General features: G+C 61.6%; 48 protein-coding genes, 4 tRNA genes, 1 pseudogene and 1 riboswitch (1 of these 54 only partly in view). Of the genes and pseudogenes, 34 read left to right on the plus strand and 19 right to left on the minus strand.

All coding sequences use genetic code 11. From position 1 onward, the window contains the following. Positions 1 to 220 precede the first annotated feature (220 nt). Positions 221 to 1,084, minus strand: a complete 864-nt coding sequence (nadC, locus tag BN1127_RS00785) for a carboxylating nicotinate-nucleotide diphosphorylase (protein ID WP_042648138.1) — start codon at positions 1,082 to 1,084, stop codon at positions 221 to 223. Between the two features lie 3 nt (positions 1,085 to 1,087). After that, on the minus strand, positions 1,088 to 1,549 hold the full coding sequence (locus BN1127_RS00790; protein WP_371316622.1) for a retropepsin-like aspartic protease family protein: 462 nt from the start codon (positions 1,547 to 1,549) through the stop codon (positions 1,088 to 1,090). Positions 1,550 to 1,694: 145 nt separating this feature from the next. On the opposite strand from BN1127_RS00790, the gene ampD reads away from it, so the two are divergent. The 6 genes and pseudogenes from ampD to BN1127_RS00825 all read left to right on the plus strand — a co-directional run. Then, a complete protein-coding gene (gene ampD / locus BN1127_RS00795) occupies positions 1,695 to 2,267 on the plus strand; it encodes a 1,6-anhydro-N-acetylmuramyl-L-alanine amidase AmpD (RefSeq protein ID WP_042648209.1) in 573 nt (190 codons plus the stop codon). A 276-nt stretch (positions 2,268 to 2,543) separates the two neighbouring features. Further along, a complete protein-coding gene (gene pdhR / locus BN1127_RS00805; protein ID WP_005329211.1) occupies positions 2,544 to 3,308 on the plus strand; it encodes a pyruvate dehydrogenase complex transcriptional repressor PdhR in 765 nt (254 codons plus the stop codon). A 68-nt stretch (positions 3,309 to 3,376) separates the two neighbouring features. Beyond that, a complete protein-coding gene (gene aceE / locus BN1127_RS00810; RefSeq protein WP_005329209.1) occupies positions 3,377 to 6,037 on the plus strand; it encodes a pyruvate dehydrogenase (acetyl-transferring), homodimeric type in 2,661 nt (886 codons plus the stop codon). Between the two features lie 165 nt (positions 6,038 to 6,202). Further along, positions 6,203 to 8,089 carry a pyruvate dehydrogenase complex dihydrolipoyllysine-residue acetyltransferase gene (aceF, locus tag BN1127_RS00815; protein WP_041204909.1) on the plus strand — a complete coding sequence of 629 codons (1,887 nt, stop codon included), beginning with the start codon at positions 6,203 to 6,205 and terminating at the stop codon, positions 8,087 to 8,089. Positions 8,090 to 8,242: 153 nt separating this feature from the next. Further along, a complete protein-coding gene (lpdA, locus tag BN1127_RS00820; RefSeq protein WP_025328438.1) occupies positions 8,243 to 9,670 on the plus strand; it encodes a dihydrolipoyl dehydrogenase in 1,428 nt (475 codons plus the stop codon). A gap of 128 nt (positions 9,671 to 9,798) precedes the next feature. Further along, positions 9,799 to 10,749: pseudogene (locus BN1127_RS00825) on the plus strand (GGDEF domain-containing protein); the annotation flags it as partial. 735 nt (positions 10,750 to 11,484) lie between these two features. Here BN1127_RS00825 and BN1127_RS00835 read toward each other — a convergent pair. Then, positions 11,485 to 11,697, minus strand: coding sequence for a hypothetical protein (locus BN1127_RS00835; protein WP_005329196.1), 213 nt, complete (start codon positions 11,695 to 11,697; stop codon positions 11,485 to 11,487). A gap of 145 nt (positions 11,698 to 11,842) precedes the next feature. Then, positions 11,843 to 13,753: a methyl-accepting chemotaxis protein gene (locus BN1127_RS00840; protein WP_042648142.1), complete on the minus strand. Its 1,911-nt coding sequence runs from the start codon at positions 13,751 to 13,753 to the stop codon at positions 11,843 to 11,845. 279 nt (positions 13,754 to 14,032) lie between these two features. Here BN1127_RS00840 and BN1127_RS00845 point away from each other — a divergent pair, with 279 nt between their 5' ends. From BN1127_RS00845 to BN1127_RS00855, 3 genes are all read left to right on the plus strand, one after another. Continuing rightward, on the plus strand, positions 14,033 to 16,330 hold the full coding sequence (locus BN1127_RS00845; protein WP_042648143.1) for a patatin-like phospholipase family protein: 2,298 nt from the start codon (positions 14,033 to 14,035) through the stop codon (positions 16,328 to 16,330). 228 nt (positions 16,331 to 16,558) lie between these two features. Next, positions 16,559 to 19,156, plus strand: coding sequence for a bifunctional aconitate hydratase 2/2-methylisocitrate dehydratase (acnB, locus tag BN1127_RS00850; RefSeq protein WP_042648144.1), 2,598 nt, complete (start codon positions 16,559 to 16,561; stop codon positions 19,154 to 19,156). 243 nt (positions 19,157 to 19,399) lie between these two features. Beyond that, positions 19,400 to 20,974 (plus strand): EAL domain-containing protein, encoded by a 1,575-nt coding sequence (locus BN1127_RS00855; RefSeq protein WP_042648145.1) that lies wholly within the window; start codon positions 19,400 to 19,402, stop codon positions 20,972 to 20,974. Positions 20,975 to 20,980: 6 nt separating this feature from the next. On the opposite strand, the gene BN1127_RS00860 is transcribed toward BN1127_RS00855, so the two are convergent. After that, a complete protein-coding gene (locus BN1127_RS00860; RefSeq protein WP_042648146.1) occupies positions 20,981 to 21,892 on the minus strand; it encodes a LysR family transcriptional regulator in 912 nt (303 codons plus the stop codon). Between the two features lie 76 nt (positions 21,893 to 21,968). Here BN1127_RS00860 and BN1127_RS00865 point away from each other — a divergent pair, with 76 nt between their 5' ends. The 4 genes from BN1127_RS00865 (at position 21,969) to mdtD (ending at position 26,781) form a co-directional block, all read left to right on the plus strand. Continuing rightward, complete coding sequence (locus tag BN1127_RS00865; RefSeq protein ID WP_042648147.1) at positions 21,969 to 22,586, plus strand: LysE family translocator; 618 nt, start codon at positions 21,969 to 21,971, stop codon at positions 22,584 to 22,586. 117 nt (positions 22,587 to 22,703) lie between these two features. Further along, on the plus strand, positions 22,704 to 24,110 hold the full coding sequence (locus BN1127_RS00870; protein WP_042648148.1) for a D-arabinono-1,4-lactone oxidase: 1,407 nt from the start codon (positions 22,704 to 22,706) through the stop codon (positions 24,108 to 24,110). Positions 24,111 to 24,181: 71 nt separating this feature from the next. Next, positions 24,182 to 25,309: a CobW family GTP-binding protein gene (locus BN1127_RS00875; protein ID WP_042648149.1), complete on the plus strand. Its 1,128-nt coding sequence runs from the start codon at positions 24,182 to 24,184 to the stop codon at positions 25,307 to 25,309. 74 nt (positions 25,310 to 25,383) lie between these two features. Further along, a complete protein-coding gene (gene mdtD, locus BN1127_RS00880; RefSeq protein WP_042648150.1) occupies positions 25,384 to 26,781 on the plus strand; it encodes a multidrug transporter subunit MdtD in 1,398 nt (465 codons plus the stop codon). A 16-nt stretch (positions 26,782 to 26,797) separates the two neighbouring features. Here the strand turns inward: mdtD and BN1127_RS00885 are convergent, their stop codons facing one another. The 3 genes from BN1127_RS00885 to folB form a co-directional block, all read right to left on the minus strand. Beyond that, positions 26,798 to 27,283: a YbaK/EbsC family protein gene (locus BN1127_RS00885; protein WP_041206799.1), complete on the minus strand. Its 486-nt coding sequence runs from the start codon at positions 27,281 to 27,283 to the stop codon at positions 26,798 to 26,800. A 105-nt stretch (positions 27,284 to 27,388) separates the two neighbouring features. Beyond that, on the minus strand, positions 27,389 to 27,898 hold the full coding sequence (gene folK / locus BN1127_RS00890; RefSeq protein WP_042648151.1) for a 2-amino-4-hydroxy-6-hydroxymethyldihydropteridine diphosphokinase: 510 nt from the start codon (positions 27,896 to 27,898) through the stop codon (positions 27,389 to 27,391). Continuing rightward, on the minus strand, positions 27,898 to 28,269 hold the full coding sequence (gene folB, locus BN1127_RS00895) for a dihydroneopterin aldolase (RefSeq protein ID WP_042648152.1): 372 nt from the start codon (positions 28,267 to 28,269) through the stop codon (positions 27,898 to 27,900). Before folB ends, folK begins: the two co-directional genes overlap by 1 nt. Positions 28,270 to 28,440: 171 nt before the next feature. Between folB and plsY the strand changes: the two genes are divergently transcribed. From plsY to BN1127_RS00935, 8 genes are all read left to right on the plus strand, one after another. Next, complete coding sequence (plsY, locus tag BN1127_RS00900; RefSeq protein WP_041204917.1) at positions 28,441 to 29,103, plus strand: glycerol-3-phosphate 1-O-acyltransferase PlsY; 663 nt, start codon at positions 28,441 to 28,443, stop codon at positions 29,101 to 29,103. A gap of 47 nt (positions 29,104 to 29,150) precedes the next feature. Further along, a tRNA-Phe gene (locus BN1127_RS00905) sits at positions 29,151 to 29,226 on the plus strand. Between the two features lie 52 nt (positions 29,227 to 29,278). Then, positions 29,279 to 29,354: transfer RNA gene (locus BN1127_RS00910), tRNA-Thr, on the plus strand. 3 nt (positions 29,355 to 29,357) lie between these two features. Beyond that, positions 29,358 to 29,433 (plus strand) — tRNA-Phe (locus tag BN1127_RS00915). Positions 29,434 to 29,478: 45 nt separating this feature from the next. Beyond that, a tRNA-Asn gene (locus BN1127_RS00920) sits at positions 29,479 to 29,554 on the plus strand. Positions 29,555 to 29,806: 252 nt separating this feature from the next. Then, entirely contained in the window at positions 29,807 to 30,826 is a 1,020-nt protein-coding gene (locus tag BN1127_RS00925) for an OmpA family protein (RefSeq protein ID WP_042648153.1), read from the plus strand. Between the two features lie 315 nt (positions 30,827 to 31,141). Beyond that, complete coding sequence (locus tag BN1127_RS00930) at positions 31,142 to 32,485, plus strand: potassium channel family protein (protein ID WP_042648154.1); 1,344 nt, start codon at positions 31,142 to 31,144, stop codon at positions 32,483 to 32,485. A gap of 222 nt (positions 32,486 to 32,707) precedes the next feature. After that, positions 32,708 to 33,307, plus strand: a complete 600-nt coding sequence (locus BN1127_RS00935; RefSeq protein ID WP_025328417.1) for a Yip1 family protein — start codon at positions 32,708 to 32,710, stop codon at positions 33,305 to 33,307. Positions 33,308 to 33,414: 107 nt separating this feature from the next. Here BN1127_RS00935 and BN1127_RS00940 read toward each other — a convergent pair whose 3' ends face one another. After that, positions 33,415 to 33,747 carry a hypothetical protein gene (locus BN1127_RS00940; protein ID WP_042648155.1) on the minus strand — a complete coding sequence of 111 codons (333 nt, stop codon included), beginning with the start codon at positions 33,745 to 33,747 and terminating at the stop codon, positions 33,415 to 33,417. Positions 33,748 to 34,123: 376 nt separating this feature from the next. On the opposite strand from BN1127_RS00940, the gene BN1127_RS00945 reads away from it, so the two are divergent. After that, complete coding sequence (locus BN1127_RS00945; protein WP_042648156.1) at positions 34,124 to 35,623, plus strand: histidine-type phosphatase; 1,500 nt, start codon at positions 34,124 to 34,126, stop codon at positions 35,621 to 35,623. Positions 35,624 to 35,685: 62 nt separating this feature from the next. Here BN1127_RS00945 and BN1127_RS00950 read toward each other — a convergent pair whose 3' ends face one another. Then, positions 35,686 to 36,552, minus strand: coding sequence for an EamA family transporter (locus BN1127_RS00950; protein WP_171268572.1), 867 nt, complete (start codon positions 36,550 to 36,552; stop codon positions 35,686 to 35,688). 105 nt (positions 36,553 to 36,657) lie between these two features. Here BN1127_RS00950 and BN1127_RS00955 point away from each other — a divergent pair, with 105 nt between their 5' ends. Continuing rightward, positions 36,658 to 37,116, plus strand: coding sequence for an Lrp/AsnC family transcriptional regulator (locus BN1127_RS00955; protein ID WP_042648158.1), 459 nt, complete (start codon positions 36,658 to 36,660; stop codon positions 37,114 to 37,116). A 96-nt stretch (positions 37,117 to 37,212) separates the two neighbouring features. Here the strand turns inward: BN1127_RS00955 and BN1127_RS00960 are convergent, their stop codons facing one another. The 4 genes from BN1127_RS00960 to treR all read right to left on the minus strand — a co-directional run bounded on the left by BN1127_RS00960 (position 37,213) and on the right by treR (position 42,145). Beyond that, on the minus strand, positions 37,213 to 37,833 hold the full coding sequence (locus BN1127_RS00960; protein WP_042648159.1) for a sugar O-acetyltransferase: 621 nt from the start codon (positions 37,831 to 37,833) through the stop codon (positions 37,213 to 37,215). After that, the gene (treC, locus tag BN1127_RS00965) at positions 37,833 to 39,497 is read right to left on the minus strand and encodes an alpha,alpha-phosphotrehalase (RefSeq protein WP_042648160.1); all 1,665 of its coding nucleotides are present in this window, start codon (positions 39,495 to 39,497) and stop codon (positions 37,833 to 37,835) included. The genes BN1127_RS00960 and treC overlap by 1 nt, the downstream gene beginning before the upstream one ends. A gap of 83 nt (positions 39,498 to 39,580) precedes the next feature. Continuing rightward, the gene (gene treB, locus BN1127_RS00970) at positions 39,581 to 41,011 is read right to left on the minus strand and encodes a PTS trehalose transporter subunit IIBC (protein ID WP_042648161.1); all 1,431 of its coding nucleotides are present in this window, start codon (positions 41,009 to 41,011) and stop codon (positions 39,581 to 39,583) included. A 186-nt stretch (positions 41,012 to 41,197) separates the two neighbouring features. After that, positions 41,198 to 42,145 carry a trehalose operon repressor TreR gene (treR, locus tag BN1127_RS00975; protein ID WP_042648162.1) on the minus strand — a complete coding sequence of 316 codons (948 nt, stop codon included), beginning with the start codon at positions 42,143 to 42,145 and terminating at the stop codon, positions 41,198 to 41,200. A gap of 135 nt (positions 42,146 to 42,280) precedes the next feature. Between treR and BN1127_RS00980 the strand changes: the two genes are divergently transcribed. After that, complete coding sequence (locus BN1127_RS00980; RefSeq protein WP_005323502.1) at positions 42,281 to 43,231, plus strand: AEC family transporter; 951 nt, start codon at positions 42,281 to 42,283, stop codon at positions 43,229 to 43,231. Positions 43,232 to 43,235: 4 nt separating this feature from the next. Here the strand turns inward: BN1127_RS00980 and BN1127_RS00985 are convergent, their stop codons facing one another. After that, positions 43,236 to 44,531, minus strand: coding sequence for a PTS sugar transporter subunit IIC (locus BN1127_RS00985; protein WP_042648163.1), 1,296 nt, complete (start codon positions 44,529 to 44,531; stop codon positions 43,236 to 43,238). Between the two features lie 263 nt (positions 44,532 to 44,794). Between BN1127_RS00985 and BN1127_RS00990 the strand changes: the two genes are divergently transcribed. The 9 genes from BN1127_RS00990 to ansB all read left to right on the plus strand — a co-directional run bounded on the left by BN1127_RS00990 (position 44,795) and on the right by ansB (position 53,134). Continuing rightward, positions 44,795 to 45,100, plus strand: coding sequence for a PTS sugar transporter subunit IIB (locus BN1127_RS00990; RefSeq protein ID WP_041204936.1), 306 nt, complete (start codon positions 44,795 to 44,797; stop codon positions 45,098 to 45,100). A 39-nt stretch (positions 45,101 to 45,139) separates the two neighbouring features. Then, complete coding sequence (locus tag BN1127_RS00995; RefSeq protein ID WP_042648164.1) at positions 45,140 to 46,465, plus strand: PTS sugar transporter subunit IIC; 1,326 nt, start codon at positions 45,140 to 45,142, stop codon at positions 46,463 to 46,465. A 53-nt stretch (positions 46,466 to 46,518) separates the two neighbouring features. Continuing rightward, positions 46,519 to 47,904 carry a glycoside hydrolase family 1 protein gene (locus tag BN1127_RS01000; protein ID WP_042648165.1) on the plus strand — a complete coding sequence of 462 codons (1,386 nt, stop codon included), beginning with the start codon at positions 46,519 to 46,521 and terminating at the stop codon, positions 47,902 to 47,904. 73 nt (positions 47,905 to 47,977) lie between these two features. After that, the gene (gene chbA, locus BN1127_RS01005; RefSeq protein ID WP_042648166.1) at positions 47,978 to 48,289 is read left to right on the plus strand and encodes a PTS N,N'-diacetylchitobiose transporter subunit IIA; all 312 of its coding nucleotides are present in this window, start codon (positions 47,978 to 47,980) and stop codon (positions 48,287 to 48,289) included. A gap of 11 nt (positions 48,290 to 48,300) precedes the next feature. Further along, the gene (locus BN1127_RS01010; RefSeq protein WP_042648167.1) at positions 48,301 to 49,230 is read left to right on the plus strand and encodes an ROK family protein; all 930 of its coding nucleotides are present in this window, start codon (positions 48,301 to 48,303) and stop codon (positions 49,228 to 49,230) included. Between the two features lie 224 nt (positions 49,231 to 49,454). Then, complete coding sequence (locus BN1127_RS01015) at positions 49,455 to 50,594, plus strand: carbohydrate porin (RefSeq protein ID WP_042648168.1); 1,140 nt, start codon at positions 49,455 to 49,457, stop codon at positions 50,592 to 50,594. A 132-nt stretch (positions 50,595 to 50,726) separates the two neighbouring features. Further along, positions 50,727 to 51,689: a LacI family DNA-binding transcriptional regulator gene (locus tag BN1127_RS01020; RefSeq protein WP_042648169.1), complete on the plus strand. Its 963-nt coding sequence runs from the start codon at positions 50,727 to 50,729 to the stop codon at positions 51,687 to 51,689. 62 nt (positions 51,690 to 51,751) lie between these two features. Then, positions 51,752 to 51,946 (plus strand): heavy-metal-associated domain-containing protein, encoded by a 195-nt coding sequence (locus BN1127_RS01025; RefSeq protein ID WP_042648170.1) that lies wholly within the window; start codon positions 51,752 to 51,754, stop codon positions 51,944 to 51,946. Positions 51,947 to 52,075: 129 nt separating this feature from the next. Continuing rightward, on the plus strand, positions 52,076 to 53,134 hold the full coding sequence (ansB, locus tag BN1127_RS01030; protein WP_042648171.1) for an L-asparaginase 2: 1,059 nt from the start codon (positions 52,076 to 52,078) through the stop codon (positions 53,132 to 53,134). A 95-nt stretch (positions 53,135 to 53,229) separates the two neighbouring features. Here ansB and BN1127_RS01035 read toward each other — a convergent pair whose 3' ends face one another. Next, positions 53,230 to 54,216, minus strand: coding sequence for a sodium:calcium antiporter (locus BN1127_RS01035; protein WP_042648172.1), 987 nt, complete (start codon positions 54,214 to 54,216; stop codon positions 53,230 to 53,232). An 88-nt stretch (positions 54,217 to 54,304) separates the two neighbouring features. Then, positions 54,305 to 54,412, minus strand: a riboswitch (yybP-ykoY riboswitch). A gap of 204 nt (positions 54,413 to 54,616) precedes the next feature. Between BN1127_RS01035 and BN1127_RS01040 the strand changes: the two genes are divergently transcribed. Further along, positions 54,617 to 55,204 (plus strand): superinfection exclusion B family protein, encoded by a 588-nt coding sequence (locus BN1127_RS01040; RefSeq protein WP_005330454.1) that lies wholly within the window; start codon positions 54,617 to 54,619, stop codon positions 55,202 to 55,204. Positions 55,205 to 55,267: 63 nt separating this feature from the next. Here BN1127_RS01040 and BN1127_RS01045 read toward each other — a convergent pair whose 3' ends face one another. From BN1127_RS01045 to BN1127_RS01055, 3 genes are all read right to left on the minus strand, one after another. After that, entirely contained in the window at positions 55,268 to 55,726 is a 459-nt protein-coding gene (locus BN1127_RS01045) for a methylglyoxal synthase (RefSeq protein WP_041204943.1), read from the minus strand. A gap of 316 nt (positions 55,727 to 56,042) precedes the next feature. Then, the gene (gene bfr, locus BN1127_RS01050) at positions 56,043 to 56,522 is read right to left on the minus strand and encodes a bacterioferritin (RefSeq protein ID WP_041204945.1); all 480 of its coding nucleotides are present in this window, start codon (positions 56,520 to 56,522) and stop codon (positions 56,043 to 56,045) included. Between the two features lie 141 nt (positions 56,523 to 56,663). Next, on the minus strand, positions 56,664 to 56,811 hold the 3' portion of the coding sequence (locus tag BN1127_RS01055) for a bacterioferritin-associated ferredoxin (RefSeq protein ID WP_041204947.1). Its footprint extends 59 nt past the window's final position; only the last 148 of its 207 coding nucleotides appear in the window; its start codon lies off the right edge, out of view — the gene reads right to left on this strand; it ends in the stop codon at positions 56,664 to 56,666.

Here is a 56,811-nt window from a genome sequence, read left to right on the forward strand (position 1 = left end):
TTGCGGCGGGGAGCAGTCACCCACTTTTCTGTCATTTAGTGAAAATCATAGCAAAATCAAAGATTAATCGGTTTCCAATGAGGCTTCTCAAGATTGGGGAGGGCCCATCTTCACACTCCTTATGTCGTGGGATCCTGCATAAAGAAAAGGCGCCTATGGCGCCTTTTGCAAGTTTCGAGCCCCGCAATATTTTTGGGGTAGACGGACTCGTTCTACTCGCTCAGCTTTCGATAAAGCGCATCGAGAGGTCCAGCGCCCGTACGTGCTTGGTCAGGGCTCCCACCGAGATAAAGTCGACGCCGGTAGCCGCATAGTCGGCCAGCGTCTCCAATGTGACGTTGCCGGAGACCTCCAGCCTGGCGCGGCCCTGATTGAGGCGAACGGCCTCTTGCATCATGGGCACGTCGAAGTTGTCCAGCATCACGATGTCAGCCCGGGCGGTCAGTGCCTGCTCCAGCTCGGCCAGGGACTCCACCTCCACCTCCACCGGTTTGCCCGGGTTGAGGCGGCGCGCCTCGGCGATGGCTTCGGCAATGCCGCCACAGGCGAGGATATGGTTCTCTTTGATGAGATAGGCGTCATAGAGGCCGATGCGGTGGTTTTTGCCGCCACCGCAGGTGACGGCATATTTCTGGGCGCTGCGCAGGCCGGGCAGGGTCTTGCGGGTATCGAGCAGTCGACACTCGGTCCCTTCCAGCTCGGCCACGTAACGGGCGGTCAGGGTGGCGACCCCGGAGAGGGTCTGCACGAAGTTCAGGGCATTGCGTTCGCCGGTCAGCAGCACCCGGGCCGGGCCGTGGAGGCGGAACAGCTCCTGATTGGGGGAGAGGCGCTCGCCATCCTGCACCTTCCACTCCACCTTGACCTCGCCACCGAGCTGGGCAAACACCTCATCTACCCAGGGTTGACCGCAGAATACGCCGGCCTCGCGGGTGATGACCCGGGCCGTCGAGATGCGATCGACCGGGATCAACTGGGCGGTGATATCGGTGCTGGCATCCGGTTGATCCAGGGCGGTGAGGGCATCGCCCAAGTCTTCGAGTAGTGCGGCGCGCACGGCGCGGCTGATGTCCTGTTGTAACATGCCTTATTCCTGCAAGGGTCTGAGAAGCAACTGCCGCTCTTTTTGAACCAGCTCCAGCCGACCGAGGGCGTTCATGCCAACCAGCACTTCGTCACCGTCTGCCGCCGGGTTAATAAAGATGGCCAGATCGTACAAGGTCAATGGCCCCATCGCCAGCGTTTCGATAGTACCGTTGCCGACCCGGATCTGACCCGCAGCGGTATTGACCTGGCTGCTGCCATGGGCGATCAGACCAAGCCGATCGGCAACCTGTTGCGGGATGGTGACGCGGGTGGCCCCCGTGTCCAGCAGCAGTTGCACCGGCTGGTCGTTGATGGCACCCTCCAGACGATAATGACCGCTGGCATCGGCCTTGAGCAGCAGCTCGCCGCTGGCGGTCACGCTGGGTTTGGCGCTGGAGTAGAAGTAGAGGGTCAGCAGACCCAGCAGTGAGAGCCAGGCCAGCAGCCAGAGACGGCGTGCCATCGGGTGCATATGGGATCCAGTGCCTTGCAAGTGATGGCTCAGCCTAACACAGCTTTACCCATGGATTCAGAGGCTTGGTTCCGGTTTTTTACTACGGCTAGCACTGTCCATGGCGTCCCTCTCCCCATTGTGAGTCGAGTAGATGATGACTGAACCCACAACCATTTTTTCCATCGATCGCGCAGGGTGGTGTGAGCAGGCCCGCAAGGTGCCTTCTGCCCATCACAATGAGCGGAGCAGTCCGGACGACATCTCTCTGCTGGTGATACATGGCATCAGTCTGCCACCTGGCGAGTTTGGCGGCCCCTGGATCGACGATCTGTTTCTCGGTCGCCTCGATCCCGACGCTCATCCTTACTTTGCCGGCATTCATCAGCTGCGGGTCTCTGCCCACTGCCTGATCCGCCGCGATGGTGAACTGGTGCAGTATGTGCCGTTCACTGCGCGAGCCTGGCATGCGGGGGTATCGAGCTGGGAGGGGCGGGAGGCGTGCAACGACTTCTCCATCGGCATCGAGCTGGAAGGAACCGACGAGCTGCCGTACAGCGATGTACAATATGAGGTGCTGGTAGGCCTCAGTTGGGCCATTTCCAGCCAGTATCCCGAGGTGACGGCAGCACGCATCGTCGGCCATTGCGACATAGCGCCGGGTCGCAAGACGGATCCCGGTACCAGTTTCGAATGGCAGCGTTATCGCGGAATGCTCAACTTTGAGTAAAAAATCCAAACATTAGTTTGTATATTTAGAATCAATGGCTTGCCTTTTTTGGCTGGCCATTTTTCATGCTGTTGGCCAAATGTTATCTGTGAACAAGCTCAATAATATTGGTCAGACCATTTTCTATGAGCTATATCATGATTCCGCTCTTTTACCCCTAAAGTGGCAAGCTTCCTTCTTGATGCAGATCATATTTTGGGTGGACTTTTTCCAAGCCCTCTGCTAATTTTCGCCCCAACCATAGAATTGGTAATACCAATTTAACAAAGTAGCCTCATGCCCTATATCAAGATAACTCAGCCCAAGCTGGCCGACGCCATCGTCGCCGAGCTGGAAAGCATGATTCTGGAAGGCAGCTTGCAGCCGGGGCAGAAGCTGCCCCCCGAGCGGGAACTCGCCATCCAGTTTCAGGTGTCGCGGCCTTCCCTGCGCGAAGCCATCCAGCGCCTGGAAGCGAGGGGACTCTTGTATCGCCGTCAGGGCGGCGGCACCTATGTGCAGAATGCCTTGAGCAAGGGGATCGCCGATCCCCTGTTCGAGCTGCTCAGTACCCACCCGGAAGCCCAGTATGACCTGCTGGAGTTTCGTCACGCGCTGGAAGGCATCTGTGCCTACTATGCCGCGCTGCGGGGGACTGAGGCCGATTTCGAGCGGATCCGCCTGGCGCAGTCCGCCATCGAAGAGGCAGGTCAGCAGGGGTCGCTGGTGGTCGAGTCGACCGCCGTCACCCAGTTCTATCTGGCGGTGGCGGAGGCGTCCCACAACGTGGTGCTGCTGCACCTGCTGCGGGCCATGGGCCCCATGCTCGAACAGAACATTTTACGAAATAACGAGATTTTGAATCGCCGTCCGGGAGTGGTAGCCAAGATCCGTCGCCATCGTGCGAGCCTGATCGAGGCTATCCTGTCGGGGGCTCCGGAGCGGGCCAGGGCTGCTTGTCATGAGCACCTGGCCTTTATCGAGGACACCTTGTTGGATATGCAGAGGGAAGACAGCCGGATCCAGCGATCCATGCGTCGGATCCGTCAGCAGGAAAACTAATCCCACAAGGCTTTATTGTCGAATTCTTGCGCATCTTAACCGCCGTGCAATAACAATAGGAACCAGCCATGTCTGATATCCTGAAGAACGATGTGGACCCGATAGAAACGCTGGAGTGGCTTGCCTCTCTGGAATCCCTGCTGCGTGAAGAGGGTCCGCAACGCGCTCAGTTCATCCTTGAACAACTGGCCGAGAAAGCCCGCATCAGCGGTGTGGACGTGGCTGAAAAGGCGAATCGCGACTACATCAACACCATTCCTGCCAGCGACGAACCGGCTTACCCGGGCGACCTGGAAATGGAACGTCGCATCCGCGCCATCATCCGCTGGAATGCCATGATGATAGTGCTGCGCGCCTCCAAGAAAGACCTGGACCTCGGCGGTCACATGTCTTCCTTCGCCTCTTCCGCAACCATCTACGAAGTCTGCTACAACCACTTCTTCCGCGCTCGCAGCGAGAAGGACGGTGGCGATCTGGTCTACTTCCAGGGTCACATCTCCCCGGGCATCTACGCCCGTGCATTCGCCGAAGGTCGTCTGACCGAAGAGCAGCTGGACAACTTCCGTCAGGAAGTGGACGGCAAGGGCATTCCTTCCTACCCGCACCCGAAACTGATGCCGGACTTCTGGCAGTTCCCGACCGTTTCCATGGGTCTGGGCCCCATCGCCGCCATCTATCAGGCTCGCTTCCTGAAGTACCTGACCGACCGTGGTATCAAGGATTGCTCCGAGCAGACCGTGTACGCCTTCCTGGGTGACGGCGAGATGGACGAGCCGGAAGCCAAGGGTGCCCTGACCGTTGCCGTGCGTGAAAAGCTCGACAACCTGGTGTTCGTGGTCAACTGCAACCTGCAGCGTCTGGACGGTCCTGTTGTCGGCAACGGCAAGGTCATCAACGAGCTGGAAGGTCTGTTTGCAGGCGCCGGCTGGGATGTCACCAAGGTCATCTGGGGTCGCAAGTGGGATGAGCTGCTGAAGAAAGACACTTCCGGCAAGCTGATCCAGCTGATGAACGAGACCGTGGATGGTGACTATCAGACCATGAAGTCCCGTGACGGCGGCTACGTGCGTGAGCACTTCTTCAACCGTTACCCGGAAACCGCCGCTCTGGTCAAAGACATGACCGACGAGGAGATCTTCGCCCTGAACCGCGGTGGTCACGATCCTCGCAAACTGTTCGCCGCCTTCTCCAAGGCTGCAGCGACCAAGGGCAAGCCGACCGTCATCCTGGCCAAGACCATCAAGGGTTATGGCATGGGCGAAGCGGCCGAAGGCAAGAACATCGCTCACCAGGTCAAGAAGATGGATCTGGGCTCGGTGCGTCACCTGCGCGATCGTTTCAGCCTGCCGGTCACCGATGAGCAGCTGGAAAACCTGCCGTACCTGAAGATCGAAGAGGGTACCGAAGAGCACAAGTACCTGCACGCCCGCCGTGCCGCGCTGAAGGGCTATGTACCGACCCGTCTGCGCGAGAGCACCACCAAGCTGGAAATCCCGGCGCTGGATGCCTTCGGCCCGCTGCTGGGCGAGCAGGCGCGCGAGATCTCTACCACCATGGCGTTCGTGCGTTCCCTGAACGTGCTGCTGAAAGACAAGTCCATCGGCAAGCGCATCGTGCCGATCCTGGCCGACGAAGCCCGTACCTTCGGTATGGAAGGTCTGTTCCGTCAGATCGGCATCTACAGCCCGCACGGTCAGCAGTACACCCCGCAAGACCGCGACATCGTCTCCTATTACAAGGAAGACAAGCAGGGTCAGGTTCTGCAAGACGGCATCAACGAGCTGGGCGCCATGTCCTCCTGGCTGGCTGCTGCGACCTCTTACAGCACCAACGACTGCCCGATGATCCCGTTCTACATCTACTACTCCATGTTCGGCTTCCAGCGGATCGGCGACATGGCGTGGGCAGCCGGTGACCAGCAAGCCCGTGGCTTCCTGCTGGGCGCGACCTCCGGTCGTACCACCCTCAACGGTGAAGGTCTGCAGCACGAAGATGGTCACAGCCACATCCTGGCTGGCACCATCCCGAACTGCATCTCCTATGACCCGTCCTACGCCTATGAAGTGGCGGTGATCGTACAGGACGGCTTGCGCCGCATGTACGGTGAGAAGCCGGAGAACGTCTTCTACTACATCACCACCCTCAACGAGAACTATGCCATGCCGGCCATGCCGGAAGGCGCCGAGGAAGGCATCCGCAAGGGTATCTACAAGCTGGAATCCGTGGCCGGCAACAAGGCCAAGGTACAGCTGCTGGGTTGTGGCTCCATCCTGGGTCACGTCCGTACCGCCGCCCAGATCCTGGCGAGCGAATACGGCGTGGGTTCCGACGTGTTCAGCGTCACCTCCTTCAACGAGCTGGCTCGTGATGGTCAGGACGCCGATCGCTGGAACATGCTGCACCCGACTGCGGCCGCCCGTGTGCCCTACATCACTTCGGTACTGGGTTCCGAAGCCACTATCGCCGCGACCGACTACATGAAGTCCTTCGCCGAGCAGGTGCGTGCCTTCGTGCCGACCGAGAACTACCGTGTACTGGGTACCGACGGTTATGGCCGTTCCGACAGCCGTGCCAACCTGCGTCGTCACTTCGAAGTGAACGAGTTCTACGTCGTCGTTGCTGCCCTGACCGAACTGGCCAAGCGCGGCGAGATCGACAAGCAGGTTGTGGCCGACGCCATCGCTAAATACGGCATCGATGCCGACAAGGTTAACCCGCTGTACGCGTAAGAGGATTGAGCGCCCTGTCCGGACTTGCGTACCGGACAGGGCCTTGCCCAGGTTAATGCGACATAAGAGTAAGAGGACACACAGGGTCCGGACGGCAACAACGAGCCGGAACCTGCTCTTGCCAAGGTTAACGCGATAAACGTACGCGTAAGAGGATAAAGCACAATGTCCAAACAGATTATGGTGCCGGATATCGGTGCCGATGAAGTGGAAGTGACCGAGATCATGGTCGCCGTGGGTGACAAGGTCGAACTGGACCAGTCCCTGATCGCCGTGGAAGGTGACAAGGCCTCCATGGAAGTCCCGGCTCCGGCCGCAGGTATCGTCAAAGAGATCCTGATCAAGGTGGGTGACAAGGTTGCCACCGGTTCCCAGATCATGATCTTCGAAGCGGAAGGCGCTGCCGCCGCTCCGGCTCAGGCTGCCGCTCCGGTTGCCGCCGCACCGGCTGCCCCTGTTGCTGCCGCTGCCAAAGACGTGCACGTACCTGACATCGGTGACGACGAAGTCGAAGTGACCGAGATCATGGTTGCTGTGGGCGACATGGTTGAAGCCGACCAGTCCATCATCGCCGTGGAAGGTGACAAGGCCTCCATGGAAGTCCCGGCGCCGTTCGCGGGCCGCGTGGTCGAGATCAAGGTTGCCGCTGGTGCCAAGGTCTCCACCGGTTCCCTGGTGATGGTATTCGAAGTGGCTGGCGCCGCGCCTGCTGCCGTTGCCGCGCCGGTTCAGGCTGCCGCTCCCGTGGCTGCTGCCCCGGTTGCCGCTGCTGCCAAAGAGGTCAACGTACCTGACATCGGTGGCGATGAAGTGGAAGTCACCGAGATCATGGTGGCCGTGGGTGACAAGGTCGAAGCCGACCAGTCCCTGATCGCCGTGGAAGGTGACAAGGCCTCCATGGAAGTGCCTGCACCGTTCGCCGGTGTGGTCAAGGAAATCAAGGTCAAGGCCGGTGACAAGGTCTCCACCGGTTCCCTGATCATGGTGTTCGAAGTCGCTGGTGCTGCTCCAGCCGCCTCCCCGGTTGCTCAGGCTGCTGCCCCCGTTGCCGCCGCCCCTGCCGCTGCCCCGGTTGCTCAGGCTGCAGCCCCGGCTGCCGCTGCCTCCGATTTCGTGGCCAACGATGCCTATGTTCACGCCTCCCCGGCGGTGCGCCGTCTTGCTCGTGAATTCGGCGTCAACCTGGCCAAGGTGAAGGCTTCCGGTCGCAAGGGCCGCATTGTCAAAGAAGACGTGCAGGCCTACGTGAAGGATGCGGTCAAGCGTGCCGAGTCCGCCCCGGCTGCGGGTCAAGGCACTGGCAACGGCATGAGCGTCGTGGCCTGGCCCAAGGTTGATTTCAGCAAGTTCGGCCCGGTCGAAGAGCTGGAACTGACCCGGATCCAGAAGATCTCCGGTCCTGCCCTGCACCGCAACTGGGCCATGATCCCTCATGTCACCCAGTTTGACGAAGCAGATACCACGGATCTGGAAGCGTTCCGCAAAGAGCAGAACATCCTGGCCGAGAAGCAGAAGCTGGACGTGAAGATCACCCCGCTGGTGTTCATCCTGAAGGCGGCCGCCAAGGCGCTGGAAGCGCACCCGCGCTTCTGCAGCGCTCTGTCCGAAGACGGCAGCAAGCTGATCATGAAGAAGTACATCCACATCGGTGTGGCGGTTGACACCCCGGGTGGCCTGGTTGTGCCGGTCGTTCGCGACGTCAACAAGAAGGGCATCCATGAGCTGTCCCGCGATCTGGCCGAGATCTCCAAGAAGGCCCGTGCCGGCAAGCTGACCGCTGCCGACATGCAGGGCGGTTGCTTCACCATCTCCAGCCTGGGTGGCATCGGCGGTACCAGCTTTACCCCGATCGTCAACGCGCCGGAAGTGGCCATCCTGGGCGTCTCCAAGTCCGAGATGAAGCCGAAGTGGAACGGCAAGGAGTTTGTGCCTCGCCTGATGCTGCCGCTGGCCCTGAGCTATGACCACCGCGTCATCGACGGCGCCGACGGGGCTCGCTTCATCACCACCCTGAGTGGCGTGCTGTCCGACATTCGTCGACTGGTTCTGTAAATGTAAATGAGAGGGCGAGCACAGAGCTCGCCCTTTTCACTTCTCATTTCATTAACAAAATTATAAACTTGCCCCGTTTTTTTCACGGCTGCAGCCGCCTTCTTTGGCATAAGACTGTGCTGTCCGGGGATATAGAACGACAAAGAGGTCATGATGAGTAAAGAGATCAAAACCCAGGTCGTAGTACTGGGTGCTGGCCCTGCCGGTTATTCCGCTGCTTTCCGCGCTGCCGATTTGGGTCTGGATACCGTTATCGTCGAGCGTTACTCCACCCTGGGTGGCGTCTGCCTGAACGTGGGCTGCATCCCCTCCAAGGCGCTGCTGCACGTTGCCAAAGTGATCGAAGAAGCCAAGGCGCTGGCCGAGCACGGCATCGTCTTCGGTGCCCCGCAGACCGACATCGACAAGGTGCGTCTGTGGAAAGAGAAGGTCATCAACCAGCTGACCGGCGGTCTGGCCGGCATGGCCAAGATGCGTAAAGTCCAGGTTGTGAACGGCTTCGGCAAGTTCACCGGCCCGAACACCCTCGAAGTGGAAGGTGCCGACGGCAAGACCACAGTGACCTTCGACAACGCCATCATCGCGGCCGGTTCCCGTCCGGTGAAGCTGCCCTTCATCCCCCACGATGACCCCCGCGTCTGGGATTCAACTGATGCGCTGGAACTGACCACAGTACCGGGCAAGCTGCTGGTTATCGGTGGCGGCATCATCGGTCTGGAGATGGGTACCGTTTACTCCTCCCTGGGCTCCGAGATCGACGTGGTGGAATTTGCCGATCAGCTGGTACCTGCTGCCGACAAAGACATCGTCAAGATCTACACCAAGCGCGTTGCCAAGAAATTCAACATCATGCTGGAGACCAAGGTCACCGCAGTTGAAGCCCGTGAGGACGGCCTGTACGTCTCCTACGAAGGCAAGCACGCCCCGGCCGAGCCGGTTCGCTACGACAACGTGCTGGTCGCGGTCGGTCGTGTGCCGAACGGCAAGCTGATGGACGCCGAGAAAGCCGGTGTTGCCGTCAACGAGCGCGGTTTCATCGAAGTGGACAAGCAACTGCGTACCAACGTTCCGCACATCCACGCCATCGGTGACATCGTCGGCCAGCCGATGCTGGCTCACAAGGGTGTGCACGAAGGCCACGTGGCGGCCGAAGTCATCGCCGGCAAGAAGCACTACTTCGACCCGAAAGTGATCCCGTCCATCGCCTACACAGAGCCAGAGATGGCCTGGGTCGGTCTGACCGAGAAGGAAGCCAAGCAACAGGGCCTGAACTTCGAAGTCGCTACCTTCCCTTGGGCTGCTTCCGGCCGTGCCATCGCCTCCGACTGCGCCGACGGCATGACCAAGCTGATCTTCGACAAGGACAGCAACCGCGTCATCGGTGGTGCCATCGTCGGTACCAACGGTGGTGAGCTGCTGGGCGAGATCGGTCTGGCCATCGAGATGGGTGCCGACGCCGAAGATCTGGCGCTGACCATCCACGCTCACCCGACTCTGCACGAGTCCGTGGGTCTGGCTGCCGAAGTGTTCGAAGGCTCCATCACCGACCTGCCGAACGCCAAGGCCAAGAAGAAGAAGTAAGCCTCTTCTTCTTGCCATGATGAAAAGCCGCTCTCAGGAGCGGCTTTTTTGTTGCCCGACGATGGATGAGATTTGCTCGAGGCCATTTGCTATGCTGAGGCTTCTGTCATCAACCGCCGGCTCTTCCCATGCAAGCACCTGCCATACCCGAACACGAACGACAGCGACTCGATGGCCTGCGCCGTCTCGCCATTCTGGATAGCACGGCGGAGGAGCGTTTCGATCGCATTACCCGGATGGCGCGCAACATGTTCGAGGTGCCCATCTCGCTCATCTCCCTGGTGGATGAGGAGCGGCAGTGGTTCAAGTCCCGCTGCGGTCTGGATGCGCAGGAGACTCCACGCGACGTCTCCTTCTGTGGCCATGCCATCCTCGGCGAAGAGATCTTCGTGGTGGAGGATGCGACCCGGGATCCACGCTTCGCCGACAATCCCCTGGTGCTGGGGGACCCCCACATCCGTTTCTATGCAGGAACGCCTTTGCATATCGCCGGTGGCTACAAGGTGGGTACCCTCTGCCTTATCGATCGCAGGCCGCGCCAGCTGGATGAGCGTCAGCGGGCCTTGTTGATGGATCTGGCGGGCATGGTGGAGCATGAGCTGGCCGCCATTCAACTGGCTATCCTGGACGAGCTGACCGGCATCACCAACCGTCGTGGCTTCATCATGTTGGGGCAGAAGTGCCTGCAGCTCTCCCATCGGCAGGGGCGGGAGGCGAGTCTGCTGTTCCTCGACCTCGACCGTTTCAAGGAGATTAACGACACCCTGGGACACGAGGTGGGGGATGATGCCCTGCGCCAGGTGGCATTGCTGCTCTCCCGGGTGTTTCGCAATGCGGATATCTTCGCCCGGCTTGGCGGGGACGAGTTCGTGGTGCTGCTGCCGGGCATAGGATCGGCGCTGGTGTCCCGGGTGCTGGCCCGTTTCGAGAAGGCGCTGGCGACCTTCAACCGGGAGCAGGGCAAGCCCTACCAACTGTTTTGCTCCACCGGCGTCGCCCACTATGATCCGCTGCTGCCGCCCGATCTGGAACTGCTGTTGCAACAGGCGGACAAGCAGATGTACGACCGCAAAAAAGGTACTAGCAGCGCCCTTTTTTCGCCTGCCCTGGCGGGCAGAAGGTGCGATAGCCGCCCTGGCGATGGTGGTGATCGTCATAGCGGTAGTAATAGCGACCAGGGTAGCGGTCATCGTAATAGCGGCGGTAATAGCCATCGTGGTGATGGTGGTCATCGTAATAGCGATAGTAATGGCCCCCATGATAGCGGTAGTAGCCGTCAGTGACCCGGATATGGGCATCGTCCACGCTGAAATCTGCGCCGTGTACCCGTACCGGGCCACTGGTGCAGGCGGTGAGCAAGGCGCCAAGCAGTACCATCAGAATCCGCTTGTCCATAACAACCTCCTAGGGTTTCCCCTGATTATGCTGCCGTTCCCCCTGGGCATCGGGGGAAGTTGGTGGCGTTGCGTCATGACTTGCCGCTGACATAACCGGGAACATGCGGTGTTCCCTCAAGTATGGGGTAGAACGCGTGCTGCGAGGACCGTGCTCTGCAGCGATGTGCCCTTGCTGGCGCTGTCGTTTCATTGCCGCGCCACACGTTGGCGTCACCGCATGATGGAATGGCTTATATGCCGGGCCTGAGCGGGCCTGGCATCAAAGGCGCAGTCCATGGCGGCGCTCAAGGCACAGGAGGAGAGGTGTATTCTGGCTGAGGTGGTGGTCGATACCGGCATGGGAGCCTGCGTGACCCGGAGCTGTCCCTCGCAGTAGACCCGGTTGCGGCGGGCAGATGGCGACCATAAAAAAAGGCGCTAGCAGCGCCCTTTCTTGGCCTGTCCCGGGGGACAGAAACGACCCCGCTGGCCGCCATGATAGTCATCATCGTAATAGCCATCATGATGGCCATCGTAGACCCGGATCCGGGTGTCATCCACACTGACATCGGCGCCGTGCACTCGCACCGGACCGCTGCTGCAGGCCGACAACAGCGCCCCCAGTACCATTACCATCATCAGTTTGCCCATTTCCGTTCTCCTTGGTTCTCCTCTGATTATGCGGCATTTCGGCCGAGATCCTGAGTCGAGTTGGCGCCGCTGCGTCATGGCTTGCCGTTGTCGAAGAACAGGGAGCGCGGCTGCGCTCCCTGAGTGAGTGGGAGGGCTAAAAGGCTCAGAGCCGGAAGTTGCCGACCAGCTTGTCGAGCTCGCCGGAGAGCTGCTGCAGACTGCGGCTGGACTCGGTCAGCTGGTGGGCGATGTCGGCGGTCTCCATGGTGAGCTGGTTGATGTCCTCTACGTTGCGGTTGATCTCGCCCACCACGCTGGACTGCTCCTCGGTGGCGGTGGCGACCTGGATATTCATGTCGCTGATCTGGGTGATGTGGGCGGTGATCTGGCCGAGCGCCCCGTCGGCCGCATCGGCCTGGGTGACCACTTCCAGGCTCTGGTTGCGGCCCTGGGCCATGGCGCTGACGGCGCGGGCGCTCTGCTCCTGCAGCCGGTTGATCATGCCCTGGATCTCGGCGGTGGAGGCGGCGGAGCGGCTGGCGAGGTTGCGCACCTCGTCGGCCACCACGGCGAAGCCGCGGCCCTGCTCACCGGCGCGGGCGGCCTCGATGGCGGCGTTGAGGGCCAGCAGGTTGGTCTGCTCGGAGATACTGCGGATGGTGTCGAGGATGCTGCCGATGGAGTCGGTCTGGCTGGCCAGGGACTCGATGACCCCGGCGACCTGCTCGATCTCGCCGGAGAGGCCGACGATGCCGTGGCGGGCTTGGGCCACTACCTGGGCCCCCGCATCGGCCTGATCGTTGGCCTGCCTGGCGACGTCGGCGGCCAGGGACGCATTGCCGGCGATCTCGCTGACGGTGGCGCCCATCTCGTGGATGGCGGTGGCGACCTGGACGGTGCGATCCCGCTGGGCGGTGCAGTTGTGCTGGGTCAGCTGGGCCTTGGCGGCCACCTCGTTGGCGGTGGCGGCGAGCTGGCGGGAGTTGCTCGCCACCTGCTCGATGGAACCGTGGATCTTGGCGACGAAGTTGTTGAAGCCGGTGGCGACCTGGCTCAGTTCGTCCCGTCCTTCCACCTTGAGGCGTTGGGTCAGATCCCCGTCACCACTGCCCAGTTCCCGGAACAGGCGAGCCAGTTCGTTGAGGGGGCGACTGACGGAGCCGGCCAGCAGCACGCTGAGCAGCCCCATGCCTACGGCGATGAGCAGGCTCACCAGCACTATGTGCAGCCGCGCCTTGTCCAGTTCGGCATAGATCTCGGCCTCCGGCACCTGGGCCACCAGATACCAGTCGAGCAGGGGAATATAGCTGGTGGCGAGTACCACCGGCTGGCCATCGATCTCGGCATGAGTGGCGGCGAACGCTTGCTTGGTCATCAGCGCGCCTGCGCCCGGGCCAGCCAGTTGACCCAGGCTGTCTCTGTCGATGCGGGCGGCGTCCGGGTGTAGCTTCACCTTGCCGCTGCCATCGGTCATGAAGACGAAGCCGCTGTCGCCGATGCGAAAGTTGGCGAGCATGCTGACCATGCTGTCGAGAGACTTGGCGAGGCCGGCCAGGCCGCGCCCGTCGAGCTGCTGGAAGTTGACGAACAGCTTCACCTCGCCATTGCTCTCGCGAAAGATGCTGAGCATCAGATCCTGGCCGCTCTTGGTGTAGTCGTAGAACCAGTTGTCCTGCTCATGGTTCAGGATGCGCAGGAAGCCGTCCTGGTTGTAGTAGGCGGCACTCTGGCGATCGGCGAAGGAGGCGGTGACCAGGCCATACTGGCTGGTCATGTCCTTGAGCTGGTCGATGAGGATGGATTCCTGTTCCTTGGGCATGCCGCGGGCCACCCAGTCCAGCACGAAGCGGTCATTGGCCAGTTGCCTGGCGGCGCTTGCGACCGAGGTGAGGTCTTTCTCGATCTCCTTGCCGATGCGCTGGGTGAGGTTGGGTAGCTCCTGTTCGAACATGCGGGTCTCGATCAGCTGTTGGGCCGAGCGCTGGCTGAAATAGCCCACCAGCAGACAGGAGAGAGCCACGGCGAGGATGACGGTGGCCAGAATTTTCTGTTTGAGTGTCAGGCTTGCGAACATAAGGGTGACTCGGGAGTGTGGGCCTAAGGTTGAGTACATATTAACGGCTGACCGAGCGGGCTCTTGAGGTGGTGGTGGCGTTTATTGCCGATTAACGTTTGCGCTCACATCAGGTCGGGACTGGATTGACACTATTCATCCCTGGCTCTGCAGTGCAACCACGGGACGATGACATCTCGCCAGCGCGGCCGGTTGCAGTTAAAGTTCTTCAACTCATAGTTGGCGGCACTCACGTCGGCGGACAGCTCACTCGACTCGCACGGATCAATGGACACTCATATGCGCATCTTTCATTGGGGATGGACCCAACTGCTAATGCTTCTGATGGCGACCCTGCCATGGACGGGGGCGGCCCAGGCCAGCGATGCCGCTCAGGTGCAAGGCGGTGGCACCAAGGCGGATCGGCCCAGGATAGCCCTGGTGCTGAGCGGCGGCGGCGCCAAGGGGGCGGCCCACATCGGGGTGCTCAAGGTGCTGGAAGAGAAACGCATCCCGGTCGACATCGTGGTGGGCACCAGCATGGGTTCCTACGTAGCGGGCATGTACGCCATGGGGCTCAGTGCCGAAGAGGTGGAGCGCATGACCCTCGCCATCGACTGGAACAAGGGTTATCAGGACAAGGTCGGTCGTGACGAGCTCTCCCTGCGCAAGAAGCAGCAGAGCGAGAAGTACCAGCTGCGCACCGACATCGGGGTCAACGGTGACCAGACTCAGCTGCCGGACGGCTTCTTCCAGGGCCAGTCCATGGCCAGCCTGCTGCGCCATGCCACCTCCAACCTGCCGGCGCAGAAGAGCTTCGACGATCTGCCCATTCCCTACCGCGCCATGGCCACCGACATGGAGACGGTGACCCCCTTCGTGCTTGACCATGGCAGCCTGGCCAAGGCGATGCAGGCCTCCATGTCCATCCCCGGCGCCCTCAAGCCCGTGGAGTGGGAGGGGCACATCCTGGCCGACGGCGGCACCGTCAACAACATGCCGGTGGACGTGGCCAAGGCCATGGGGGCCGACGTGGTGATCGCGGTGGACATCGGCGCCAAGCTGCGCACCCGGGAGTCGCTCAAATCCGGGCTGGCCATGATCGACCAGCTCACCACCTACATGACCCAGGTCGGCACCGAGAAGCAGAAGGCGCTGCTGGGGCCCAAGGACGTGCTGCTCAGCCCTGAGTTCGGAGACATGGGGATCGCCGATTTTGCCCGGATGCCGGAGGGGATCAAGCAGGGGGAGGCGGTGGCCAATCGCGCCGCTGCCCAGCTCGATGCCCTGTCACTCTCCCCCGACGCTTACGCGGATTACCGCAACAAGAAGCTGAGTCGCCGCGCCGAGCGTAGCGGTCAACCGGCCTACTACATCGACAAGGTGGAGATCCTCAACAAGTCGCGCCTCTCCGACGAGACGGTGCGGGCCATGCTCAAGGTGCGCCCGGACAAGGTGCAGACCTATGAGAGCCTGGAGGCCGGCATTCGCCGCCTCTACGCCCTGGAGTCGTTCGACCGCATCACCTACGAGGTGGTGGAGCGGGACGGCGAGAATGTGCTGGTGGTGGATGCCAGCGAGAAGAACTGGGGACCTGGCTATCTCAACTTCCAGCTCGGCTTCTCCGATGACTTCGAGAGCAGCTCCAACTACAACGTCGGCATGTCCTATACCCTGACCAACGTCAACGACTGGGGCGCCGAGTGGCTGACCGAGGCGTCGCTCGGCACGGCCAAGCACCTCAAGACCGACTTCTATACGCCACTCGAGCCCTCCCAGACCTTCTATGGCGAGGCGAGCCTGGCTTATGACAAGACCGAGCGCCGGGTCTTCTTCCCGGAGGAAGATGTGCAGCTGTCCGGAGTCCGTTACCTGGACTCGGAGTACAGCTTCACCAGCGTGGATCTCGCCGTCGGTTGGAATCGGCAGCCCTGGAGCAGGGTGTCCCTGGGGCTGGAAGGCCAGGTGGGCAGCGTCGATGTCCAGAACCTGTCCGACGCGAGTGCGGATGCCACCGCCTGGGGGCCCTACATTCGCTTCGAGCACGACACCCTCGACAGCCGCTACTTCCCCTACGAGGGAATCTACTGGGACATCAAGGGGGGCTACTCCCACATCAAGATTGAGCCGACCGGCGAGCCGACGGAGAACACCGAGGGGCTTAATTACCACCTGGCGATGATCAAGCCCTGGTCATGGGGACGGCACAGTCTCAACCTGATGCTGGAAGGGGGCGGCTCCTCCTCGGAGGAAGAGGTGCCGCTGTTCGTACAGGATCTCGGCGGTCTGTTCCGGCTATCCGGCTTCCAGCACTACCAGCTGAGCGGCCGCTACAGTCTGTTCAGCGGTCTGCGCTACATCTACCGGGTGGCGGACAACGACTTCGGGGCCATCAAGGCACCCCTGTTCCTCGGGGGATCTCTCGAGCAGGGTGGAGTCTGGGACAAGGGAGCCGACATCAGCCTGGAGTCCTCCTACACCGCCGGCTCCGTCTATGTGGGGGTGGAGAGCTTCCTCGGCCCCATCTTCCTCGGCTATGGCATGGCGGAGGGGGGGCATGACATGTTCTATCTGCAATTGGGCACTACGTTCCAATAAGGGTGAAATGCTGACTTTTTGTTAACTTGTCTGTGTTGTGTGTCTTGTCAGTTTAAAAAAATCTAACTGGCTTATATGGTTATGCTGGTTTGATGAATAACTGCACAGGGTTTGGATTTTAATTAGTCGTTAAAACTTATATAGTGGGGGGCACCCTACGGGTGTCCCGCAAGGACGATCGCCGCGAGCTTGGGCGAACCCCAAAAAAAGACCAAAGAGGAATTAGTCGTGCTTGAAACATACCGTAAACACGTCGCAGAACGTGCCGCCGAGGGCGTGGTTGCCAAACCTCTGGATGCAGAGCAGGTCGCCGCCCTGGTTGAACTGCTCAAGAACCCCCCCGCCGGTGAACATGATTTTCTGAAAGAACTGTTGTCCTCCCGCATTCCCCCGGGTGTTGATGAAGCGGCCTATGTCAAAGCCGGCTTCCTCACCGCCGTCGCCAAGGGCGAGGCTCACTCTCCCATCCTGACTGCGGCCGAAGCGGTCGAGCTGCTCGGCACCATGCAGGGTGGTTACAACATCCAGCCGCTGATCGATCTGCTGGATGACGCCGAGCTGGCTCCTCTTGCTGCCAAGGGCCTCTCCCACACCCTGCTGATGTTTGACTCCTTCCACGACGTGGAAGAGAAGGCGAAGGCGGGCAATGCCCACGCCCAGCAGGTGCTGCAATCCTGGGCCGATGCCGAGTGGTTCCTGAACCGCCCCGCCCTGGCCGAGAAGATCACCGTCACCGTGTTCAAGGTGACCGGCGAGACCAACACCGATGATCTGTCCCCTGCACCGGATGCCTGGTCCCGTCCCGATATCCCGCTCCATGCCCTGGCGATGTTGAAGAACGCCCGTCCCGGCATCACCCCGGACAAGGACGGCGTCATCGGCCCCGTCAAGGCCATCGAAGAGCTCAAGCAGACCGGTTTCCCGCTGGCGTACGTCGGTGACGTGGTCGGTACCGGCTCTTCACGCAAATCTGCCACCAACTCGGTGCTCTGGTTCATGGGCGACGACATTCCGTTCGTGCCGAACAAGCGCGCCGGCGGCGTCTGCCTCGGCGGCAAGATTGCCCCCATCTTCTTCAACACCATGGAAGATGCTGGCGCCCTGCCCATCGAAGTGGACGTCTCCAAACTGGAGATGGGCGATGTCATCGACATCTTCCCCTATGAGGGCAAGATCACCCGTCACGGCACCGACGAGGTGCTGGCCCGCTTTGAACTGAAAACCGAGGTGCTGATCGACGAAGTGCGCGCCGGTGGCCGTATTCCGCTGATCATCGGCCGCGGCCTGACCGACAAGGCCCGCGAGGCCTTAGGGTTGCCGTTCTCTACCGTGTTCCGTCGCCCGCAACCGGTGGCCGACACCGGCAAGGGTTACACCCTGGCCCAGAAGATGGTGGGCAAGGCGTGCGGCGTGCAGGGCATTCGCCCGGGCACCTACTGCGAGCCCCGCATGACCACGGTCGGCTCCCAGGACACCACGGGCCCCATGACCCGCGACGAGCTCAAAGATCTGGCTTGCCTCGGTTTCTCCGCCGATCTGACCATGCAGTCCTTCTGCCACACCGCGGCCTATCCCAAGCCCATCGACGTGCAGACCCACCACACCCTGCCGGACTTCATCATGAACCGCGGCGGTGTGAGCCTGCGCCCGGGTGACGGTGTCATCCACTCCTGGCTGAACCGCATGCTGTTGCCGGATACCGTGGGTACCGGTGGTGACTCCCACACCCGCTTCCCCATCGGGATCTCCTTCCCGGCGGGCTCCGGTCTGGTGGCGTTCGCCGCCGCCACCGGTGTGATGCCGCTGGACATGCCGGAATCCGTGCTGGTGCGCTTCAAGGGCGAGCTGCAGCCGGGCATCACATTGCGTGACCTGGTCCATGCCATCCCCTACGCTGCCATCCAGAAGGGGCTGCTGACCGTCGAGAAGGCAGGCAAGAAGAACATCTTCTCCGGCCGCATCCTCGAGATCGAAGGTCTGCCGACCCTGAAGGTGGAGCAGGCGTTCGAGCTGGCCGATGCCAGCGCCGAGCGCTCCGCCGCTGGTTGCACCATCAAGCTGGATCAGGCGCCGATCATCGAGTACCTGAAGTCCAACATCGTGATGCTGAAATGGATGCTGTCCGAAGGCTACGGCGACGTGCGCACCATCACCCGTCGTATCAAGGGGATGGAAGAGTGGCTGGCCAACCCGGTGCTGATGGAAGCGGACAAGGATGCCGAGTACGCCGAAATCATCGAGATCGATCTGGCCACCATCAAGGAGCCCATCCTCTGTGCGCCGAACGATCCTGACGACGCTCGCCTGCTGAGCGACGTGGCTGGCAGCCAGATCGATGAGGTATTCATCGGTTCCTGCATGACCAACATCGGCCACTTCCGCGCCGCCGGCAAGCTGCTCGAGAAGTATCAGGGTGAGCTGCCGACCCGCATGTGGATCGCCCCGCCCACCAAGATGGACAAGGATCAGCTGACCGAAGAGGGCTACTACGGCATCTTTGGTCGCGTTGGTGCCCGCATCGAGATCCCGGGCTGCTCCCTGTGCATGGGCAACCAGGCGCGCGTAGCGGAAGGGGCCTCCGTGGTCTCCACCTCCACCCGCAACTTCCCGAACCGTCTGGGCAAGGGCGCCAACGTCTATCTGGCCTCCGCCGAGCTGGCTGCGGTTGCCGCCATCATCGGCAAGATCCCGACCGTGGCGGAGTACCTGCAGTACGCCAAGACCCTGGATGCCACGGCGGCAGATACTTACCGCTACCTCAACTTCAACGAGATCGCCTCTTACACCAAGAAGGCCGATGCGGTGATTTTGCAACAGGCGGTCTAAGGACTGACTGGTTGGACTCTCCACCCGATATAAACAATGCCGCGTCTCTACGCGGCATTTTCCATTTATGGCGGTTGCGCAATAATGGGCAGCCAATCTCCCGCCACTGCGTCGTCGATGCATTTACCAGTGCGCTGCGTTAGGTTGTCTGGCCTGGATGGTCCCATTGTCTTCTGTGTGAAGTGGGCGTTATTTCACTGTGGCGCTTGCCGGGGCAAGCCTGCGAATTGCGGCGTGGTTTCTATGTTTCTGTTCCGGATTGATCTGGCCCGTACGAGATGGCGCCTTGGCTGCACCCTGCTGGTATTGACTCTGCCATTACTGGCGGGAGGCTGGATGGTACACGGCAGCTACGAGCAGGAGTTGAAGGCGGACGCCAGCGCCTCTGCCCACAAGGCCAAGACCTTGTTGGAGCACATGTTGGATCAGGCCGAACAGGCCAATCTGGAGGCATTGTCGCTGGTGAACCGCCCCTGCGTCGACAATCTGCTGTTGCTGCGCAAGAGAGTGGCCCTCGAGCCTTTCCTGCGCTCAGTCAACCTGGCGCGCGGCGGCGTGATCCGTTGTTCTTCATTGTTTGGCCCCGTCCATGAAGTGGATGACGGCACTATCTACACCGGAAACAAGCTGCTGCTGATGAACGGCAACAAGGTGCGCCTGGATCATCCGCTGCTGGTGGTGCGCCATGAGCGCGGGCACGATGTGGCGCTGAGCGCCATCGACAGCACCCAGCTCAGCTTCATGCTCGCCATGAGCAGTGATACCAGCGAGCTGTTCCTGCAGGTGGGGTCGGACTGGATCGATGAATCCGGACATCACCAGAACCAGCCCCCCAGGCTGTACAGCAAGATCAGCCTTGAACTCTCCTCCCACCGCTACCCCTTCGCCATCCATGCAGGCTATGCCATGCCGCTCTACTGGCACACCCTGTGGGAGGCTCGTCATCTGGCCCTGCTGTGGCTGGCAGGGACCTCGGTGTTGCTCGCACTGCTGGTATGGTGGGTGCTGGGTCGTCCGGGTTCCCAGACGGATGAGCTGAGGCGCGGGCTGCTGGCGGGGGAGTTTGTCCCCTACCTGCAACCCCTGATGGCCAGCGACGACGGCAGGATGGTCGGGGCGGAGGTGCTGATGCGCTGGCGCCACCCGAGATCTGGCTTGATCCGCCCCGATCTCTTCATCCCCCAGGCGGAAGAGTCTGGGCTGATCGTGCCCATGACCACTCATCTCATGAAGGTCGTGGCCCAGCGTCTGAAGCCGGTGCAAACCCGGCTGCCTGACGCTTTTCACATCAGCTTCAACATCAGCGCCGCCCACTGCCGGGATCTTTCCCTGCTGGCGGAGTGTCGCGCCTTCCTCGCGCATTTTGTGCCGGGGCGGGTGGTGCTGGTGCTGGAACTCACCGAGCGGGAGCTGCTGGTGACCAACCCGCAGACGCTCTCCTTGTTCCGCCAGCTCGACGAGATGGGCGTGCGGCTCTCCATCGATGACTTCGGCACCGGTCACTCCAGCCTTCACTACCTGCAACAGTTCCACGTGGACTATCTCAAGATCGATCGCTCCTTCATCGGTCGCATCGGGACCGAGTCGCTGTCCGAGCATATCGTCGACAACGTCATCGACCTCGGCCGGCGGCTGGGCCTCTCCCTGGTAGCCGAAGGAGTGGAGACGGAGCAACAGGCCGCCTACCTCAGGGGCAAGGGGGTTCAGTATCTGCAGGGGTTCCTGTTCGCCCGTCCTATGCCACTGCGCCAGTTCTGCCGGAAACTGACGACGGCGGAGAGATACACTCCCGCCGTCGAGCGCGCCACCCAGGCTTGATGCGGCTCAGCGCACCAGACCGTGCAACCAGTTCGCCAGGGTCTCGTGGGCGCTGCCGGGTTCGGGCGGCGCGGGGGCGAGCAGGTGATAACCGGTGCCATCTGGGATGAATCCGAGCGGGGCGGCCAGCAGGCCGGCGGCGACATCGTCGCACACCAGTCGGTAAGGGCCGATGGCGACGCCAAGGCCCGCCACGGCGGCCTGCAGGCTGAAGTAGAAGTGCTCGAAGGTCTGGGTCGGCGCCTCGTCGCTCGCACCCTGTCCGGCCTGCGCCTGCCAGCTTTGCCAGGCGGCGGGACGGGTCCTGGTGTGCAGGCGGGGGGCCGAGGCGCGCAGAGCCGGCAGCTCTCCTCCTAGCTCGAAAAACTGCGCCACCTTGCCCGGCTGGCAGACAGGCCCGGTCAGCTCCTCGAACAGCAGCTGGCTGTGCAGATCCTCGGGCCAGTCGAAGTCGTTGCGGCGGATGGCGAGATCGATGCCGCTGCCAAAGCTGAGGGCGCCGCCCCCCGCCATCAGATGGACGTCCAGCTCGGGGTGCAGGGCCTGAAATGCGGGCCAGCGCGGGATCAGCCAGCGCATCAGCAGGGTGGGCTCGCAGGAGAGCACCAGCGACTGGGGGCGGCTCTGCTGGCGCAGCGCCTGGGCCGTTTCCCGGATCTGGCCCAGCCCCTCCCTGACCGCCTGATAGAGCCGCTCACCCGCCTCGGTCAGGAAGACCCGGCGCTGGCGCCGCTCGAACAGCCTGACGCCCAGGTCTTCCTCCAGCAGGCGCACCGCCCGGCTGATGGCGCCATGGGTGAGGTGCAGCTCGTCGGCGGCGCGGCCGAAGTGCTCGGTGCGGGCCGCCACCTCGAAGCAGCGCAGGGCCGTCAGGGAGGGAAGCGAGAGGGTTTTCTGTGAATTTTTCTCACCGTTCATGTCAGAAATCATCGTTCGTCATGGGGGTTATTGCCAAATAAAATAGCCGATATCCCATGTGATCAGGACTATTTTCATGACCGAACTGTTAGCCGTAGTAGCCATCACCTTCTTTGCCGTCATCAGCCCGGGCCCGGATTTTGCCATGGTGTCGCGCAACAGCCTGCTGCTCTCCCGTCGTACCGGCGTGCTGACGGCGCTCGGCATCGCGGCCGGGGTCTGTGTCCACGTGAGCTACACCCTGCTGGGGGTCGGCCTGCTGATCCAACAGTCCCTCTGGCTGTTCAACCTCATCAAGCTGGCGGGGGCGGCCTACCTCATCTTCCTCGGCATCAAGATGCTGCGGGCCCAGCCCGAGACCGGGGAGGAGCTGGCCAGTCAGCCAGCCCTCTCCAGCCTGGGGGCGCTGCGTACCGGTTTTCTGACCAATGTGCTCAACCCCAAGACCACCATCTTCATCGTCAGTCTCTTCATGCAGGTGGTGCAGCCGCAGACGCCGCTGGCGGTCCAGCTCGGCTACGGCGCCTTCATCGTGCTGGCCCACGCCCTCTGGTTCAGCGCGGTGGCGCTCTTCTTCTCCAGCTCGTCGGTACGGTCCCGCCTGTTGGCGGTGCGCCACTGGATCGATCGGATCTTTGGCGGTCTGCTGGTGGGATTCGGCATGCTGCTGGCACTGACCCAGCCCTCGCGCTGAGGGGAGGGGGGCGGGTCCCCCTTATCCACCCTCGAACAGCAGGGGCTTGTTTTTCATGCCTTGGCGCGCGCTTTTCGGTAGAATTGCCGCTCATTTTGAAGTCAGATGAGGCGCGGTATGACGGTCAGGTTCCAGGCATTTCACAGCATCAAGGCGATCGGTAATCGGGAGGTGCTGTTCAACTGGTCCAGGACCAACCCGCTCGGCGCCCTGGATCAGGTGTGGCGCCCGCAAAACCGCGACGAGCTGCAGCAACTGCTGCGGGAATACCCGGAGCGCAAGCTGCGCCTCATCGGTTCCGGCCTCTCCTTCGAACCCATCCACAGCGTCTATGCCGAGGGCAGCCAGGCGCTGCTGGTGGACCTGCACCACCTGCGCGGTCAGCTGGACAAGAGTGTCGATACCGTGACCTATCAGGCGGGCACGCCGCTCGATACCGTCTATGCGGATCTCATCGCCATGGATCGGATGCTGCCGGCGTCCCCCGGGGTCATTGGCATTCAGACCCTGGGCGGGGCGCTCAGCACCGGCACCCACGGCCAGGGGCTGCATCAGTCCTCCCTGTGCGACGCGGTGGAGGCCCTGACGGTGATGCTGGCCAATGGCGACATCATAGGCGTGGATCGCACGGACCCGCGCTTCGGCGCCTTCGTGATGGGGATGGGGATGCTCGGCGTGCTGCTCGACGTGCGCCTGCGCACCGTGCCGAACCGGATCATGCGCTGCACCAAGTTCACCACCGACTACCCCTTCCTGCTGGCCCACAACGAGCGGCTCAACCGGGAACACGCCTTCGTCAAGAGCTGGTGGTTCGCCTGGACCGGCGAGAGCCACATCTGGCTGGTTGACCCGGCAAGCGACGAGGAGGTGGCCCGTTATCGCGCCGGGGGCAGCGAGCCGCTGCTGCTGGAGGGGGACGCCGACAGCGCCATGAATGCCGCCCTCAATACCACCATAGACGCGACCCTGCAGAAGATGGCCAGAGACACCAAGGACGAGGCCAGGGCCGGGGAGCACTTCGAGACGGTGCGCCGCTTCAAGGATGCCTCTGATCTCGTGGGCAACGTCTACCAGATCCTCTGCAAGGGGATACCGGCGCCCCAGATCAACTGCGAGGTGGCCGTGCCCCTCGAGCGCATGCAGGAGGCACTGGCGATACTGCAGCACTGGCAGGAGCGCAACCCGGGGGCGCTGCACTACCCCTTTATCCTGCGCTGCACCGGCCCCTCTGAGGCTTGGCTCAGCGCCGCCTATGGCAAGCCGGTGTGCTGGATAGGGTTCCTGGTCTATCTGGCGGCGGACGGCACCTTCGTGGGCGGCTCCATGGAGCAGATGCGCGAGCTGCAGCAGTTGCTGGTGCCGCTCGGCGGCACGCCGCATTTTGGCAAGCACTTGGCGATGGATCTCTATGACTTCCCGGCCCTGCTGCCACGCTGGCACGACTTCCTGGCCTTGAAGCGCGAGCTCGACCCCCACGGCCGCTTCGAGAATCGCTGGCTCGGCGAGCTGTTTGCCAACCGGTAAGGATTGAACATGACCGATATGCAAGACCCCCGCGTACTCATCACCCTGCCGATCAGAAGGGAGTCATCGAGATGACAGATATGCAAGACACCCGAATCCCCGTGACCCTGCTGACCGGCTTTCTCGGCAGCGGCAAGACCACCTTGCTCAATTACTGGGTCAAGCAGCCGGAGCTCGGCGAGTGCGCGGTGCTTATCAACGAGTTCGGCTCGGTGGGGTTGGATCACCATCTGGTGCAACAGGTGGACGAGCAGGTGATGCTGCTCGACTCCGGCTGCATCTGCTGCTCGGTGCAGGGCTCCCTGGTGGAGGCGCTGCAGGGGCTGTTTATGAAGGCTATTCAGCGCAAGATCAAACCGTTCAAGCGGCTGATTATCGAAACCACCGGTCTGGCCGATCCGGCCCCCGTGCTCTTTACCCTGCGCGAAGAGGGCTTTATCGCCCAGCGCTACCGCTTCGATGGCACCGTCACAGTGGTGGATGCCGGTCATATCGAGCAGCAGCTGGCAGCCCAGTATGAGGCGGTGAAACAGGTAGCGCTGGCGGATCTGCTGGTGGTGAGCAAGGGGGATCTGGTGGACGGCGAGCAGCTGGCTCGGGTCGAAGCCCAGCTGGCGGCCCTCAACCCGGCGGCCCCCATCCAGCAGGTGACCAATGGCGAACTGTCGCCAGCGGTGCTGGAGAAGCTTGGCGCCTACAACGAAGCGGCCGGGCGCGATGTGCGCCAGCTGCTGGCCTGGCTGCGCACCGAATCCCCCAAGCAGGGGCTGGCCTCGCCGATGCAGCCAAAGATGAAGCCGTTCGCTGCCAAGGTGGGCACGGCCGCGCCGACCCATTTCGAGCATGGCAACATCGAGAGCTTCTCCCTGCGCATCGGCGAGCCGCTCAAGCCGTTCCGCCTGCTGGCCGCTATCGATGCGGTGCAGGGGCAGTATGGCGACGCCCTGCTGCGGCTCAAGGGGATTTTGCAGCTGGAGGGAGAGAGCCAGCCGGTGGTGATCCACGGCGTCCACGGCCAGCTCTATCCGTTGCAGGCGCTGGGGGAGTGGCCGGAGGGCAAAGCCCAGTCCAGGCTGGTGTTTATCGTGAAAAGCCAGGACAAGGCGGGCATAGAGCGACTCTTCATGGAGACTCTCAAGGCCCCGGAGCCCAGCCTGGAAGAGCAACTCAGGGCCATGCTCGGCCAGCCGGATGCCTGATATGCTGATCTGACCTGCCCAGTCTGCAAACCTGAGTGCGGGTCTTTTTCTATTTGAAGAAGAGGTGACAGCTCATGCCTGAAAGCGCACAGATGGTGACTCCTGCCCAACGCAAATGGCTGCCCTGGTTGACTGCGGTCGGTTTCTTCATGCAGACGCTGGATGGCACCATCCTCAACACCGCCTTGCCCAACATGGCCGAGACCCTGGGGGAGAGCCCGCTGCAGATGCAGTCGGTGGTGATCGCCTACATGCTGACAGTGGCCCTGCTCATTCCCGCTTCCGGCTGGCTGGCGGACCGATTCGGCACTCGCCGCATCTATCTGGCCGCCATCCTGCTGTTTACCCTGGGGTCGCTCGCCTGTGCGGCCGCGAACACCCTGCCGATGCTGGTGGCTGCCCGGGTGCTGCAAGGGGTGGGCGGCGCCCTGCTGATGCCCATAGGACGCCTTGCCGTGCTGCGGGTCTACAGCAAGCACGAGCTGCTGCGGGTGATGTCCTTCGTCACCATTCCCGGCCTGGTGGGGCCGCTGATCGGCCCGGCTCTGGGGGGCTGGCTGGTGGAAGTGGCGAGCTGGCACTGGGTGTTTCTCATCAATCTGCCGGTGGGAATACTCGGCTTTATCGCGAGCTGGTACTTCATGCCGGACTTGCGGCAAGGCACGGCCACGTTCGACTGGCAGGGATTTGTGATGTTCAGCGCCGGCATGGTGCTGGTGTCGGTGGGTTTGCAGGGGCTGGGGGAGCACAGCATCTCCACCGGCTGGGCGCTGTTTGCCCTGCTGTTCGGTCTGGCCGCCATGGCGAGCTACTGGCTCTATGCCGCCAATGCCGAGGAGCCGCTGTTCAGTCTGGCGCTGTTCAAGACCAGCACCTTCGCCATCGGCATCTGGGGTAACCTGTTTGCCCGTCTCGGCAGCGGTGCCATGCCGTTTCTCACCCCGCTGTTTCTGCAACTGGGGCTCGGCTTCTCGCCGAGCAAGGCGGGGATGACCATGATCCCCACCGTGTTGGGGGCCATGCTGACCAAGACGCTGGTGAACAGGTTGATCCCGCGCATCGGTTATCGCCGCATCCTGATCGGCAATACCCTGGCACTCGGGGCCATGATCGCCAGCTTCTCCCTCATCGACAACCAGGTGCCCTACGGGGTGTTGCTGGGTTGGCTGGCGGTGTTCGGCGCCATCAACTCGCTGCAGTTCTCCGCCATGAACACGCTCACACTGCAAGACTTGAGCGCCGAGCACGCCAGCAGTGGCAACGGCCTGCTCTCTGTGGTGATGCAGCTCTCTATGAGTCTTGGGGTGGCCATCGCCGCCAGCCTGCTCGGGCTCTTTTCCGCCGGACTGCCGGCCCAGGATAGCGAGCGCTGGCTCGGCGGCTTCCACCTCACTTATCTGTGCATCGGTCTGATGTCCATGCTGGCGGCGCTCATCTTTGCCCAACTGGCGAGGAAGGAGGGCAGGGAGTAAAAGCCAGGGGTAGATGTCAGGCCTGGGCGGGCAGGTAGCTGACCTGGCAGGGCAGACGCGCCAGCAGGCTGGCAAGATGTTCGGTAGCCAGCAGCAAGGTCAGCTCGGGGTGGCCCGGGGTCCAGGTGAAAGCGTGGTGGGCCAACAGGGCCGGATCCACCAGCAGCGGGATATCGGCGTGGGGCAGGAAGGGGCAGACGGCCCCCGGCAGGCAGCCGATCTGCGCCTGCATCTCCTCGGCGCTGCAGATGGAGGGCTTGGCACCGAGGATAGCCTTGACCGCCTTGCTGTCGAGCCGCCCCTCCCTGTGGGTCAGCAGCAGGGCGAAGCGGCCATCCTTGAACTTGAGAAACAGAGTCTTGCTGAACTCCGCCTGCCAGCCGAGGCGGGCCTTGACCCGCTCGTCGGTGGCGTAATCGAGGATGGGCTCGTGCTCATAGCGCTGGTGGGGCAGCTCGGCCAGCAGCCGGCAGTTGAAGTCATGGATGGTGTCGAGTGGCATGGGGGGCTCCTGTGTCAGGGTCATGCTGCCAGCCGCACCGGCCCGGGCCCAATCATCCTTTCTGATGGCGGATAAGCGACAAGGGCAACGAGGTGCCCTTGTCGATCAGTGCGGCTGCAGTTCGACCGCATCCCAGTGGAAGGGAATGGGGCTGAGCCGCTGGGAGGCCTTGTCGTAGATATTCCACAGCTCGCCCAGGGGGCGGCCATCGACGGGATGGCGCAGGGCGGGGGCCAGCTCCGCCAGCGGCCAGAGCACGAAGGCGTTGGTGAGGATCTCGCCGCGGGGCAGTACCAGGGGCGCCTCGCAGACCAGATCGCCATAGAGCAGCAGATCGAGATCCAGGGTGCGCGGGGCGAACTTCTTGGCGTCCGGCTCGCGGCCATGGGCGAACTCCACGGCCCGCAGGCGCTGGCACAAGGTCGCCAGCGGCAGGTCAGTGTCGGCGCCGACCACCAGGTTATAGAAGGGGCGGCCATTGAAGCCCACCGCCTCGCTCTCGAATACCCTGGAGACAGCAAGCTGCCCAAACTCCGCCTGCAGGGCGTCGAGTCCGGCTCGGATGTGGTGCTCCCGTTCTATGTTCGACCCCAGGCTGATATAGATGCGGGTCATCAGCTGGCGCTCGCGGCCGGGGTGCGGTGACGCAGGATCTCCACCCCGACCCCGGCGGCATTGGGTACGGCGCCCGGCTTGGTCAGGGTAACCTTGACCCACTGCACCCGCTCGTCGTCCAGCACCAGGGCGGCCACTTGCTCAGCCATGGTTTCGACCAGCTCCACTACCTTGCTCTGGGCGTGATCACAGATCTTGCGGGAGAGGGTGGCGTAATCCAGCGCCAGATTGATATCGTCGGTTGCGGCGGCGGGTCGGTTGTCGAACCCCATCTCGAGATCGAAACAGAGCTTCTGGCGAATGCCCTTCTCCCACTCATATACCCCTATGGTGGTCAAAACCTCGAGTCCGCGAATAAACACCTTGTCCATGACAGTACTTCTTCTTTACTCTTGATGGGCTGTGAAAACAGCGCAGGGATGCAGGCCTGGCAAGCCGATTGCCGCTGGCGGCCGGTTTGGGCGACACGCTTTCGGGCAAGCCCAGACCAGAGAATGTGGCCCGCATCATACCCCATTCATATCGTGGTAAAAACGACCAAGATGACGGCCCTGACGATTTTGATGATTATTCTGGCCTATCTGGGCGGCTCGCTGTCCAGTGCCGTGCTGGTTTCCCGCCTCACGGGTCTGCCGGATCCCCGCGACCATGGCTCCCACAACCCGGGGGCGACCAATGTGCTGCGCCTCGGTGGGCGCATGGCGGCACTCATCGTCCTGTTGCTCGACGTGCTCAAGGGCATGGCTCCCGTCTATCTCGCCTGGTACCTGCAGATCAAGCCTGTCTATCTCGGTTTCATCGGTGTCGCCGCCTGTCTGGGTCACATGTATCCCATCTTCTTCCACTTTCGGGGCGGCAAGGGGGTCGCCACGGCGCTCGGCACCATGCTGCCCATCGGCTTTGCCATGGGGGGCGCCGCGATCGCCACCTGGTTGCTGGTGCTGCTGGTGAGCGGCTACTCTTCACTGGCCTCCATCGTTACCGTGCTGCTGACGCCACTCTTTACCTACCTGCTCAAACCGGAATATACCCTGCCGGTCTCCCTGCTCTCCTGCCTCATTCTGGTTCGCCATCACGAGAACATCACCCGCCTGCTCAGGGGCGAGGAATCCCGGCTCTGGGGCCGCCGGGGAGCGGCTTCCCCCACAGAAGTGATAAAAATGAGTGATGCTGCGCAAAAAAGAGACGAACGAGACGAAAAGTGAAATTTCCCGTTGACCACCTGCCCTAAAATCCGTTTAATAGCGCCCACGCCCAGATAGCTCAGTCGGTAGAGCAGGGGATTGAAAATCCCCGTGTCGGCGGTTCGATTCCGTCTCTGGGCACCAATATTTTGGTGCCATGAAAGAAAATTTTGTTCATGCACAACGATTTAAGTGTGCCGGCTTAGCTCAGTAGGTAGAGCAACTGACTTGTAATCAGTAGGTCACCAGTTCGATTCCGGTAGCCGGCACCATTTGCCCAGATAGCTCAGTCGGTAGAGCAGGGGATTGAAAATCCCCGTGTCGGCGGTTCGATTCCGTCTCTGGGCACCACCATCAAGGCGATGAGATAGCGATATCTGGTCTCCGATAGTTAATTCCTCCTTAGTTCAGTCGGTAGAACGGCGGACTGTTAATCCGTATGTCACTGGTTCAAGTCCAGTAGGAGGAGCCAATTAAAAAGACCCCTGTCGCAAGACAGGGGTCTTTTTTTATGGTCTCGCATGCGTATCCCCGCCGTCGGGATGCGCTCGCCAGGATGTTGGCCACAATGGCTTAACGGAAAGCTGAAAGTGCATTAAAAACAGGCAGTAAATGCTACATAAATGGTCTCGCCGCTTAAGCTCCTGTACAAGAACTGGTCGGTACAATGGTGCTCATATAGAACAAGGGCTATGAGCCCACAACTAGCATCGACGAGGCTGTGATGAACTTAAGACTGACACCTGTATGGATTGCATTGACATTGGCTGGCACGGTTGCTCACGCAAGTGACGACATCTACTTCGGTGCCGGTGTCGGTGCCGCTCACTTCAATGGCCTGAACAAGGTAGAAGGCGTGGAGAGTGGAACCGAAGACGCCTTCACCGGCAACCTCTTCATGGGTTACAACTTCAACGAAACGTTCGGTGCCGAACTGGGTTACCAGTACGCTGGCCGGGGCAATACCAACGGTGGCATCAACAACAACGCCTACGAAAATCAGGGTGCCACCCTGTCCGGTATCGCCCGTCTGCCGCTGGGAGAGGATTTTTCCCTGTTTGGTGAAGCGGGTGCCTACTGGTCGCACACCCACGGCTTTGGCGTGACGGATTCCCGCGTGTCGCCGATGGCTGGCGTCGGTCTGACCTACAAGTTGAACGATGCCCTGGATCTGCAGGCACGCTACCGCTACATGTGGGACGTGGCTGATTTGACCACTTACACCGGTGAGCAGTACAAGTCCAACCAGAGCGTGGCGACGCTGGAAGCGGTATATCACCCGTTCCGCACCTCCTACGTTGAGCCTGTTGCTGCTCCGGTCGTTACAGAAGCGGCTCCCGTGGTTGTCGAGAAGAACTTTGCCCTGAACTCCGACGTGCTGTTTGCCTTTGGCAAAGCCGAGCTGAAGGCTGAAGGTGTCGAGGCTCTGGATGGTCTGTACAAGCAAATCGTTGAATTCCAGCCCAAAGATGGCAGCGCCATCGTCATTGGTTACAGCGACCGCATCGGTTCCGAGGCTTATAACCAGAAGCTGTCCGAAGCCCGTGCCCGCACCGTGGCCGACTTCCTGGTCAGCAAGGGTCTGGCCACCAGCAAGATCGCCATCGAAGGCCGTGGTGAAGCCGACCCGGTCACCGGCACCCAGTGTGACGGCGTCAAGGGCAAGAATGAGCTGATCACCTGCCTGGCACCGGACCGCCGTGTCGAAGTCCGCGTCTCTGGCGTGCAGGAAGTGCAGCAATAAGCCGACGCCGCTCGGTGGATGTGAAGAGGGGATGCCATGGCATCCCCTCTTGTTTGTCGGGCTTGCGCTTCGCAGACGGGTAAAACCATCCGTCACGACGTCTGGTGCCCGATCCTTCTGCAATCGCTCGAAAATGTGTCGAACCCTTCCTCTTATACCTTCCCTGTCAGTGAGTTACAGCCATCATCTTGCCTAGTATGATGGCGTGACGAGCCTGTGTCCCGTTATCCTGCGTCATCCCGGTCCGGGCGTGCGGGCTTCTGATCCCCTCCCTCGACATCCCGAAGCGGGACAAATCCATGACAGAGGTAATCTATGAATGCGACAGAGCTGTGGCAGCTTTCTCCCGAGCAGTTCAACGAGTGGCGGCGGGAGAATGACTATCCATTGATTTGGACATTGCTGGTGGCCTCGCTACCTCATTTCGGCGACTGGATGACAGAGCAGAAAATAGAGAAAAGCGTCATCTTCCAGATCGGCATCGCCCGTTTCATCAGCTCGCGATCCGTGCTCAGCCTCTGCGTCTACATGAGCGATGACAAGATAAGGCTGTATGAGACTGCCTCGAGTGCTCTGGAGTCCCTGCGCAAGAGCGGCCTCATCCGCTCCGAATCCCGCTTCGAGCCTTACTGCATGTGGCTGGCCGGCAAGTACGGCAAGGACGAGGTGAAACGGGTGCAGAGCCTGCTCTCCGTTTCCGAGAACAACAAGGGGGAGGCCCAGGTGCTGGGCAAGCATCGCCTGCTCAACATCGGCGGCGTCGAGCTCAAGAGCCCCATTATCTCCGGCCGGCTGCTCGACTTCACCTGCCTGGACGAGCTCTCGCTGGACGGTGCCGTCAACAACTCCAAGGTCTATTTGTGGCACTGCTCGGCCAAGGGGGTGAGGGTCAACGGCGGGGTGATCGGGCTCGATCTGTTCGATTCCCTGCTGTGGGACCACAGGGCCTGGGCCAAGAAGCGGGAGCTGGCGCTGGAGGACGGGGTGTTTCAGGAGTTCACCATAGAGTGCGAGGAGATCCGCTTTCACTCCTCCCGGGCCGTGCTGAAAAACTTCAACGTCAGTGCCAAGAACTTCGATGCCACCATGGAGCACACCAATCTGGACAAGGTGCAGGTGGTCTACAACGAGAATGGCCGGATCGATCACAACGAAGCCAGCAAGCTTTACCGCAATGCCAAGCGACTCTTCTCCAGCGTGGGGGACACCGTGGATGCCGGTGAATGCTACTACAAGGAGAAGCTGCACGAGATGAAATCCCTGGCGCGTCCAAGGGAGCTGTTCAGGGAGCGCTGGTTGCGCAGCGGCTTGATGAAGAAGGGGTGGCTCTCTCTGCTGTGCTACCTCAAGTGTGCCGGCAAGTTTGTCAGCTTCATCACCTGGGGATTTGGCGAGCGGCCCATCAGAAGTCTGCTGATGTCGATGGGGGTCATCCTGCTGGCGACCCTGACCTACTTCCTGGCGCCGGAATCCGTGACCCATGGCCACCTGGGGCGCTCCCTCTACTTCAGCATAGTGACCTTCGTGACCCTGGGTTACGGCGATATCTCCCAGACCTCCTCTCCCCTCCAGCTGTTGTCGGCCATAGAGGCGTTCTGCGGCATGTTTCTGACCGGTCTCTTCCTCGCCGGCTTTGCTTCGAAAACCAAGCAGTACTGACGACCAGGCTGGCGGTGAGGGGGCAGCCAGCCCCGCCGCCAGAGGCTGAACGTCCATCGATCCCCCCTTCTTCCTTGACGCAGCGGCAGTGGAGCGACTTTATTTAGAGTCATCGGTCGCGATCGCGATGGATGGCGCGGCAAGCGTTGTACGAGAGAAACACACAGGGGAGCGAGAGCGGTATCGAACAGTCCACAATCGAAGCATAGAAGGAATAACGCTATGATATTGAATCACTTATGGGGATTGTATGCGCATCCTCACACCGAATGGCATACCATAGACGAGCGGCATGACAGTTTCCGAAACAGTCTGACCCATATCCTGATCGTGGCCCTTATCCCCCCCATCTGCGCCTATTATTCCGCCGTACACATTGGCTGGAGCATTGGTGTCGGGGATCCCATCACCCTGACCGCGAACAGCGCTCTCATGCTGTCGATAGCCATGTACGTGACGCTCATCATCGGCGTCCTCGCGCTCTCCTATCTGGTGCACTGGATGGGTCACACCTTTGGCTCGGATCCCAGCTACACGACGTCGCTCGAGCTCGCAGCCTACACCTCCACACCGCTGTTCATGGTCGGTTTCTCCGCGTTCTTCCCGCACCTCTGGTTCGTGATGATCATCGGACTCATCGGACTCAGCTACTCGGTTTACCTGCTCTATGTGGGGGTGCCTATCCTGATGCACATTCCCAAGGAGCAGGGGTTCATCTATGCCAGCTCCGTGGTCACGGTCGGCCTGGTGTTGCTGGTCTGCGTGCTGGCAGCCACGGCCATTCTGTGGGGATCCGGTTTTGGTCCCGTGTTTACCCAGTAGCCAGCAAGCCGGCAGAAACGACAAGGGCGCCATCATGGCGCCCTTGTCGTGGTACTGGCTCACGCATCTCTGGTTGAGGCAATCCGACGGGGCTGCCCCAACCAGTATCAGCGCGGGTTGCCGCTGCCGATGCCGAACGGGATGCGGTAGTCACTGCTCTGATCCCCGAGGCTCAGGGTCAGCCTGCCCTGGGTGCGGCTCGGGATCTGCACCTGCTGGGTGCCCATCAGGTTGGCGTGGACGGAAGCCACCACATCACCAGACTCGTCGCGTACCTCCAGCATGGGGTTGGCATTGCCAGCGACAGCCGCACTGGTATGCCAGTTCACGAACAATACACCAGGAGCGGCATTGAAGTCGGCGGGGACGGCAGCCTGGGCAACACCGACACTCATCAGGCCTGCGACGGCCAGCATCTTGATTACATTTTTCATGTTCATTCACTCTCTTGATTTTTATGTCATTGGCAAGGCCGGTTCGGCCCGCATCAACGCATCCTTGCAAGAGGTCATTCAAATAATATGCAGTTCTTTTGCTGACATCAGATACCAACTTTAGGGGGCACAGTCCGGAACGACCTGTTATTTGGCGGCTTGGCTATCCTGCCTAAGCGATGTAGGAATGGTAATCAGGATCTTGAGCGGTTGTTAGCGAGATAAACTGGCCTATATGTTCAAAAAAAATGAACAAAATATAAGCGAGTGACCGCCCCAGACTCCAGGGTGTAAGCCGATACGGCCATAGAAAGCGGCGATTGACACCGGATTGTCATCTGAAGCGCTTAGGGTGCAACCTTATTTTCAATATGGTTCAAGGATGACTATGTTCCGCCTCTCTTCCCTCGCGCTCTCTGCCGGTCTGGCTATGACACTGCTGACCGGTTGCAACTCGGATAACGACTCCTCTTCGGCCACCGGGTCCGACTACCAGTACAGTACCAAGGCTGTCTATGTCGCTCGCCAGGATGCGGGCAGTTATGAAGCGGCGTCAGCCGGCTTCACCCCCGTCTTCACCGAACTGGTTGCCCGACATGGCTCCCGTTCCCTGTCCAGCCCCAAGTATGACGTGCTGACCAGGCAAATCTGGGATGCGGCTTCCCGGCAGGGGGCGCTGACCGATCTAGGTCAGAAGCTTGGCGCCAAGGTGGACGCGGTCACCGCAGCCAACCGGCAATTGGGCTATGGCCTGCTCTCTGCGGTCGGCAAGGAGGAACATGCCCTGCTGGCGACCCGTCTGGCCGAGCGGCTGCCGGCCCTGCTCGGCAAGGGAGGTGTGCCCGGTTGTATCCGGGTCGAGACCTCGGGCAAGGACAGAGCCAACGAGAGCGCCTACTACTTCATGGAGAGCCTGGCCAAACGGGTCGATTTCATCACTGACAGCAAGGCTTGTTACGTGAGCCAGCAGACCCCCTCCGAGATCGACAAGGGGCTGCGCAACAAGTTCGAGCTCTACTTCCACAAGACGGAGCCGGAAGGGGATTACCTCCAGTACCTGCCCGCCTTCCAGGCCTATATGGCGTTCGTCGGGGATGAGGAGGCGGGCGTGTCCCCGGCGCCCGAGCTGAGCGAAGCGCTCGGTGGCCTCAAGACCCTGCCCCAGACCCGGGTGATGGCGCGCGAGATGCTTGAACGCCTCTACAGCAAGGCGTTCGTCGACGAGCTGGCTGCCGGCGTCGAATATGTGGCGGTGAACCCGGAAGATGGTGACAAGACCTATGTGCGTGACGAGGTGGATGCCGCCCTCATGCTCTACAACCTCTTCATCATTGGCCCGGGGATGATCCGCGAGGCGCAGGCGCAAGGGGCACCCTGGGATCTGGAGCAGTTCATCACCCCGGAGGAGTCGGCCTGGTTCTCCTACCTCTCCGATGCCGAGGACTTCTACGAGAAGGGGCCGAGCCTTGCCAGCCAGCGCGCTACCTACGCCGTGGCCCAGCCCCTGCTCGACGGCCTGTTCGACGAGGTGCAGACCCAGGTGGTCGAAGGGGCCGGCGAGCACGTCGCCAAGCTGCGCTTTGCCCATGCCGAGACCTTGATCCCGCTGGCGGCACTGATGCAGCTGGAAGGCAGCCGTCAGAGCGCCCAGCCTGGCGTGCTGATGAGTCAGGCCAACAACGAATGGCGCGGCGGCTGGGTCTCTCCTTATGCGGCCAACATCCAGTGGGACGTTTACCGTAACGACGCAGGCCGGGTGCTGGTGAAGATGCTCTACAACGAGAAGGAGCTTGCCTTCAAGGCCGGTTGCTCTCCCATCGCGGTCGGCAGCTTCTTCTATGACTTCGGCGAGCTCAAGCGTTGCTACGGTTATCCGTCCTGACACCCGCCCCTTGCCTTTGATAGAGCGGGCCTGTCATCACAGGCCCGCTCTGTTTGGCGGCGTCACACCGGGTCGACGCGTCGTCGTCCTCCATGCCAGGTAGTGCCCATGGATGCGGCTATGATGGCGGCTATCCCGAGCCACTGGGTCGGAGGCAGTTGCTCCCCCAGCCACAACAATCCCATCAGGGCGCCCATGGCGGGCTCGCCGCTGGTCAGGATGCCGTAGCTCTTGAGCGGCAACCGACGCAGGGCAAACATCTCGAGGGAGTAGGGAATGGCACTGGAGAGCAGCCCCACCCCGGCGATGGTCAGCACCACGGGGAGGGTGAAAGTGACCTCGCTCGCCCCACCGAGGCCGAAGGGCAGCACCAGCAGGGTGCCCACCCACATGCCCAGCGCCGGCGCCTGCGCCCCCAGCAGGGCTCCTGCCCGCTTGCCGGTCAGCATGTAGAGCCCCCAGAACACCCCGGCCCCGAGCGCCAACGCCGCCCCCAGGGGATCGAGGGTCTGTTCGGCCGCCCGCAGCGGCAGCAACAACAGCAGGCCGACGATGGCCAGCGCCAGCCAGAGGAAGTCTGCCCGATGGCGGGAGCCGAGCAGCGCCACCGTCAAGGGGCCGATGAACTCGATGGCCAGCGCCACGCCGAGGGGGATCCGCTCGATCGCCAGATAGAAGAGCAGGTTCATGGCCCCAAGCGACAGCCCATAGGGGATGGCCCCCAGCAGGGTGCGCCGATCGAGGGGCATTCGCCAGAGACGAAACACCAGCGAGAGGAGCAGGGCGGCGCATCCCAGCCGGAACAGGGTCGTGCCTGCGGCTCCCAGCAGGGGGAACAAGGACTTGGCCAGGGAGGCGCCCAGGGTGATCGACAGCATGGCGAGGATGACCGCCAACAGGGAGGAGAGGGGGGTGGCGTTTGGCGGCATCTCGTTCACACCTGAGCAGGGAAAGGGAAGTAAAATATATCTGGCGATAGCCGTAATCTCAGTCTAAAACTGGACCTATTCGATAATTTTTATCTCTCTATCCCCATGACCGATAAGTTCGATCTGCTCATCCTCGCCGAGCTGCAACAGGATGCCCGTCTGCCCACGCCGGAGCTGGCCCACAGGGTCGGTCTTTCCGCCCCTGCCTGCTATCGCCGCGTTCGCGCCTTGCGGGAGTCGGGTCTCATCGAGCGGGAGGTGGCGTTGGTGGCCCCGGCGACCATGGGCTGGCCTATCACCATGCTGGTGCTTGTCACCCTGGAGCGGGATCACGGCCGTATCGTCGATGAGATGATTGGCGTTCTGAAAGGGGAGCCTGAGGTGATGGACCTCTGGTATGTGACGGGGGAGCAGGACTTCGTGCTGCAGGTCGCCGCCAGGGACATGGCGAGCTACGAGCAGTTCACCCGGCGGGTGCTGCATGCCAGGGAGCAGGTGCGCAGCTTCAAGACCCTGGTGGTCATGGGGCAGCACAAGCGTTGCGGCGCCTTGCTGCCAGGGTGAGGAAAGATGAGGGTGCCGCCGCCTTTCCCGGAATCAAAGGAGCGCGAAGGGGCCGTCAGGAAAACTAAAAGGGCAGGTACTACCTGCCCCTCTGTGTCAGTCGGGCTCCCCAGCAGCCAGCTCATCTGCCGTCATGGGCCGCAGCACTCTGCAGGGGTTGCCTACCGCGACCACCCCCGCCGGAATATCCCTGGTGACTACGGATCCCGCGCCGATGACGCTGTTGTCACCTATGGTGACGCCGGGGCAGATGACGACGCTGCCACCGATCCAGACGTTGTGGCCGATCCGCACCGGCTTGCCGAACTCCACCCCCTTGATGCGCGGCGCCACCGCCACCGGGTGGGCTGCGGTGTAGATCTGCACCCCGGGGGCCAGCAGCACGTTGTCACCTATGTGTACCTCGCACACGTCGAGAATGGTGCACCCCACGTTGGCGTAGAAGTTTTCGCCGACGAAGATGTTGGCACCATAGTCGCAGAAGAACGGCGGATTGATGGCGCACTCTTTGCCACGGCCGCCCAGCAGTTCATGGAGCAGGGCATCCCGTGCCGGCTTCTCCTGCCAGCTGGTGTTGAAGCTGTGATAGAGCCTGCGGCAGCGCTCCCGCGCCGCCCTGAGTTCGGGGTCACCCGCATCATAGGGCTCCCCCGCCACCATCTTCTGCCACTCGGGGCAACGCTCGGCTGCCCGCTGCGCTGTGATTGTCTCAGCCATCATTGCTCCATCAACCAGATCAGGGATTCGTAAGGGCGCAGCTCGCAGGATTGCGGGCGGGCAGGACTGTCGGGGTAGTTGCCAAGCAGCAAGCGGCCTTCGCCGGTTTGCAGCTCGGCAGGCAGCGCAAACTCCACCGGCTCGCCGTAGAAGTTGCTCACCACCAGCAGGGTCTGGCCGTTGGCACTGCGGGTATAGGCCCAGATCTGCTCATTTCCCGCCAGCAGCTCCTGATAATCCCCCTGCGTGAAGATGGGGTGCGCCTTGCGAAGGGCGATGAGATCCCGGTAGTGCCAGAACACCGAATCCGGGTCGGCCAGCGCCGCCTCGGCGTTGATCTCGGGGTAGTTGGCGGCGGGTTTGAGCCAGGGCGAACCTTGGGTGAAGCCTGCGTTGGGGGCCGCGCTCCACTGCATGGGCGTGCGGGAGTTGTCTCTGGACTTGGCCGCCAGAATGGCGAGGATCTCGGCCTCGCTCATCCCCTCCGCCTGCTTGATGGCGAAGATGTTGCGGCTCTCCACATCCTGATAGTCGTCGATGTGCTGATAGCCGGGGTTGGTCATGCCGATCTCCTCCCCCTGATAGATGTAGGGCGTGCCCTGCAACCCGTGCAAGGTGCTAGCCAGCATCTTGGCGGCCACCACTCGATGTTCACCCTCATCACCGAAGCGAGAGACGATGCGCGGCTGATCGTGGTTGCACCAGAACAGCGCCGACCAGCCCTTGCCGTGCATGCCGCTCTGCCAGTGGTTGAAGATGCGCTTGAGCTCGAGGAAATCGAACGGCGCCTTGGTCCACTTGTCGCCGTTGGGGTAATCCACCTTGAGGTGGTGGAAGTTGAACACCATGGAGAGCTCGGAGCCGTCCAGCGCGCCGTAGCGCTGGCAGTGCTCCAGCGAGGTAGAGGACATCTCCCCTACCGTCATGGCCCCCACGGGGGCGAAGACGTCGCGGCTCACATCCTGAAGAAATTCGTGGATGCGCGGCCCGTCGGTGTAGAAGCGGCGGCCATCCCCCACCTCGTCACTCGGGAAGCGCTGATCCTTGGAGATGAGGTTGATGACGTCGAGACGGAAACCGTCGACCCCCTTCTTCGCCCAGAAGTGGATGATGTTTTTGACCTCGGCGCGCACGGCCGGGTTTTCCCAGTTGAGATCCGCCTGCTCGCGGGCAAAGAGGTGCAGGTAGTACTGACCGGTGGCCGGGTCCAGCTCCCAGGCGCTGCCGCCAAACTTGGATTGCCAGTTGTTCGGTACGCCGCCTTCTACCGGGTCTTTCCAGATGTAGTAGTCGCGATAGGGGCTGTTCTTGTCACCCAGCGCCGACTTGAACCAGGCGTGCTCGGTGGAGGTGTGGTTGACCACTATATCCATCACGATGCGGATGCCGCGCCCGTGGGCGGCGGCCAGCAGCGCCTCGAAATCTTCCATGGTGCCGTAGGCCGGGTCTATGGCCAGGTAGTCGGCGATGTCGTAGCCGTTGTCCACCTGGGGGGAGACGTAGACGGGGGTCAGCCAGAGGGCGTCGATGCCGAGGGTCTTGAGGTAGTCGAGGCGGGCCATGATCCCCTTGAGATCACCGGTGCCACGGGCGCCGGAGTCCTGAAAGCTCTTGGGGTAGATCTGGTAAATCACGGCGCTTTGCCACCAGGGTGTCTGTGTCATGGTTGGTTCGCTCATTGGTTGAAACTGGTTGGAACAGGGCAAAGAAAAAGGACGGAGCCAGGGCTCCGCCGATGTTGTGTGGATCAGGCGGTCGCCAGGTCCAGCTTGCCGGCCGCCTGCTGGCGCTTGTAGACCAGCAGGGTCAGCACCACGGGCACCACTATGGCCACCAGCATGGCGACGGCGTAGATGCCCCAGTATTGCGGCTGGATGGAGAGGATGCCCGGCAGGCCACCCACGCCGATGCCGTTGGCCATCACGCCGCTGAAGCCGCAGATGAGAGCCGCGAGGCTGGAGCCCACCATGGCGCACAGCATGGGGAACTTGTACTTGAGGTTGATGCCGTACATGGCTGGCTCGGTCACCCCGAGGTAGGCGGAGATGGCGGCCGGGACCGAGATCTCCCGCTCATTCTCCTTGCGGCTGATCAGGATGATCCCCACCACGGCAGAGGCCTGGGCTATGTTGGAGAGCGCGATCAGCGGCCAGATGGGGGTGCCTCCCATGCTCTGCATCAGTTGCAAGTCCACCGCGTTGGTGGTGTGGTGGATGCCGGTGATGACCAGGGGCGCATAGAGGAAGCCGAACAGGGCAGCGCCGATGGGGGCGAAGGAACCTGTCATGGCGGCCTTGGCGGCGAAGCCGACACCCTCACCAATCCAGCGACCGAAGGGGCCGATGAAGGCGTGGGCCACGATCACCGCCAGCAGCAGGGAGATGAAGGGCACTATCACCAGGTAGAGGTAAGCCGGAATGATGCGCTTGAGGTTGGTCTCTACCCAGGCGAGGAAGACACCCGCCAGCAGGGCCGGAATGACCTGGGCCTGATAGCCCACCTTCTGGATGACGAACAGGCCGAAGTCCCACACTTCCGGGGTCTGCTGACCGATGCCATAGGCGTTCATCAGCTGCGGCGAGACCAGGGTGATGCCCAGCACTATGCCGAGGATCTCGGAGCCCCCCATCTTCTTCACCGCAGACCAGCAGACACCCACCGGCAGGAAGTGGAAGATGGCCTCACCCAGCAACCAGAGGAAGGCGTGGACCTGGGCCCAGAACTGGCTGATCTCCACCAGGGTATGGGTCCCGTCGTCGAACATCTTGATGTCGCCGATGACGTTGCGAAAGCCCAGGATCAGGCCGCCGGTGATGATGGCGGGCAGCAGGGGCACGAAGATCTCCGCCAGGTGGGAGATGCCGCGCTCCAGCGGATTCATGTTGTGGCGGGCCGCCTGCTTGGCGGCGTCCTTGCTGGCGCCGCTCACCCCTATCTCCTGGGTCAGCGCTTTGTACCACTGATCCACCTCGTTGCCGATCACCACCTGGAACTGGCCGCCCTGGGTGAAGCTGCCCTTCACCGAGGGTATGGTCTCGATGGCCTTGGGGTCGGCCTTGGCCGGGTCGGCCAGCACGAACCTGAGTCGGGTCAGGCAGTGGCTGACGGTGGTGATGTTGTCCTTGCCGCCGATCCGTTCGATCAGCTGCGCCAGATGTTGTGTGTTGACTTTTGACATGAGCCTTCCCTCTGTGACTCCATGAATAATGGTCGTGTCTTTGCCGGCTGGCCAATGACCGCCCGCTTATTGGTATCGTTCCCAATCAGCATGAGGCCAGTGGTCGACATCAGCAATGGGAACGTTCCCAATTCGTGGCGCTGGTCACAAAAAGCGCAAAACACCGAGAATGGAGGTAAAGATAGACTACAGGGGCTGACAGGGGGCGATGGTGGCTCTGGGGGGCTGCCCCTCTTCAATCTGGTCGAGCAGCTGTCTGGCGGCCAGGATACCGGCGTCCTTGTAGCCGAAATCCAGGCTGAGGGTGTTGGCAAAGAGGAAAGTCAGCATGGGATTGCTGCCGAGGCCGCTGACCAGGATGTCGGTGCGACCCTGCTCCTGCAGGTATTTGGCGGCGCCTATGGCCAGGGTGTCGCTGGCGCAGACCATGGCCTGGGTGGTGGGGGTGAGCAGCTCGGCCGCGAGCCGATAGCCGCTTTGCAGACCGAGATCCCCGAGGGCGCTGTGCGGGACGCGCCCCTGCTCCCGGCAGTAGTCGAGGTAAGCCTGATGCCGACGCAGCCCAGTGGTGAGATCGCTGCGTTCCACCCCCAGATAGGCCACCTCGTCGATGCCTCGTCCCCTGAGGTGATCGAGCACGGCGCGCACCGCCCCGTCATCGTCGAAGCAGACCGACGAGAAGCCGGGGCGCTCGCGGGTCATCAGCACCAGCTTCTCCCTGAGAGGCGCCATGGCGGCATAGTCCAGATCGTTGAAGGCAAACAGGATGATGCCGTCCACCCCGCGCCGCTCCAGCACCGCCAGGTGCTCGCTCACCTTGGCGGGAGAGAACTTGCTCTCCATCAGCACGGCGTCGTAGCCGCGGGCGTAGAGGGTCTCCAGCATGCCGCGCACCGCCTGGTTCTCGGAGCTGGAGTCGAGGCGTGACACCACTATGCCAACCACCTGCTGACTCTGGCTGCGCATGGCCCGCGCCGATTTGCTCGGCACGAAACCGTGCTCTGCGATCACCGCCTCGACCCTGGCTCTGGTCTGGGCGTTGACCCTGGGATCCTGATTGAGCACCCGGGAGACGGTCGACTTGCCGACCCCGCTCAGGCGGGCGATATCGAGGATGGTCAGTTTCTTTTCCATGGGGGATCCGTGACAGGGGAGGGCGACAACCGGGATGCAGACATTGTTGTGATTAAGTCCTGTGAATACAAGCCCATGGCGTTAGAATGCCAATTTGCCCAGGCGACTCCCCCGCCATTGCACAGGACGCGCATCATGGATCTGTTGGCAAGTCTGCACTTCTCCCTCTCCATCACGGGCCCCATCTGTCTGGTGCTGGTGCTCGGCATCTGGCTCAAGCGGCTGGGCCTCTTGCCTGACAGCTTCGTCGAGTCCGCTTCCCGCCTGGTGTTTCAGGTCACCCTGCCCGCCCTCTTGTTTCTCAGCATGGTGCGCACCGACTTTTCCACCATGCCGAGCCCCTGGCTGATCCTCTACGGCCTGCTCGGCACCCTGGCCGGTTTTCTGGTGCTCGAGCTGCTGGCGGCCCGCTTCATCAGCGAGCAGAAATTGCGGGGCATCTTCGTGCAGGGCAGCTTTCGCGGCAACATGGGGATCATGGGGCTGGCCTACGTGCAAAACGCCTACGGCCCGGAGGGCATAGGGGCCGCCGCCCTGCTGGTGGGCTCCATCACAGTGCTCTACAACATCCTCGCGGTGATCACCCTGACCCGCAGCCTGGGGGGTGGAAAAGGGATCAGGCCCATCCTCAAGGGGATCGTCAGAAATCCCCTCATCATCGCCATACTGGCGGCGCTGCCGTTTGGCCTGCTCGGCATAGAGTTGCCCCAGCTGGTGATCACCACGGGCAACTACTTCGCCAACATGACACTACCGTTGGCGCTGCTCTGCACCGGTGCCAGCCTCAACCTCAAGGCCCTGCGCGGCGGCGCCATGCTGACCGGCTGGGCGACCGCCAACCGTCTGTTCTGCATTCCCGTGCTGCTGGTGCTGGGGGCCTGGGCGCTCGGTTTCAACACCCAGGCCCTCGGCATCCTGTTTCTCATCAGCTCCACCCCCACCGCAGCCGCCAGCTATGTGATGACCCGTGCCATGGGGGGCGACAGCGCCCTGGCGGCGAACATCATCGCCACCACCACGCTCGGTTCGCTGGTGACCACCAGCCTGGGGGCGGCGCTGATGAACTATCTGGGGCTGATGGGATAGCCCTTCAGCCCAGCCGCTCGCGTTCCTGCTCCAGCACCATCTTCTCGTGGGCCAGGAAGAAGGGGCGGTAGAGCACATAGCTGTTGAGGATGCAGACCAGGCTCATCAGGCCATTGCTCCAACTGCCGTTGGCCGCCCAGGCGGCGCCCAGCGGGGAGGGCATGGACCAGGGCAGCAGGGCGATGAACTTGTCGAGGAAACCCCACTGGGTCAGTTGCCAGGCGATCACCGCATTGATCAGGGGAACGCCGATAAAGGGCAGGAAAAACAACGGATTCATGATGATGGGAAAACCGAACAGCAGCGGCTCGTTGATGTTGAACATGGAGGGGATGAACCCCAGCTTGCCCACCGACTGGATGGAGTGGCTGCGGCTGCGCATGGCCATGAACACCAGAGGCAAGGTAGTCCCAATCCCCCCGATCAGCAGGTAGTAGTCCCAGAACCCTTGCAGGAAGATGTGGGGCAGGGGCTCTCCCGCCATCAGCGCGGCCTGGTTGGCGCTCACCCCGGCCATCCAGAAGGGTGACAGCAAACCGGTCACTATCAGGGCGCCGTGGATCCCCATGAACCAGAGCAGATGGGCAATCAGCAGGGTGATCAGCAGGGCTGGCAGGGTGTCGGCACCCACGATCAGGGGCCGGAACAGGGCGGCCATGAAGTCAGGCAGGCTGATCCCGAACTGCTGCTGCAACCAGAGCCGCAGCAGGCTCAGCGAAAGCATGATGAACAGCAGCGGCACGATCAGCTGAAAGCCCCGCCGCGTCATCACCGGCACCTCATCCGGCATCTGGATGTACCAGCCCCGGCGATAGAAGAACCGGGTCACCTCCACCGAGTAGAAAGCCATCAGCAGGGCCGTGAAGATTCCGGCGCCCCCCAGATAACCAAATACACCGGGCTGCAGCGAGCGAAAGTCGATCAGCATCAGGAACGCCATGCAGCCCCCCAGACCGCACAGACGCTCGGGCATCTCGTATGCCTTGGCGAGGCTGGACGCCGCGCCGAAGGCGATGATCAGTGCCACCAGCCCCAGGGTGTGGGAGTAGACGGGAAACAGGAAGGGATGCAGCGCCCGCGCCAGCCAGTGCAACCACTGCCCAAAGGCGTGCGGCGTGTCGGGGGCGATGGGAGGATAGAGAATGGGGACCAGCAGGCTGCCGACGATGACGAAGGGCATGGCCAGTTGAAAACCATCGCGCAACGAGAGCACATGGCGACTGCGGGTCAGCCAGTTGGCAAACGGTACCATGCGCTGCTCTATCATGCCGACCAGCATTGCCATCCATTGCAGATTCATCACGTTATTCGGTTCCTTGTCATCCTGATACCCCTTGTCATGATGGGGCTTGGACGCCATTTTGACGGCTTTGCGGTTTTGTTTCCGTAATATCCGCGACCATTTTGCCATTTCATTACCTCGCTCACACTTCCCGACCCTTTGAATCGGAAAATGCCGATCCCGCTCACACATCAATGGATTTAATTTGGAAACCGGTTTCCAAATTAAATCCATCCGATCCAGAATGCGCCATCCGTTACGAACGTCTGGAGAATCGGGAAATGAAAAAAATCATGTTGTGCTGCTCTTCCGGCATGTCCACCAGCCTGCTGGTCAAGAAGATGAAAGAGGAGGCGGACAAGCGGGGATTGGACGCCGAGATACAGGCCTTCGGGGCGGCAGAGTTCGATCTGCAGATGCCCCACTACCAGGTGGTGCTGCTGGGGCCCCAGGTCAAATACATGCAAGCCGAGCTGCAGCAGCGTGCCGCAGCCCACGGCGTACCGGTCGACACCATCAACATGATGGATTACGGCATGCAACGGGGTGACAAGGTCCTCGACCACGCCCTCACCCTGATCGGCTGATGTGCAACCCCAACCAGTGAATGTCACAAGGAAACTTTCATGAACACCCTTTACGAGCGTTTTGTCAGTACCATAGAGAACCGGGTCAGCCCCCTGGCCGGGCGGATTGGCCAGCAGAAATACGTGCAGGCGATCCGTGACGGCTTCATCGCCGCCTTGCCCTTCATGATCGTCGGCAGCTTCATGCTGGTGTTCATCTTTCCCCCCTTCTCACCCCAGACCCAGTGGGGCTTCGCCCGCGCCTGGCTCGACTTCTCGTCGACCTACCAGCCGCAGCTGTTGCTGCCGTTCCAGCTGAGCATGGGGCTGATGACTCTGTTCATCTCGGTGGGAATAGGCGCCAGCCTGGCCCGCCAGAACGGGCTGGATCCGGTCACCACGGGTCTGCTCTGCCTGATGTCCTTCATGCTGGTGGCCGCGCCGGTCAAGGATGGCGCCATCTCCATGCAGTACTTCTCCGGCCAGGGGATCTTCACGGCCCTGATCACCGCCATCTATGCGGCCGAGGTCTATGCCTTCCTCAAGCGCAACAACATCACCATCAAGCTGCCGCCCCAGGTGCCGACCGGTGTCGCCCGCTCCTTCGAGGTGTTGATCCCGGTGCTGGTGATCATCCTGACCCTGCATCCCCTCAACCTGCTGCTGGAAAACAGCACCGGCATGATACTGCCGGAAGCCATCATGTCGCTGGTCAAGCCGCTGGTGGCCGCCTCCGACTCCCTGCCTGCCATGCTGCTGGCGGTGCTGGTGTGTCAGATCCTCTGGTTCGCCGGGATCCACGGTGCCCTGATCGTCACCGGCATCATGAACCCGTTCTGGATGGCCAACCTGGCCAGCAACCAGGCCGCCATGGCGGCGGGTGAGGCGTTGCCCCACATCTTCCTGCAGGGCTTCTGGGATCACTATCTGCTGATCGGCGGCGTCGGCTCCACCCTGCCGCTGGCCTTCCAGCTACTGCGCAGCAAGGCGGCGCACCTGAGATCCATCGGCAAGATGGGCGTGGTGCCGGGCCTGTTCAACATCAACGAGCCGATCCTGTTCGGTGCCCCCATCGTCATGAACCCGGTCTTCTTCCTGCCCTTCATCCTGGTGCCGATGATCAACGCCACCCTGGCCTGGTTTGCCCTGGATCTTGGTCTGGTTGAGCGGGTGGTGTCGCTCACCCCCTGGACCACACCGGGCCCCATCGGTGCCTCCTGGGCCGCCAACTGGGCCATCAGTCCCATGGTGCTGAGCCTGCTGTGCATGTGTTCCGCCGCGGCCATGTATTACCCCTTCCTGAAGGCCTATGAGCACACTTTGCTCAAGCAGGAAGAACGGACTGACTCGAAAGAACCGACACTGGCGGCCGTTGCCAGCCGTTGATTGCCTGCGGGGCCGCCAGGCGGCCTCTTTTTTCAAGCTTGGAGTAACACGAGATGCAATACCGTTTTCCTGAACAGTTCTGGTGGGGCAGCGCCTCGTCTGCCGCCCAGGCGGAAGGTGCCAGCCAGCAAGGGGGCAAGGCGCCCACCATCTGGGATCACTGGTTCGAGCAGTCCCCCCATCGCTTCCATCAGCAGATTGGGCCGGCGCAGACCTCCGGTTTTTATGAGCATTTTCGCGATGATATCCGCCTGCTGAAGCAGCTTGGCCACAACAGTTTCCGCACCTCCATCGCCTGGTCGCGGTTGATCCCGGCGGGACGGGGAGAACCCAACCCACAGGCCGTCGCCTTCTACGACGCCATGCTCGACGAGCTCAAGGCCGAGGGGATAGAGCCCTTCATCTGCCTGTTCCACTTCGACATGCCGATGAGCATGCAGGCGCTGGGTGGCTGGGAGAGTCGGGAGGTGGTCGCCGCTTACGCCGACTTCGCCGACACCTGCTTCAGGCTGTTCGGTCACAAGGTCAAGCACTGGTTCACCTTCAACGAGCCGATCGTGCCGGTGGAGGGGGGCTACCTCTACGACTTCCACTATCCGAACGTGGTGGATTTTCGCCGCGCCGCCACCGTGGCCTATCACACCATGCTGGCTCATGCCACGGCGGTGCAGCGTTACCGGGCCCTCGGTCAGGATGGCCAGATCGGCATCATCCTGAACCTGACCCCCTCCTATCCGCGCTCACAACACCCGGCAGATCTGAAGGCGGCCAACATCGCCGACCTGATGTTCAACCGCAGCTTTCTGGATCCGGCGGTCAAGGGGGAATACCCCGCCGAACTGGTCGAACTGCTGCGCGAATACGATCAGCTGCCGGTCTGCGAGCAGGGGGACAAGGCCCTGCTGGCGGCGGGCAAGATCGACCTGCTGGGGGTCAACTACTACCAGCCGCGCCGGATCAAGGCGCGCAGCCACGCGGTCAACCCTGCCAGCCCCTTCATGCCGGAGTGGTTCTTCGATTACTACGAGATGCCGGGCCGCAAGATGAACCCGCACCGGGGCTGGGAGATCTACGAGCAGGGGATCTACGACATCCTGGTCAACCTGCGTGACCACTACGGCAACATCCCGAGCTACATCTCGGAGAACGGCATGGGGGTCGAGGGGGAGGCCAAGTTCAAGGGCGAGAATGGCCAGATCCAGGATGACTACCGCATCGGCTTCATCCGGGATCACCTCATCTGGCTGCACAAGGCGCTGGAAGAAGGCTGCCAGTGCCGGGGTTATCACCTCTGGACCTTCATCGACAACTGGTCCTGGAGCAACGCCTACAAGAACCGCTATGGCTTCGTCGAACTGGAGCTGGAGAGCCAGACCCGGCGCATCAAGAAGAGCGGCCAGTGGTTTGCCACCGCCGCCCGCGAGCATGGCTTCGACTGATTATTCCGTCAGTCGACCCGTATAAAGAAAGCGCGCCAGCCCAAGGGCCGGCGCCCATCACCAAGGAGTGTGTATGCTCGATCTGGAAGAGACCGTCATGGGGCTCATCATCAACGCCGGCATGAGCCGCAGCCTCTGCTTCGAGGCGCTGCGTCAGGCCAGGGCCGGCCAGTTTGCCGAAGCAGATGATCTGTTGCGTCAAGCCGCCGAGGCCGCCAACGCCGCCCACGCGGTGCAGACCCGGCTGATCGAGGCAGATGAGGGGGAGGGCAAGATCCCGGTCACGCTGATCCTGGTGCATGCCCAGGATCACCTGATGACCGCCATGCTGGCCCGGGAGCTGGTCACCGAGCTCATCGAGCTGCACCGCAAGCTGGCCGCCTGAGGAAGACGATCATGTTGCGACTCGGACTCGACATCGGCGGCACCAAGATCGAGGCTCAACTGCTCGATGGCCTGGGCGTCAGCCTGCTGTGCAAGCGTATCGCGACCCCGACCACGGGGTACGTCGATTTCCTGGTGGCCATCACCGATCTGGTGAACGAGATACGCCAGGAACTGGATGGTTCCTTCACCATAGGCATAGGGCTGCCCGGGGCGATCGACCCGCAGACGGGGAGGATCAAGAATGCCAACTGCCTGTTTCTCAACGGACAAGACCTCAAAGGAGACTTGACCAAGGCGCTGGGCCAGCCGGTCTGGCTCGCCAATGATGCCGACTGTTTCGCCCTGTCGGAGGCCGTCGACGGGGCGGGAGAGGCGGGCAGGGTAGTATTCGGCATCATCCTCGGCACCGGCTGTGGTGGCGGGCTGGTGGTCAATCGCCAACTCATCGTCGGCCCCAACGCCATCACCGGAGAGTGGGGACACAACCCTCTGCCCGGCTATGACCCGGCTCTGGATGGCCCGAGCCAGCCCTGCTACTGCGGCCGCGACAACTGCATCGAGCGGTTCGTCTCCGGGACAGGATTTGCCGGCCGGTTCGTGGAGCGCCACGGCCGAGGACTGTCGCCGATCGGTATCATCACGGCCGCCGCCGAGGGGGATGTGGAGGCCGAGGCCCACTATGACCACTTCATCCAGGCTCTGGCCCGCAGCGTCGCCAGCCTGATCAACGTGCTGGACCCGGATGTCATCGTGCTGGGAGGAGGTCTTTCCAACATAGATCGCCTCTATCTGGATTTGCCCCAAGCACTGACGCCCTACCTGTTTTCGGATCGCTGCATCACCCCCATGGTGCCTGCCCGTTACGGGGACAGCAGCGGGGTTCGCGGCGCCGCCTGGCTGCCGAGCTGCGTCGAAGGAGCCACCACATGGGCCATCTGAACCCTGGCCGCAGGGAGAGCACCGACTCGCCTCCCCCGGCAGGCGACGCCTGTCAGGGGCTGAGACACTGCCTCGGGCCCTAGCCCCACCCGATTTGATCCATGCCCTTTGCCCCACATTGCGTCGCGATGGGGGAAAGGCATGCCCGAATTTGTCCTCCTCTCGGGGAGGCAGATAAATAAGTGCTTGTATATCAAAAACATAAAACTCAAGGAATGATAATAATGAAACTGACAAACCTGTCCGCCCGGCTCTTTGCCATCCTGGCCCTGAGCACCCCTTTCATGGCCAGCGCCGTGGTGGAAACCAACACGGACTTCGGGCGCCTGAGCCTGGGGGGCGATGCGGAGATCAACCTGAACGCGTCCAATACTACCCGTGGCAACGTGCTGGGGCAGACCAGCGAGACCCGCACCGATCGCTGGGACGAGGACGGTCGCCTGCTGCTGAACTTCCTCGGAGTGCGAGAATTGGAAGACGGTCGCTACGGCCAGATCCAGATCCAGCCCACCATAGGCACCAACGGTGGAGCCGGTGCCGATGACGCCTATCTGGGATTCGGCCAGCGCAGCAACTGGGGGATGAAGGTCGGCCGTTTCGAGGCCTATGACATGTTCCCGCTGGGTCAGGACATCTTCGTCGAGCACTCCGGTGACAGCGCCAACGACCTCTACTCCGATGGCAATGGTTATGTCTACATGCTGAAGGAGGGTCGTGGCCGGGCAGGAAAGGGCGGCCAGCTGCTGCTGAACAAGGAGACAGGCAACTGGTACCTGGAGCTCTCCAGCCTGATCGGGGACCGCACCAATCTGTTTGCCGGCCAGCAGTACCACGGCTATGCGCTGACCAAGGCCAAGGACTCCATCATCGTGCGTCCCGTCATCGCCTGGAAGGGGGAGAACCTCAAGGTCGCCCTGGGGGCCGAGGGCAACGTGATCAGCGACGCTATCGTCACCAGCGATGACGTCTCGGTGTCCGATCGCATGGGTTACGGCCTCACCACCAGCTGGACCCAGGATGCCCTGGTCATCAACGCCAACGCGGCCCGCATGGACGCCGAGGATGAAACCGATACCACCCTGGGCGCCAACCTGCTCTGGCACAATGCCGGCCTGGGTTACATCTATGCCATCAACGACATCAGCAGCGCCAATCTGAACAACCCCAACGCCGACTTCGGCAAGATGGTGGGCAAGCACACCATCAACACCGTCTATGCCTCCTACAAGATCCCGAGCGTGCTGGATCTGGACAACTTCGACATCTATCTGGGGGCCTACTGGTCCCAGCTGAATGTCGACAGCGCCGAGGTGGACAACATCGACCATTATGGTGGCCGTGTGCGCTTCAAATACTTCTTCTGACCGCCGGGGTCAGAGCTGGCAGGGGGTGGCGATGGCCACCCTTTTCCATTTGTCTCAGCAGGCAAACCTTACCGGCGGGTACTGGCCTATGTTAGGATGAACTTCTGTTAACCGGTTACCGTTGATGAAGCCATGGCCAATATTACCGATGTATCGCGCCTTGCGAATGTATCCAAAGCCACCGTCTCCCGCGTCCTGAGTGGCTCGCGCGGCGTGCGTGAAGAGAGCCGGTTGGCCGTGCTGCAAGCCGCCGAGCAGCTGAATTTCCGACCCAATGCCACGGCCCGCTCCCTGGCGACCCAGGCGACGGATTGCGTGGGCATCATCCTCTCCCCCCAGCTTGGCAATCGTCTGGCCAGCATGCTGCCGCTGCTGGAAGGGGCCTTGGCCAGGGTGGGAAAGAACATGCTGGTGCGCTTCGCCGATGGGGCGCAGCAACAGCAGCAGGCGGTCGATGAACTGCTGGGAGGGCGTTGTGACGGCGTGCTGGTACTTGGTACCAAACAGCCTTTGAATCCGGACTCGCGCCTCATTCAGCTGGATGGGGTGAGTGAGAGCGACAACCTCAATCTCTGCTACGACCTGACCTTCGCCACCGAGAGCGCCTGCCGCTTCCTGCTCGGCAAGGGCCATCGCCAGCTGGTGCTGATGCTGGATGACAAGAGCTCCCCTGCGGGCAAGAGCGCCATTCAAGGCTATCAACAGGCTCTGCAGCAGCAATCTCTGCCCTATAACAGCCAGTTGGTGATCGATGGCACCGACAACCAGCAGGCGCTGCTCGGCCTGCTCAACCGCTACCTGCCTTTCACCGCGCTGGTGGTGCAGCAAGATGCCCAGGCTGCCGACGCCATGCGGCTGTTGCGCGAGTTCAACCTCCATATCCCCCAGGATGTCTCCGTCATCAGCTTGGAAGGCTCCGCCCTGGCGAGCCAGTTGACCCCACCGCTGACCTGCATCGAGTATCCAAGTGAACGGCTGGCCCAGGAGAGCGTGCGGGTGTTGCAAGCGCAACTGGCACAGAGTCTGCGACCGGCCGATGAACAGCAGAAATTCCAGGGGCGTCTGGTGGTGCGTGAGTCCGTGGTGGCCCGCTAGGGCTTGACCTTGCCGCGAGCGTCAGCTTTAGGCTGACGGCACATCAACAGAGGAGATATCCCATGACCATAGAACTCACCATTTCCGGCATGTCCTGCGGTGGCTGCGCCGCCAGCCTGCAAAAAGCCCTGCTGGCCCAGAGTGCCGTCAGCCAGGCCCAGGTGGATTTTGCCAGCAGCAAGGCCATCATCGAGAGCGAGCTGAGCAGAGCCGAGTTGATCGCGCTGATCGAAGCCAAGGGGTTCAGTGCAAAGTGATTTATCCCTATATGGGTAAAAATCAGACCAATATTCTGCTTACTTCTTTGTATTGGTGAGAGTGATCACTTAAATTTGGTTTAAAAAGGATAAAAATGCTGCAGTTTCCCCATTCAAAAGGACTGCAGCATGACCCTCCCTATCCGCAAGACCCTGATCGCCACCGTACTCGGCCTGACCCTCTCTCCCCTGGCCATGGCCCTGCCCAGCGTCCATATCCTGGCCACTGGCGGCACCATCGCCGGTGCGGGACAGTCCGCCACCCAATCCAACTATGAAGCAGGCAAGGTTGCCATCGAGACCCTGATCGCCGCCGTGCCCGAGATGAAGAACGTGGCCGAGGTGCAGGGCGAGCAGGTGGTCAAGATAGGCTCCCAGGACATGAACGACGAGGTGTGGCTCACGCTCGCCAAGCGGGTCAACGAGCTGCTGGCCAAGGACGACGTGGACGGCATCGTCATCACCCACGGCACCGACACCATGGAAGAGACCGCCTACTTCCTCAACCTGACCGTCAAGAGCGACAAGCCGGTGGTGCTGGTCGGCGCCATGCGTCCCTCCACCGCCATGAGTGCCGATGGCCCGCTCAATCTGTATAACGCCGTGGTCACCGCCTCCGACCCAGGCTCTAAGGGTCGTGGCGTCATGGTCGCCATGAACGATACCGTGCTGGATGCTCGCGATGTCACCAAGACCAACACCACAGGGGTGCAGACCTTCGCCGCCCCCAATTTCGGCCCGCTCGGCTACATCCACAACGGCAAGATCGACTACCAGCGCAGCCCTGCCCGTCTGCACACCAGCAAGACCCCGTTTGACGTGAGCAAGCTCGACAAGCTGCCGCAAGTGGGCATCGTCTACAGCTACGCCAACGCCACCGACCTGCCGGCCAAGGCGATGGTGGATGCCAAGTTCGACGGCATCGTCAGCGCCGGGGTGGGCAACGGCAACCTCTACCACACACTGTTCGACACCCTGGCCAAGGCGAGCAAGGATGGCATCCGGGTGGTGCGTTCCGCCCGCGTGCCGACCGGTGCCACCACCCTGGATGCCGAGATCGATGACGCCAAGTACGGCTTCGTGGCCGCCGGCACCCTGAACCCGCAGAAGGCACGCATTCTGCTGATGCTCTCCCTGACCCAGAGCAAGGATCCTGCCCAGATCCAGCGCTGGTTCCAGCAGTTCTGATCCCGGGGTTCAACCCGCTAACGTAAACCCATGAAAAAAGGGCAGGATCGGATCCTGCCCTTGCTCATGGCGTCATCTTCACATAGAGCGCGCCGTCAGCTCACTATCAGCCAGCCGCAGAACCCCAGGTACACCAGCCCCACGCAGGCCAGCCTGCCCGCCGTCATCCGCCCACGACTGAAACCCCACCACAGCAGTGCCACCGCCAGTAGAGTCACCAGCGAGGAGACCAGCATGGTGCTGTCGAGCAACCAGGGGGTGAACAGCAGGCAGAACGCCTTGGGAATGGTGCCCTGGATCATCATGGCACCGGAGATGTTGGCCAGCGCCAGCCGGTGTTTGCCCTGCCGCACCCAGATCAGCACGTTCATCAGCTCCGGCATCTCGGTTGCCACCGGGCTCAGCAGCAGGGCCGCCAGCACGGGAGAGAGGCCGAACAGCTCGCCCATGCTCTCCAGCTGATGAACGAACAGCTGGGCCGACAACGCCACCACCACCAGCGCTACCAGGGTCTGCAACAGCACCTTGCGAAGGGCCGGGATCTCGGCCTCGGGATCCAGCTTGAGAGGCTCTGGCAACTCGACCTCGTGGCTGTCGGTCTGTTTCAGCTCGCGCCGCACATAGACCAGATAAACCAGCACGAACAGCGGGGCCAGCCAGGTTTTGCCGGTGAAGGCCACCATGCCGAGGGCCACCGCCACCAGGAAGATGCCGGCGAACCAGGCCTGATCCCGGCCAATCTCGCGCTGTACCTCGCCATCTATGACCCTGTGTTCACGGCTCATGCACAGCAGCAGGGTCACGCCGACGGCGGCATAGCCTATGGTGGAGAGCACCAGGGGGCCACCGAGGGCGGCGCCTATCCCAATCTGCTGCTGGGCGGGGGCATCCCCCATCAACAGCGCGGTCAGGGTGACGATGCATTCGGGCAAGGCAGTGCCGAGGGCCGCCAGCAGGGAGCCGGTGGCGCTTTGGGATAACTTGAAGTGATGGCCGGTCCATTCGATACCGTTGACGAAATATTCGCAGGCCAGGTAGATGGTGACGGCAGAGAACAGGAATAACAGCAGGGTGATCAACATAATAGGCAACCGCCAGGCGAGCAGAACAACCGATGGACCCGATACGGCTCGTCCGGCTGGCTTGCGTATCGAGGCCAAAGGTCTTGCAGAGCGATAGATGTTATCGCCGCTCATGCCATGGACCGGCAGATCCAAGAATGTTGACATGAGCCCTGCCCGGATCTCGGGCGGGTTGCTACTCCCCAATGACAGTGCGGGATTTTTACCAAGAGATGGGGGCGCCCCACAAGGAAAATGGCGGCTCATCCCCCCGGCAAGTTGTAAGGGAATTTAACCACCCCACCCAGCAAATCCCTCGGATCTGCCCATAGAGATCCTGAACCCGTCCCAAGACCCTCGCCTTGGCACAGGCCTTGCTATGAGTTGACTACTGTCCACATTGACTTGGGAAGGGTGAACGATGAAACGGTGGATCCAACATTTTTACCAGCTGAATCGCCTCAACTGGCTAATGGTCTGGCTGCTGCTCTGCTGCAGCATCATACTGCTGTTCCCGGCCGGGCTGATGAAAGGCGCCGTGAGCCAGTGGGCCACGGTCCACGCCGCCTGGCTGGGGGTCGGCATGCTGATCGCCATCTCCTATTTCTGCAGCCAGGGTTTCCTGATTGCCTGGGAATGGGCCTGCGAAGAGTGGCAATCCCGCCGTCAGCAGGATCAGCTGGCCCAGATGATAGGTTTCCTCGACTTCAACGAGAAGGCGGTGTTGCGGGAGTTCGTGCTGCAACGGAAAAGCGTCATAAACCTGCCGATCACCGAGCCCGCCGTCAAAAACCTGATGGATGCCGGGGTGCTGACCTATGCCTATGGCAAGCCGGTGCGAGAGAAGGAGGACGAAAACCAGATCCGCGCCCTGATGATTGCACTGCCGGCACGGCCGCTGCTGACCTACAAGGTACTGGGGCTGTCGCGCGGCAAGATGAGCGACGAGCAGGTGGAGCAGATCATGAACGCCAGACCCAAGTTCGCCCAGAAGAGCTTCCAGCGCTGAGCCGTCACCATCCTTCATACAAAAGAGCCGGACACTGTCCGGCTCTTTGCTATTTGGCTGGGGCTACTCGGTTCTTGCCTTGAGATAACCGGCGTAGTCGGGCACCTGTACGCTGAATGCCTGCTGCATGTGCGGGCTGTCCATGATGAAGTCCGCCGTCGCTTCGTTGGTGGCGACCGGGATGTTCCAGACCGCCGCGAGACGCAGCAGCGCCTTCACGTCCGGATCGTGTGCCGCGGCATTGAGAGGATCCCAGAAGAAGATCATCACGTCGATCCTGCCCTCGGCGATGAGGGCGCCGAGCTGCTGATCGCCGCCCATGGGGCCGGAGAAGAGGCAGGTGATGGGGAGTTGTGCCTGCTTGCCGAGCAGGGTGCCCGTGGTGCCGGTCGCATAGAGGTGGTGGAGCTTGAGCTCCTCCTTGCGGCGCAGCACCCAGTTCAGCAATGGGGCTTTCATGTTGTCGTGAGCAACCAGGGCCACCCGCTTGTGGGGGGCCATCTCACGTGCAATCAGTTCCATGGAGATCATCCGTAGCAAAGTGATGGAAATAGGGCCGTATCTTAATCGAAAGCGGCGCGTGCTGCTTTGCCCTGGATCGTAACTGTGATCACTGCAATGGTTCAATCCGGCTTGGGGCAGTGCCTCGTTCGCCGGATCCGGCGGTGCGTCCCGTTCCGTGAAGGGGGTTGGCTGACTTGGGGAAACAACCCGGTTGGCCACCTGCCTGGCAGGCAGTAACGTCCGTATATTTCAAATTCATGCATGCGCTTGAAGCTGGCGGCCCAGAAAAAACCCGCCTTGGCGGGTTGGGGGCAGATCATGATGACATCCACACTCAGGATGACTCTGAATGAAGCTGGGATTGCTGGTAATTTTCCAGACCGATACGGGCGATCAGGTCGAGCTGGGTTTCCAGCCAGTCAACATGCTCCTCCTCGTCTTCCAGGATATCCTGGAACAGATCGCGGCTGACGTAATCCTGCACGGACTCGGCATAGGTGATGGCCACTTTCAGGTCGGGAATGGCATCCATTTCCAGTGACAGATCGCAGCGCAGCATCTCTTCGACGGTCTCACCGATGCGCAGCTTGCCCAGATCCTGCAAGTTGGGCAGCCCTTCCAGAAACAGCACTCGCTTGACCAACTCGTCGGCATGTTTCATCTCATCGATGGACTCATGATATTCCTTGTGCCCGAGCCCCTTAAGGCCCCAGTCATCGTAGATGCGGGCATGCAGAAAATATTGGTTGATGGCAACCAGCTCATTGGCCAGCACCTTGTTGAGGTGGGCAATGATTTTGGGATCTCCTTTCATCGACATTACTCCTCATGTTCGAGCCTAGGGCACCGATCACTAGAGCTTAGTCGAGAAAAATGACCATAAGAAGATAGCGAATAGGCCCCCCAGAAAGGGAGAGCCTTCGCTCGATGAGGTGAGGTGTCGGGAAGAGGCGCTTCAGGCCACTTCGTAATAAAGGGGCGCCTGCTCCGACTCCATCTTGTCGACTTCGGCGGCAATGATCTCCATCGCCATGCGCACGCACTTGCCACATTGGGTACCGACTTCCAGCGACTGTTTCAACTGTTTGAACTCGGTCTTGCCT

This window comes from Aeromonas media (assembly GCF_000819985.1).
GTDB classification, from domain to species: domain Bacteria; phylum Pseudomonadota; class Gammaproteobacteria; order Enterobacterales; family Aeromonadaceae; genus Aeromonas; species Aeromonas media.

Bases quoted from the DNA above. Each gene is read 5' to 3' on its own strand.
- nadC (WP_042648138.1), bottom strand. From the start codon at position 1,084: ATGTTACAACAGGACATCAGCCGCGCCGTGCGCGCCGCACTACTCGAA.
- BN1127_RS00790 (WP_371316622.1), bottom strand. From the start codon at position 1,549: ATGGCACGCCGTCTCTGGCTGCTGGCCTGGCTCTCACTGCTGGGTCTG.
- ampD (WP_042648209.1), top strand. From the start codon at position 1,695: ATGACTGAACCCACAACCATTTTTTCCATCGATCGCGCAGGGTGGTGT.
- pdhR (WP_005329211.1), top strand. From the start codon at position 2,544: ATGCCCTATATCAAGATAACTCAGCCCAAGCTGGCCGACGCCATCGTC.
- aceE (WP_005329209.1), top strand. From the start codon at position 3,377: ATGTCTGATATCCTGAAGAACGATGTGGACCCGATAGAAACGCTGGAG.
- aceF (WP_041204909.1), top strand. From the start codon at position 6,203: ATGTCCAAACAGATTATGGTGCCGGATATCGGTGCCGATGAAGTGGAA.
- lpdA (WP_025328438.1), top strand. From the start codon at position 8,243: ATGAGTAAAGAGATCAAAACCCAGGTCGTAGTACTGGGTGCTGGCCCT.
- BN1127_RS00835 (WP_005329196.1), bottom strand. From the start codon at position 11,697: ATGGGCAAACTGATGATGGTAATGGTACTGGGGGCGCTGTTGTCGGCC.
- BN1127_RS00840 (WP_042648142.1), bottom strand. From the start codon at position 13,753: ATGTTCGCAAGCCTGACACTCAAACAGAAAATTCTGGCCACCGTCATC.
- BN1127_RS00845 (WP_042648143.1), top strand. From the start codon at position 14,033: ATGCGCATCTTTCATTGGGGATGGACCCAACTGCTAATGCTTCTGATG.
- BN1127_RS00855 (WP_042648145.1), top strand. From the start codon at position 19,400: ATGTTTCTGTTCCGGATTGATCTGGCCCGTACGAGATGGCGCCTTGGC.
- BN1127_RS00860 (WP_042648146.1), bottom strand. From the start codon at position 21,892: ATGAACGGTGAGAAAAATTCACAGAAAACCCTCTCGCTTCCCTCCCTG.
- BN1127_RS00865 (WP_042648147.1), top strand. From the start codon at position 21,969: ATGACCGAACTGTTAGCCGTAGTAGCCATCACCTTCTTTGCCGTCATC.
- BN1127_RS00870 (WP_042648148.1), top strand. From the start codon at position 22,704: ATGACGGTCAGGTTCCAGGCATTTCACAGCATCAAGGCGATCGGTAAT.
- BN1127_RS00875 (WP_042648149.1), top strand. From the start codon at position 24,182: ATGACAGATATGCAAGACACCCGAATCCCCGTGACCCTGCTGACCGGC.
- mdtD (WP_042648150.1), top strand. From the start codon at position 25,384: ATGCCTGAAAGCGCACAGATGGTGACTCCTGCCCAACGCAAATGGCTG.
- BN1127_RS00885 (WP_041206799.1), bottom strand. From the start codon at position 27,283: ATGCCACTCGACACCATCCATGACTTCAACTGCCGGCTGCTGGCCGAG.
- folK (WP_042648151.1), bottom strand. From the start codon at position 27,898: ATGACCCGCATCTATATCAGCCTGGGGTCGAACATAGAACGGGAGCAC.
- folB (WP_042648152.1), bottom strand. From the start codon at position 28,269: ATGGACAAGGTGTTTATTCGCGGACTCGAGGTTTTGACCACCATAGGG.
- plsY (WP_041204917.1), top strand. From the start codon at position 28,441: ATGACGGCCCTGACGATTTTGATGATTATTCTGGCCTATCTGGGCGGC.
- BN1127_RS00925 (WP_042648153.1), top strand. From the start codon at position 29,807: ATGAACTTAAGACTGACACCTGTATGGATTGCATTGACATTGGCTGGC.
- BN1127_RS00930 (WP_042648154.1), top strand. From the start codon at position 31,142: ATGAATGCGACAGAGCTGTGGCAGCTTTCTCCCGAGCAGTTCAACGAG.
- BN1127_RS00935 (WP_025328417.1), top strand. From the start codon at position 32,708: ATGATATTGAATCACTTATGGGGATTGTATGCGCATCCTCACACCGAA.
- BN1127_RS00940 (WP_042648155.1), bottom strand. From the start codon at position 33,747: ATGAACATGAAAAATGTAATCAAGATGCTGGCCGTCGCAGGCCTGATG.
- BN1127_RS00945 (WP_042648156.1), top strand. From the start codon at position 34,124: ATGACTATGTTCCGCCTCTCTTCCCTCGCGCTCTCTGCCGGTCTGGCT.
- BN1127_RS00950 (WP_171268572.1), bottom strand. From the start codon at position 36,552: ATGCCGCCAAACGCCACCCCCCTCTCCTCCCTGTTGGCGGTCATCCTC.
- BN1127_RS00955 (WP_042648158.1), top strand. From the start codon at position 36,658: ATGACCGATAAGTTCGATCTGCTCATCCTCGCCGAGCTGCAACAGGAT.
- BN1127_RS00960 (WP_042648159.1), bottom strand. From the start codon at position 37,833: ATGGCTGAGACAATCACAGCGCAGCGGGCAGCCGAGCGTTGCCCCGAG.
- treC (WP_042648160.1), bottom strand. From the start codon at position 39,497: ATGACACAGACACCCTGGTGGCAAAGCGCCGTGATTTACCAGATCTAC.
- treB (WP_042648161.1), bottom strand. From the start codon at position 41,011: ATGTCAAAAGTCAACACACAACATCTGGCGCAGCTGATCGAACGGATC.
- treR (WP_042648162.1), bottom strand. From the start codon at position 42,145: ATGGAAAAGAAACTGACCATCCTCGATATCGCCCGCCTGAGCGGGGTC.
- BN1127_RS00980 (WP_005323502.1), top strand. From the start codon at position 42,281: ATGGATCTGTTGGCAAGTCTGCACTTCTCCCTCTCCATCACGGGCCCC.
- BN1127_RS00985 (WP_042648163.1), bottom strand. From the start codon at position 44,531: ATGAATCTGCAATGGATGGCAATGCTGGTCGGCATGATAGAGCAGCGC.
- BN1127_RS00990 (WP_041204936.1), top strand. From the start codon at position 44,795: ATGAAAAAAATCATGTTGTGCTGCTCTTCCGGCATGTCCACCAGCCTG.
- BN1127_RS00995 (WP_042648164.1), top strand. From the start codon at position 45,140: ATGAACACCCTTTACGAGCGTTTTGTCAGTACCATAGAGAACCGGGTC.
- BN1127_RS01000 (WP_042648165.1), top strand. From the start codon at position 46,519: ATGCAATACCGTTTTCCTGAACAGTTCTGGTGGGGCAGCGCCTCGTCT.
- chbA (WP_042648166.1), top strand. From the start codon at position 47,978: ATGCTCGATCTGGAAGAGACCGTCATGGGGCTCATCATCAACGCCGGC.
- BN1127_RS01010 (WP_042648167.1), top strand. From the start codon at position 48,301: ATGTTGCGACTCGGACTCGACATCGGCGGCACCAAGATCGAGGCTCAA.
- BN1127_RS01015 (WP_042648168.1), top strand. From the start codon at position 49,455: ATGAAACTGACAAACCTGTCCGCCCGGCTCTTTGCCATCCTGGCCCTG.
- BN1127_RS01020 (WP_042648169.1), top strand. From the start codon at position 50,727: ATGGCCAATATTACCGATGTATCGCGCCTTGCGAATGTATCCAAAGCC.
- BN1127_RS01025 (WP_042648170.1), top strand. From the start codon at position 51,752: ATGACCATAGAACTCACCATTTCCGGCATGTCCTGCGGTGGCTGCGCC.
- ansB (WP_042648171.1), top strand. From the start codon at position 52,076: ATGACCCTCCCTATCCGCAAGACCCTGATCGCCACCGTACTCGGCCTG.
- BN1127_RS01035 (WP_042648172.1), bottom strand. From the start codon at position 54,216: ATGTTGATCACCCTGCTGTTATTCCTGTTCTCTGCCGTCACCATCTAC.
- BN1127_RS01040 (WP_005330454.1), top strand. From the start codon at position 54,617: ATGAAACGGTGGATCCAACATTTTTACCAGCTGAATCGCCTCAACTGG.
- BN1127_RS01045 (WP_041204943.1), bottom strand. From the start codon at position 55,726: ATGGAACTGATTGCACGTGAGATGGCCCCCCACAAGCGGGTGGCCCTG.
- bfr (WP_041204945.1), bottom strand. From the start codon at position 56,522: ATGAAAGGAGATCCCAAAATCATTGCCCACCTCAACAAGGTGCTGGCC.